Origin of the sequence: Micromonospora sp. NPDC050795 (assembly GCF_044456785.1) — a bacterium.
In the GTDB taxonomy this organism is placed as follows: Bacteria; Actinomycetota; Actinomycetes; order Mycobacteriales; family Micromonosporaceae; genus Micromonospora.
Genome location: NZ_JBITGE010000041.1, coordinates 1 through 52,579 on the forward strand (window position 1 = coordinate 1; position 52,579 = coordinate 52,579).

General features: G+C 70.4%; 44 protein-coding genes and 2 pseudogenes. 27 read left to right on the forward strand and 19 right to left on the reverse strand.

Annotated features, from left to right (window positions below):
- Window positions 1-213 precede the first annotated feature (213 nt).
- Entirely contained in the window at window positions 214-897 is a 684-nt protein-coding gene (locus ACIBEF_RS27825; RefSeq protein WP_396796162.1) for a hypothetical protein, read from the forward strand.
- 13 nt (window positions 898-910) lie between these two features.
- Here the strand turns inward: ACIBEF_RS27825 and ACIBEF_RS27830 are convergent, their stop codons facing one another.
- Window positions 911-1,267, reverse strand: a complete 357-nt coding sequence (locus ACIBEF_RS27830; RefSeq protein ID WP_396796163.1) for a hypothetical protein — start codon at window positions 1,265-1,267, stop codon at window positions 911-913.
- A 55-nt stretch (window positions 1,268-1,322) separates the two neighbouring features.
- Here ACIBEF_RS27830 and ACIBEF_RS27835 point away from each other — a divergent pair, with 55 nt between their 5' ends.
- Entirely contained in the window at window positions 1,323-1,775 is a 453-nt protein-coding gene (locus tag ACIBEF_RS27835) for a MarR family winged helix-turn-helix transcriptional regulator (RefSeq protein ID WP_396796165.1), read from the forward strand.
- Window positions 1,776-1,810: 35 nt separating this feature from the next.
- Here ACIBEF_RS27835 and ACIBEF_RS27840 read toward each other — a convergent pair whose 3' ends face one another.
- Window positions 1,811-2,314 carry a septum formation initiator gene (locus tag ACIBEF_RS27840; RefSeq protein ID WP_396796167.1) on the reverse strand — a complete coding sequence of 168 codons (504 nt, stop codon included), beginning with the start codon at window positions 2,312-2,314 and terminating at the stop codon, window positions 1,811-1,813.
- A 102-nt stretch (window positions 2,315-2,416) separates the two neighbouring features.
- On the opposite strand from ACIBEF_RS27840, the gene ACIBEF_RS27845 reads away from it, so the two are divergent.
- From ACIBEF_RS27845 to ACIBEF_RS27860, 4 genes are all read left to right on the forward strand, one after another.
- Complete coding sequence (locus tag ACIBEF_RS27845) at window positions 2,417-3,112, forward strand: response regulator transcription factor (protein WP_396796168.1); 696 nt, start codon at window positions 2,417-2,419, stop codon at window positions 3,110-3,112.
- The gene (locus ACIBEF_RS27850; protein WP_396796170.1) at window positions 3,109-4,395 is read left to right on the forward strand and encodes an ATP-binding protein; all 1,287 of its coding nucleotides are present in this window, start codon (window positions 3,109-3,111) and stop codon (window positions 4,393-4,395) included. Before ACIBEF_RS27845 ends, ACIBEF_RS27850 begins: the two co-directional genes overlap by 4 nt.
- A 28-nt stretch (window positions 4,396-4,423) precedes the next feature.
- Window positions 4,424-4,978: a DUF5872 domain-containing protein gene (locus ACIBEF_RS27855; RefSeq protein ID WP_396796172.1), complete on the forward strand. Its 555-nt coding sequence runs from the start codon at window positions 4,424-4,426 to the stop codon at window positions 4,976-4,978.
- Window positions 4,979-5,084: 106 nt separating this feature from the next.
- Window positions 5,085-5,624, forward strand: a complete 540-nt coding sequence (locus ACIBEF_RS27860) for a PepSY domain-containing protein (RefSeq protein ID WP_396796173.1) — start codon at window positions 5,085-5,087, stop codon at window positions 5,622-5,624.
- Between the two features lie 97 nt (window positions 5,625-5,721).
- On the opposite strand, the pseudogene ACIBEF_RS27865 reads toward ACIBEF_RS27860, so the two are convergent.
- From ACIBEF_RS27865 to ACIBEF_RS27880, 4 genes and pseudogenes are all read right to left on the reverse strand, one after another.
- Window positions 5,722-7,668, reverse strand: a pseudogene (locus ACIBEF_RS27865) (ABC transporter ATP-binding protein).
- A 431-nt stretch (window positions 7,669-8,099) separates the two neighbouring features.
- A complete protein-coding gene (locus ACIBEF_RS27870; protein WP_396796175.1) occupies window positions 8,100-9,362 on the reverse strand; it encodes a DUF222 domain-containing protein in 1,263 nt (420 codons plus the stop codon).
- A 253-nt stretch (window positions 9,363-9,615) separates the two neighbouring features.
- Entirely contained in the window at window positions 9,616-10,110 is a 495-nt protein-coding gene (locus ACIBEF_RS27875; protein WP_396796177.1) for an HAD domain-containing protein, read from the reverse strand.
- A gap of 78 nt (window positions 10,111-10,188) precedes the next feature.
- Window positions 10,189-11,400 (reverse strand): chitosanase, encoded by a 1,212-nt coding sequence (locus ACIBEF_RS27880; protein ID WP_396796178.1) that lies wholly within the window; start codon window positions 11,398-11,400, stop codon window positions 10,189-10,191.
- Between the two features lie 270 nt (window positions 11,401-11,670).
- Between ACIBEF_RS27880 and ACIBEF_RS27885 the strand changes: the two genes are divergently transcribed.
- From ACIBEF_RS27885 to ACIBEF_RS27895, 3 genes are all read left to right on the forward strand, one after another.
- A complete protein-coding gene (locus ACIBEF_RS27885) occupies window positions 11,671-12,270 on the forward strand; it encodes an RNA polymerase sigma factor (protein WP_396796180.1) in 600 nt (199 codons plus the stop codon).
- Complete coding sequence (locus tag ACIBEF_RS27890) at window positions 12,267-12,980, forward strand: hypothetical protein (RefSeq protein WP_396796182.1); 714 nt, start codon at window positions 12,267-12,269, stop codon at window positions 12,978-12,980. Before ACIBEF_RS27885 ends, ACIBEF_RS27890 begins: the two co-directional genes overlap by 4 nt.
- A gap of 126 nt (window positions 12,981-13,106) precedes the next feature.
- Window positions 13,107-13,730, forward strand: a complete 624-nt coding sequence (locus ACIBEF_RS27895) for a hypothetical protein (RefSeq protein ID WP_396796183.1) — start codon at window positions 13,107-13,109, stop codon at window positions 13,728-13,730.
- Window positions 13,731-13,776: 46 nt separating this feature from the next.
- On the opposite strand, the gene ACIBEF_RS27900 is transcribed toward ACIBEF_RS27895, so the two are convergent.
- Window positions 13,777-15,402, reverse strand: a complete 1,626-nt coding sequence (locus ACIBEF_RS27900) for a glycoside hydrolase family 43 protein (RefSeq protein WP_396796184.1) — start codon at window positions 15,400-15,402, stop codon at window positions 13,777-13,779.
- A gap of 242 nt (window positions 15,403-15,644) precedes the next feature.
- Here ACIBEF_RS27900 and ACIBEF_RS27905 point away from each other — a divergent pair.
- Window positions 15,645-16,616 (forward strand): annotated as a pseudogene (locus ACIBEF_RS27905) (LacI family DNA-binding transcriptional regulator); the annotation flags it as partial.
- 8 nt (window positions 16,617-16,624) lie between these two features.
- Complete coding sequence (locus tag ACIBEF_RS27910) at window positions 16,625-17,266, forward strand: cellulose binding domain-containing protein (RefSeq protein ID WP_396796185.1); 642 nt, start codon at window positions 16,625-16,627, stop codon at window positions 17,264-17,266.
- 142 nt (window positions 17,267-17,408) lie between these two features.
- Here the strand turns inward: ACIBEF_RS27910 and ACIBEF_RS27915 are convergent, their stop codons facing one another.
- Together ACIBEF_RS27915 and ACIBEF_RS27920 are read right to left on the reverse strand one after the other, a co-directional pair.
- Window positions 17,409-19,760 (reverse strand): VWD domain-containing protein, encoded by a 2,352-nt coding sequence (locus ACIBEF_RS27915; RefSeq protein WP_396796187.1) that lies wholly within the window; start codon window positions 19,758-19,760, stop codon window positions 17,409-17,411.
- A complete protein-coding gene (locus ACIBEF_RS27920) occupies window positions 19,757-20,359 on the reverse strand; it encodes a hypothetical protein (RefSeq protein WP_396796189.1) in 603 nt (200 codons plus the stop codon). Before ACIBEF_RS27920 ends, ACIBEF_RS27915 begins: the two co-directional genes overlap by 4 nt.
- Before the next feature lie 185 nt (window positions 20,360-20,544).
- On the opposite strand from ACIBEF_RS27920, the gene ACIBEF_RS27925 reads away from it, so the two are divergent.
- The 3 genes from ACIBEF_RS27925 (at window position 20,545) to ACIBEF_RS27935 (ending at window position 22,194) form a co-directional block, all read left to right on the forward strand.
- Window positions 20,545-21,351, forward strand: coding sequence for an SAM-dependent methyltransferase (locus ACIBEF_RS27925; protein ID WP_396796190.1), 807 nt, complete (start codon window positions 20,545-20,547; stop codon window positions 21,349-21,351).
- A gap of 315 nt (window positions 21,352-21,666) precedes the next feature.
- A complete protein-coding gene (locus ACIBEF_RS27930) occupies window positions 21,667-21,933 on the forward strand; it encodes a Scr1 family TA system antitoxin-like transcriptional regulator (protein ID WP_396796229.1) in 267 nt (88 codons plus the stop codon).
- A gap of 69 nt (window positions 21,934-22,002) precedes the next feature.
- Window positions 22,003-22,194: a DUF397 domain-containing protein gene (locus ACIBEF_RS27935; protein ID WP_396796191.1), complete on the forward strand. Its 192-nt coding sequence runs from the start codon at window positions 22,003-22,005 to the stop codon at window positions 22,192-22,194.
- A 70-nt stretch (window positions 22,195-22,264) separates the two neighbouring features.
- Here ACIBEF_RS27935 and ACIBEF_RS27940 read toward each other — a convergent pair whose 3' ends face one another.
- On the reverse strand, window positions 22,265-25,069 hold the full coding sequence (locus ACIBEF_RS27940; protein WP_396796193.1) for a M14 family zinc carboxypeptidase: 2,805 nt from the start codon (window positions 25,067-25,069) through the stop codon (window positions 22,265-22,267).
- A gap of 168 nt (window positions 25,070-25,237) precedes the next feature.
- Here ACIBEF_RS27940 and ACIBEF_RS27945 point away from each other — a divergent pair, with 168 nt between their 5' ends.
- From ACIBEF_RS27945 to ACIBEF_RS27955, 3 genes are all read left to right on the forward strand, one after another.
- Window positions 25,238-25,621 (forward strand): hypothetical protein, encoded by a 384-nt coding sequence (locus tag ACIBEF_RS27945; protein ID WP_396796195.1) that lies wholly within the window; start codon window positions 25,238-25,240, stop codon window positions 25,619-25,621.
- A gap of 195 nt (window positions 25,622-25,816) precedes the next feature.
- A complete protein-coding gene (locus tag ACIBEF_RS27950; protein ID WP_396796196.1) occupies window positions 25,817-27,910 on the forward strand; it encodes a hypothetical protein in 2,094 nt (697 codons plus the stop codon).
- Window positions 27,911-27,920: 10 nt separating this feature from the next.
- Window positions 27,921-30,182: a hypothetical protein gene (locus tag ACIBEF_RS27955; RefSeq protein WP_396796197.1), complete on the forward strand. Its 2,262-nt coding sequence runs from the start codon at window positions 27,921-27,923 to the stop codon at window positions 30,180-30,182.
- 75 nt (window positions 30,183-30,257) lie between these two features.
- Here ACIBEF_RS27955 and ACIBEF_RS27960 read toward each other — a convergent pair whose 3' ends face one another.
- A complete protein-coding gene (locus ACIBEF_RS27960) occupies window positions 30,258-31,583 on the reverse strand; it encodes a glycoside hydrolase family 18 protein (RefSeq protein ID WP_396796199.1) in 1,326 nt (441 codons plus the stop codon).
- Between the two features lie 146 nt (window positions 31,584-31,729).
- Here ACIBEF_RS27960 and ACIBEF_RS27965 point away from each other — a divergent pair, with 146 nt between their 5' ends.
- A complete protein-coding gene (locus ACIBEF_RS27965; protein WP_396796201.1) occupies window positions 31,730-32,614 on the forward strand; it encodes a bile acid:sodium symporter family protein in 885 nt (294 codons plus the stop codon).
- 67 nt (window positions 32,615-32,681) lie between these two features.
- Here the strand turns inward: ACIBEF_RS27965 and ACIBEF_RS27970 are convergent, their stop codons facing one another.
- The gene (locus ACIBEF_RS27970) at window positions 32,682-33,101 is read right to left on the reverse strand and encodes a PPOX class F420-dependent oxidoreductase (RefSeq protein ID WP_196926210.1); all 420 of its coding nucleotides are present in this window, start codon (window positions 33,099-33,101) and stop codon (window positions 32,682-32,684) included.
- Between the two features lie 141 nt (window positions 33,102-33,242).
- Here ACIBEF_RS27970 and ACIBEF_RS27975 point away from each other — a divergent pair, with 141 nt between their 5' ends.
- Window positions 33,243-34,136 carry an NAD-dependent epimerase/dehydratase family protein gene (locus ACIBEF_RS27975; protein WP_396796203.1) on the forward strand — a complete coding sequence of 298 codons (894 nt, stop codon included), beginning with the start codon at window positions 33,243-33,245 and terminating at the stop codon, window positions 34,134-34,136.
- Between the two features lie 165 nt (window positions 34,137-34,301).
- Entirely contained in the window at window positions 34,302-36,248 is a 1,947-nt protein-coding gene (locus ACIBEF_RS27980) for a S8 family serine peptidase (RefSeq protein WP_396796205.1), read from the forward strand.
- Window positions 36,249-36,287: 39 nt separating this feature from the next.
- Here the strand turns inward: ACIBEF_RS27980 and ACIBEF_RS27985 are convergent, their stop codons facing one another.
- Window positions 36,288-37,223, reverse strand: a complete 936-nt coding sequence (locus ACIBEF_RS27985) for a hypothetical protein (RefSeq protein ID WP_396796207.1) — start codon at window positions 37,221-37,223, stop codon at window positions 36,288-36,290.
- Window positions 37,224-37,273: 50 nt separating this feature from the next.
- Window positions 37,274-38,377, reverse strand: coding sequence for a glycoside hydrolase family protein (locus ACIBEF_RS27990; protein WP_396796208.1), 1,104 nt, complete (start codon window positions 38,375-38,377; stop codon window positions 37,274-37,276).
- Between the two features lie 215 nt (window positions 38,378-38,592).
- Here ACIBEF_RS27990 and ACIBEF_RS27995 point away from each other — a divergent pair, with 215 nt between their 5' ends.
- A complete protein-coding gene (locus ACIBEF_RS27995; RefSeq protein ID WP_396796210.1) occupies window positions 38,593-39,108 on the forward strand; it encodes a hypothetical protein in 516 nt (171 codons plus the stop codon).
- Window positions 39,092-41,482, forward strand: a complete 2,391-nt coding sequence (locus tag ACIBEF_RS28000) for a M48 family metalloprotease (RefSeq protein WP_396796212.1) — start codon at window positions 39,092-39,094, stop codon at window positions 41,480-41,482. Before ACIBEF_RS27995 ends, ACIBEF_RS28000 begins: the two co-directional genes overlap by 17 nt.
- A 41-nt stretch (window positions 41,483-41,523) precedes the next feature.
- On the opposite strand, the gene ACIBEF_RS28005 is transcribed toward ACIBEF_RS28000, so the two are convergent.
- Genes ACIBEF_RS28005 through ACIBEF_RS28025 form a run of 5 tightly spaced genes read right to left on the reverse strand, consistent with a single transcriptional unit; the run spans window position 41,524 to window position 47,305 of the window.
- Window positions 41,524-42,366 carry a carbohydrate ABC transporter permease gene (locus ACIBEF_RS28005; RefSeq protein WP_396796213.1) on the reverse strand — a complete coding sequence of 281 codons (843 nt, stop codon included), beginning with the start codon at window positions 42,364-42,366 and terminating at the stop codon, window positions 41,524-41,526.
- Window positions 42,356-43,321: a carbohydrate ABC transporter permease gene (locus ACIBEF_RS28010; protein WP_396796215.1), complete on the reverse strand. Its 966-nt coding sequence runs from the start codon at window positions 43,319-43,321 to the stop codon at window positions 42,356-42,358. Before ACIBEF_RS28010 ends, ACIBEF_RS28005 begins: the two co-directional genes overlap by 11 nt.
- 10 nt (window positions 43,322-43,331) lie before the next feature.
- On the reverse strand, window positions 43,332-44,606 hold the full coding sequence (locus ACIBEF_RS28015) for an ABC transporter substrate-binding protein (RefSeq protein WP_396796217.1): 1,275 nt from the start codon (window positions 44,604-44,606) through the stop codon (window positions 43,332-43,334).
- Window positions 44,607-44,618: 12 nt separating this feature from the next.
- On the reverse strand, window positions 44,619-46,244 hold the full coding sequence (locus ACIBEF_RS28020; RefSeq protein ID WP_396796218.1) for an FAD-dependent oxidoreductase: 1,626 nt from the start codon (window positions 46,242-46,244) through the stop codon (window positions 44,619-44,621).
- 20 nt (window positions 46,245-46,264) lie between these two features.
- On the reverse strand, window positions 46,265-47,305 hold the full coding sequence (locus ACIBEF_RS28025) for a LacI family DNA-binding transcriptional regulator (protein ID WP_396796219.1): 1,041 nt from the start codon (window positions 47,303-47,305) through the stop codon (window positions 46,265-46,267).
- Window positions 47,306-47,625: 320 nt separating this feature from the next.
- Here ACIBEF_RS28025 and ACIBEF_RS28030 point away from each other — a divergent pair, with 320 nt between their 5' ends.
- The 5 genes from ACIBEF_RS28030 (at window position 47,626) to ACIBEF_RS28050 (ending at window position 52,418) form a co-directional block, all read left to right on the forward strand.
- Window positions 47,626-48,654 carry a hypothetical protein gene (locus ACIBEF_RS28030; RefSeq protein WP_396796221.1) on the forward strand — a complete coding sequence of 343 codons (1,029 nt, stop codon included), beginning with the start codon at window positions 47,626-47,628 and terminating at the stop codon, window positions 48,652-48,654.
- 65 nt (window positions 48,655-48,719) lie between these two features.
- The gene (locus ACIBEF_RS28035; protein WP_396796223.1) at window positions 48,720-48,995 is read left to right on the forward strand and encodes a hypothetical protein; all 276 of its coding nucleotides are present in this window, start codon (window positions 48,720-48,722) and stop codon (window positions 48,993-48,995) included.
- A 115-nt stretch (window positions 48,996-49,110) separates the two neighbouring features.
- Window positions 49,111-50,310 carry a low temperature requirement protein A gene (locus ACIBEF_RS28040; protein ID WP_396796224.1) on the forward strand — a complete coding sequence of 400 codons (1,200 nt, stop codon included), beginning with the start codon at window positions 49,111-49,113 and terminating at the stop codon, window positions 50,308-50,310.
- A gap of 158 nt (window positions 50,311-50,468) precedes the next feature.
- Entirely contained in the window at window positions 50,469-51,365 is an 897-nt protein-coding gene (locus ACIBEF_RS28045; RefSeq protein WP_396796226.1) for an acetyltransferase, read from the forward strand.
- Between the two features lie 75 nt (window positions 51,366-51,440).
- A complete protein-coding gene (locus tag ACIBEF_RS28050; RefSeq protein WP_396796228.1) occupies window positions 51,441-52,418 on the forward strand; it encodes an alpha/beta hydrolase in 978 nt (325 codons plus the stop codon).
- The last annotated feature ends 161 nt before the right edge of the window (window positions 52,419-52,579 follow it).

The following is a 52,579-nucleotide window of genomic DNA, read 5'->3' on the forward strand; positions in this document are numbered from 1 at the left end:
GCGCCAGCACAGCCCACTCATGGTTCGTCAGATCGCCTCGTGCCACACAGGCCTAACGAGCGAGATTCATGATCCGCGAGACAGAACCTAGCCGCGAAGGGACTGCTCAACCAACTCGTCCGCGCGCCGGGCCTGCCGTCCGGGTTCGCGCCGAGCGGTCCGGATCTCGTCGACTGGCTGCGCGTCGCAGGCTGGGCGGGCGTCTGCGCCGCGGTGCTGGTCGGGTGGCGTTGGCTCGCCGCCGGTCTGGCCTGGGCCGCCGTGCTCGGCTGGGGTGCGCTCGTCGCCCCGCAGACCAGTGGCAACCCGACGTACGTGGTGGACATGCTGCCGCAGCTCGCCCTCGCCGTGGTGGGTGCCGCTGCGCTCACCGTGCCGGCGCCGCATCGCCGGGCGATCGCGCTGCTGGGCGTACGCCGACTGCTGGCCCTGGTGCTCGCGCCAACCGCGATGGTCGCGCTGTTGGTGGCGAACCGGGTGGGCAGTCCCACTTTCGACTTGTCTGCCGATGGGGCGTCCTACCAGGTCTTGTACAGCCTCGAGGCGAGCAGTGAGCTGGTCATCTGGCTCTACGTCGCGGGCCTGGCGGCCGCCGCGTCGGCCATGGTGATCGCGGTGGTCACGCTCCCTGCGGAGGTACGCCGACGGATCGTCGTCATGCTCCTGCCCGTGGCGGCCCTCGCCCTGGTGATCGACAGTGCCCTGGCCGGGTGGGTCACCTCGACGATGAACATGGGGCACGCCATCCCCCTGGTGCCGGCGCAGTGGGCGATGCTGGTGCTGGTCGCGCCGGTGACCTTCCTGGCCGGGGCGTTGCTCGTGCGACGTCGGGAGGAGACCCTGCGCATGGTCGCCCTCGGCCGCAACGCGGACCGTGAGCAGCCGATGGGTGAGTGAGGCGGAGGGCTGCTCATCCGACTGTGGGTCTCCGGTCACCATCGCGGAACACCGCTCGGCTCAGATAGTGGCGGGACTGCCGATCGAAGCTCTCGAGCAGATCACGGGCAGCGGGCGGGACAACGGAGGTGGACGGCTCGCCGCCGGTGAAGGCCTTCACCGCAGCGAAGTCGGTGAAAGTCATCGCGGTGAGGAATTCGCTGCCCTTGGCGGGATCCAGCTCCTGCGGGGAACGACGCAGAACCCGAAGCTCCTGTAGCCCAGCCACGCCCCGGGCGAGGATCGCGGGCGCGATGTCCTGCGTCAACAACCGCTCGTAAGCGTCAGCGAGAGCGGGCTGCGTCCATCCGCTCCACAGTCGAAGAATCATGACAGGATGCTGTCATTGCAGTAGTGGGGTGTCAATCTTCGGTAAGGTCCAGCCGGTGGAAGAACGCAAGCAGGACCGGGTCGACGCCTACCGTCTGCTGATGGCCGACGTGTACGAACTGGCAGGCGAGTCCCGGCGCTCAAGCGAGGATCTCGCCCGGGAAGAGGGACAGACTGCCGCCCGATGGCACGTGGTGAGCGTGCTCTCCGACGGCTCCCGCACCGTCGCGAGTGCGGCACGCAGGCTCGGCCTCGCTCGGCAGAGCGTGCAGCGGGTGGTTGACGACCTGGCCGACGCCGGGATGGTGGAGTTGCACGACAACCCTGATCACCGCCGCGCGCCCCTCGTGACACTCACGGAAGCGGGGCGCGTCACGCTCACCAAACTCGTGAAGCGCTCGGACGCTGACCGCCGCGATGCCGTGGACCGAGCCGGCGTCAGCCTTAACGATCTTGATAATGCTCGCGCGACACTGCGGAGGTTGGTGGACGCCCTGCGGAGCCGGTGAACCGTCCGACATTGACCTCGGTCGCCCGCGGGTCGTCAGTCGTCGGCGACGGCCACCGGCTCCGAGCCGATGCAGCGCACCTTCAACTCGTACTCCCGGGTCGCCCCCTGGAACGTGACCTCGACGTCGTCGTCCGGGCCCCGGTCCACGTCGCGGACCCGGTAGCCCTGCGCGGGCGCCCAGGAGACGAGGCGTACGCCGCCGACGTCGCACTCGGCGACGGCAGTGCCGCCGTCGGTGGCGAACCCCCGGCGGGCCCCGGAGCTGGCGCTCGGCGCGGCGCTCGTCGTGCCCGGCGGGGCCGAGGCGGTGCCTGTCGTGCCCGGCGGGGCCGAGGCGGTGCCCGTCGTGCCCGGTCCGGCCGTGGGCACCGGCTCTGGTGAGGCGAGCGCCCGCTCGATATCGGCCTCGCTGCGCACCCCGCCCGGGGTGCCGGTGAGACTCTCGCCCACCAACCGGATCGCGCCCAGGCCGATCAGGGTGGCGATGGCGGCGGTCGCCACCCACCCGGTGGCGATGAGGATCGAACGACGGCCCATCCCCTGACTATCCCCGATCCGTCCTTGTCGTTCGCACATCCGAACGCTAAGGCATGGTTAACGTACGCGGCGTCGACGGTTGCAGCGGTTAGCCTGCCAGCTGTGGCCCGCCTGTTGCTCATCGAGGACGACCTGACGATCCGTACCCCACTGATCCGGGCCCTGCGCGAACGCGGCCACGCGGTCGCGGCGGCCTCGACCGCGATGGCCGGGCTCCGCGACGCGCTGGAGGACCGACCCGACCTCGTCGTGCTCGACCTGGGTCTGCCCGACCTGGACGGCCGCGAGCTGCTGCGGATGTTGCGCGCGGTCAGCGCGGTGCCGGTCATCGTGGCCACCGCGCGCGACGACGAGACCGAGATCGTCCGGGTGCTCGACTCGGGCGCCGACGACTACGTGGTCAAACCGTTCACCGCGGCGCAGCTCGACGCCCGCGTCCGGGCGGTGCTGCGGCGGGGCCCCTCCGGCGCCGACGGGCAGGTGCCGGCGCTCGTCGTCGGCGGGCTCCGCGTCGACCCCCGGGCGCGGCAGGTGACCCTGGACGGGGTCGCGGTCGAGCTGACGCCCCGTGAGTTCGATCTGCTGCACCACCTCGCCGGACGGCCGGGCCAGGTGGTCACCAAACGTGAGCTGCTCACCGAGGTGTGGCAGATCCCGTACGGCGGCGCCGACAAGACCGTCGACGTGCACCTGTCCTGGTTGCGTCGCAAGTTGGGGGAGAACGCCCAACAGCCTCGCTACCTGCACACGGTGCGTGGTGTCGGGGTGCGTCTGGAAGCCCCGGCGGCGCAGCCGTGAGGGCGCGTCTCGCGCTGCTGGTCGCCGCGGTCAGCGTCCTCACCCTCATCGCGTTCCTGGTGCCGTTGGCGTTGCTGGTGCGCACCGTCGCCGAGGACCGGGCGACCGTGCGGGCCACCGCCGACGCGCAGAGCCTGGTGCCGGTGGTCGGCACCGCCGACGCGGCGACCATCCGGCTCACCGTCGAGCAACTCGCCGCAGAGTCAGGCCGACCGGTGAGCGTTTTCCTGCCCGACGGCACGGTGCTCGGCGCCCAGACACCGCGTACGCCCGCGGTGGCCCTCGCCGCGCGCGGACAGAGCCTCACCGGTGAGTCGGCGGCCGGCCGGGAGGTGGTCATCGCCGTGCAGGGCCGGGCGGACGGCACCGGCGTGATCCGGATCGCGGTGCCGCAGCACGAGCTGACCGCCGGGGTCACCCGGGCCTGGCTGGTGCTGGCGCTGCTCGGCGTGATCCTCGTGCTGATCGGGCTGCTGGTCGCCGATCGGCTGGCGCGCACCCTGGTCCGGCCGATCAGCGACCTCTCGGCCGTCTCACACCGGCTGGCCAACGCCGAACTGGACGCCCGCGTCACGCCGGCCGGCCCGCCCGAACTACGCGAGGTGGCCGGCGCGCTCAACCACCTCGCCACCCGGATCCAGGTGCTCCTGGTGCAGGAGCGCGAACAGGTCGCCGACCTGTCCCACCAGCTGCGTACGCCGCTGACGGCGTTGCGGCTGGAGGCGGAGTCGTTGCGTGACCCGGACGACGCCGCCCGGATAACCGCCGCCGCCGACGGGCTCGAACGCGCGGTCACCGGGCTGATCCGGCAGGCCCGGTGGCGGCACGCACCGGCGCAACCGGCCTCCTCGGACGCGGCGGCGATCGTCGCCGACCGGGTCGCGTTCTGGTCGGTGCTGGCCGAGGACACCGGCCGGGCCGTCACCCTCGACCTGACGCCCGGCCCTCTCCCCGTCGGTGTGGCCGCCGACAACCTGACGGCGGCCGTGGACGCCCTGCTCGGCAACGTCTTCGCGCACACGCCCGACGAGACGCCGTTCGCCGTCCGGCTCGCCCGCGAGGCGGGCGAGGTGGTCCTCACCGTCGCCGACGAGGGGCCGGGCATGCCCGCCGGGGCGATCCGGCGGGGCGCCAGCGCGGCCGGTTCCACCGGCCTCGGCCTGGACATCGCCCGGCGTGCCGCGCAGGCTGCCGGCGGTCGACTGGAGGTGCGGTCCGGCCCGCACGGCGGCGCGCAGGTGCTGCTCCGGCTCGGACCGTCGACGTCGCCAGGGGACGCATAGGCCCGGCGGTGCCGGGTAGCTGCCAGTCATGGCGCGGTATACGAAACCCGAGCTCAGAGAGCAGATCAAGGAAGAGATCCAGGCCTCCGACAAGGGCGGCAAGCCGGGGCAGTGGTCGGCGCGCAAGTCGCAGCTGGTCACTCAGGAGTACAAGCGGCGCGGTGGCGGATTCCTGGATCAAAAGGACGAACGGCAGAAGGCGCTCCAGCGCTGGGGCAACGAGAAGTGGCAGACGAAAGAGGGCGACGCCCGGGCGCGCAAGGACGGCACGACAAGTCGCTACCTGCCCAAGAAGGCATGGGACGAGATGTCGGAGAGCCAGAAGCGGGCGACCGACACGAAGAAGCGGGAAGCCTCTCGAACGGGCAAGCAGTACGTCGCCAACACCGGACCGGCCAAACGGGCGCGTCGGGACGCCACAACGGCCGGCCGGATGACGGAGATGTCGGTCGCGGAGGCGGCCAAGCTGGTCCGTGGCCTCGACACCCGACAGCTCAAGACCGCGCTGCGTAACGAGCGCGCCAGCAAGGACCGCAAGACGCTCGTCCAGCGGCTGGAAGCCGAACTCAACCGGCGCGGCTGACCCGGCCCTCGACCGCCTTAACCCGGCCTTAGCATCCGGACAGCGCGGTGCTATCCCGATCTGGCCGATCCTCGGAGTCGACAACCGAGGAAAGGTGGACACCACGATGAAGCGCACCAATCTGCTTCTGGCGTCGGTCGGCGGGTCGGCGGTGCTGGCGGTGGCCGGGGTCGCGCTCGGCGTCAACGCCGCGAACGACTCGCGGACCGGCGGCACGGCACTCGCCGCGGCAACCGTCGCGCCGACCGCCACCGACGCGCCGGCAATCACCGGTACGCCGTCAGTCGGCACCCCATCGGGTACGCGGTCGAGCGCAACGCCGTCCGGTACGCCGTCGACCGGCAGCGCGCCCGCGGGTAGCGCGGTCGACGAGAAGCGCGCCGGTGAGATCGCGCTCGCCAAGGCCGGTGGCGGTCAGATCGTCGAGGTCGAAGCCGAGACGGAGAACGGCCGACCGGTGTGGAGCGTCGAGATCGTCGCTGGCGACACCGAGCACGAGGTGGACGTCGACCGGGACAACGGCTCGGTAGTCAAGGCCGAGCAGGAGCCGGTCGACAACGACGACGACAACGACGCTGATGACGCTGACGACGACAACGACGACGACGACAACGACGACAACGACGACAACGACGACAACGACTGAGCGCGGTCGCCGCTCACCCCGGGTGCTGCGGTGAGCGGCGGCGCGCTGTGACGCGGTGGTCGGACTGCCCCTCCCGGGCGGATCGACCACCGCGTCGTCATGTGGCGACGCGCTGCTCCTGGACCGTCGGTCGCTCCTGTGCTGTCGGTTGCTCCTTTGCTGTCAGTTGCTCCTGTGCTGCCGGTTGCTCCTGGGCGAACTGGGTGCGGTACAACTCGTGGTAGCGGCCACCCGCCGCGAGCAGGTCACTGTGTCAGCCGCGTTCGACGATGCGTCCCGCTTCCACGACGAGAATCTGGTCGGCCGCCCGGATGGTGGAGAGCCGGTGCGCGATGACCACGCTCGTCCGGCCGGTCAGCGCCTCGGCGAGGGCGTCCTGAACCGCCGCCTCCGAGGTGGAGTCGAGATGCGCTGTGGCTTCGTCGAGGATGACCACGCGCGGGCGAGCCAGCAGCAGGCGCGCGATGGTGAGCCGTTGCCGTTCCCCGCCGGACAGGCGGTATCCGCGCTCGCCCACGACGGTGTCCAGTCCATCGGGTAGCGAGCGGATCAGGTCGTCGAGGCGGGCCCGCCGGAGCACCTCCCACATCTCGTCCTCGGTAGCGTCCGGCTGGGCGAACGCCAGGTTGGCGCGGATGCTCTCGTGGAAGAGGTGCCCGTCCTGGGTCACCACGCCCAACGCCGTCCGGATCGACTCGGCCGACAGCTCACGGACGTCGACGTCGGCCAGCTTCACCGCGCCGTCCTCGACGTCGTACAGGCGAGGCACGAGCTGCGCGATCGTCGACTTGCCCGCCCCGGAGGAGCCGACGAGCGCCACCATCTGCCCCGCTTCGGCGCGGAACGACACCCCGTGCAGCACTTCCTCACCGCCGCGCGTATCGAGCTTCGCCACGTCCTCCAGGGACGCGAGCGACACCTTGTCCGCTGACGGGTAACCGAACCGGACCCCGTCGAACTCGACCGCGACCGGCCCCTCCGGAAGGGGTCGGGCGTCGGATTTGTCGAGGATCAGCGGCTTGAGGTCGAGGACCTCGAACACCCGCTCGAAGCTCACCAGTGCGCTCATCACCTCGACCCGGGCACTGGCCAGCGACGTCAGCGGTGCGTAGAGCCGCGACAGGAGCAGCGCGAGAGCGACCACCGTCCCCGCGTCGAGGCTGCCCCGTAGGGCGTAGAGACCACCCAGCCCGTAGACCAGGGCCAGTGCCAGCGAGCCGACGACGGTGAGCGCGGTGATGAAGACCCACTGGAGCATCGCGGCGCGGATGCCGATGTCCCGGACCCGGCGTGCCCGAGCCGCGAACTCGGCGGACTCCTCCGCCGGCCGCCCGTAAAGCTTGACCAGCGTGGCGCCGGGCGCGGAGAAACGTTCCGTCATCCGGGTGCTCATGGCCGCGTTGTGCTCGGCCGCCTCACGCTGCAACTGGGCGAGCCTCGAACCCATCCGGCGGGCCGGAAGAACGAAAATGGGCAGCAGGACGAGCGCCAGCAGCGTGATCTGCCACGAGAAGGTGAGCATCACGGCCAACGTCAGCATCAGCGTGACGGCGTTGCCGACCACACTCGACAGGGTGTCGCTGAAAGCCCGCTGCGCGCCGATGACGTCGTTGTTCAGGCGGCTGACCAGTGCGCCCGTGCGGGTCCGCGTGAAGAAGGCCACCGGCATGCGCTGAACGTGGTCGAACACAGCCGTACGCAGTTGAACGATCAGCCCCTCACCAATGCTGGCGGAGAGAAATCGCGTCACCAGCCCCAGCCCGGCCTCGGCGAGGGCGATCACGGCAATCAGTACGGCCAACCGGATCACCACGCCGCTGTCGGCGCCGTCGACGATCGCGTCGACCACCCGACCGGCGAGAACGGGCGCCGCCACAGTGAGGACCGCCGTCACCACACTCAGCAGTAGGAACCTGACGATCAAGGCGCGGTGTGGCCGTGCGAACTGCGCGATCCGCTTCAAGGTGGCGCGGGACAACGGCCGCTCGTCCTGCGCGTTCATCGCGTGGTGCAGAGACGTCCACGCGGCAAATTCCATGCTCATGCATTACCTCCGATATTGGAGGCTAGGACCTCACCCGAGCTTGAGGTCAAGTCACCACGCGATTCGGTGGCTACGGGTTGTTCACGTTAGCCGTAGCCAGGGACCGCGTCGGCGTCGTCCATGACATTCGGTACCGCGCTCAACGACGACGACCCCGCGCCCGTGAAGCACTGGCGCGTAGAGGTTGGCCCACGAGCCTTCGCGGCTCGCTGCGGCCCGGTGCAGGCCGTCGTGAGTTGCTGTAGGTCAGTGTGGGCCGTTGAGAGCTCTCTTCTCGACCCATCCGGCCCGCTTACGGGCACGTACCGCTCGACGCTTCGGCTTCCGCAGCGGAGGCCAGGCCAACCAGTCTCCTAGGATGCCTTAGGCGGTGCGGGGTGGGCGACGGTGTCGACCCGACACCTGGGCGATCGTTCTCGGCTGCCCGTCTCCTATGTTCGTGGGTGGTAGTGGTTGCGGCGGGGAAGCTGTTTGGGGTCGAGCCAGGCGGGTGGAATGAACTCCGGATGGCCGTCGTGGCCGAGCTGGATGGTCCAGTCGCTGTGGTGCAGGTGTCGGTGGTGGTGGCCGCAGAGCAGGACGGCGTTTGTCAGGTTGGTGGGGCCGCCACCGGCCCAGTGGTGGATGTGGTGGGCGTGGCACCAGCGCGGTGGTCGGTCGCAGCCGGGGAAGGCGCAGCCGCGGTCGCCGAGTACGAGGGCGCGGCGTAGCGGCCCGGTGATGAGTCGGCGTTGTCGCCCGACGTCGAGGACCTGGCCGGTGCCGCCGACGACGGCGGGCAGGATGGTGGCGTCGCAGGCCAGCCGACGCACAGTTTCAGGTGTGAGGCTGAGGCCGGTGTTGAGGGTGCCACTGCGCAGCTGTCGGGTTAATCCGTCGTAGCTGGTGGTGATGACGATCTGGGCAGGGCCGCCACCGTTGTCGGGTAGCTCGCCGGTCCGGAGGGCGAGGCGGCACACGTCGGCGAGGGCGTCGTGGCGGCGTTGTCCGGGGGAGCGGGTGTCGTCGGGGCCGGTTGGTGCGGTCAGTGGGTCGATGGCGGCGCGCAGCAGGCCGGCGGCTTCGATGTCGAGGGTGCCGGTGAGCCGGAGTCGGCCGTCGGTTTGTTCGGACAGGGTGAGGTGGCGGTCGCTGGTGGCGCGGCGTGCTTCGGCGTCGAGGGCGGCTTGGGTGGCGGCATCGGCGATGTCGGGGGCGACGTGGTCGAGGGTGCGGGTGCGGGTGCGGGTGCCGAGTTTGCGTAGGTGGGTGGGGTCGAACTGCGCGGCCCAGCCGACGAGCGCACCGACGGCTTTGTCGGCGGTTGCGGCGTCGGCCGACGTGTTCACGGTGTCGGCGGTGTCGGCGATGACCCGGGCCTGGTCGGGGGTGATGTGTCCGTCGGCTAGGGCTTGTCGAATGCCGGGGTTGCCGGTGTCCAGGGCGGCGGCGAGGTCGATCAGGCGTCGGGCGGCGGGAATGGTCAGCCGCAGGTGTTCGCGCAGCCACACCGCGGTGTTGGAGGCGCCCTGGGTGCGGGCGGTGCCCCGGCCGTCGATCTCGCGGATGAGGGTGAGGGTGACGGCGGCGAGGCGTTGCTGGAGGCGGTGCGCGGCGTCGAGCGCGGCGATCAGGTCATGTTCCGGGAGGGCCCAGGCGGGGGCGTCGACGCAGGCGGCGACCGCCTCGTCTGCCTGCGCCAACTCCCTGAGCATGACCCGACACTAGGACAGGTGTACGATAATTTCAGTCACCATGATCGATATGAACGGCTAATCACCGAAGGGCTCGTCGGTGCCGGGAGCTGGAGTCGACGCTGCTTGGGTGCCTGGCCCAGCGAGGGCTGCGTGTGGACAGCGCTGCCGGTGCGTGGCATGAGCGAGGGCCAGGTATGGCGGCGCTGCCGGCGCCCGCTATGAGTGAGAGCTGGGTGCGTCGCTGGGGGATTGGCGACGGCCGGACGCGCCGCTAGGTATTAGCCGGTCGGGCGTCGCAGAGAGCCCTGGCCCACGTCATGACGTCGTCGATGGAGTTGCGGGTGAGGCCAATCGTCGGGTCGGCGGTGATCAAGAGTGTGGGACTGCTGCGTGCTGCGGCCCAGCTGTGGGCTTGCGGCGTGTGGAGGTCGTCGATCCAGGCAGCGGGCCGTCGTTGGGCGTAGGCGGCGATGACCGGAATCTTGTCGCTGGGGTGGAACGGCGCGGGTGGCATGGTGATCACGGGCAGGTGAGCGATGCCCAGGAGCGGAGCGAGGAGTCGGTTGGCGTCGTCGTTCCAGCTCGTGGCCCAGGCGATGTCCAGGACGGCGCTCGCCTCGGTGATCCAGCCGCCGTGGGTGGGGTTGACGCGGACGGGTTCTTCGCCGGGGAACAGGCGGTGCTCGCTGTAACCGGCGGGTGGTTGAGGAGTCCCGTACGGGCTGAGGACACCGTCGACGTCGAGCAGGAGCAGTGGCCGGTTCACCCGGACGATCCTGCCCTAAGCGCCGGGGTGGCGGGGCCGTCGGCGAAACGAACGACGACCCCGCCACCACTCAGCGAGCTAGCCGATGCGGAACTGTTCGCCGTAGACGGCGAACGTCAGGGGCGTGTTGAGGTTGAAGTTGCCGTTGTTGAGGAACACCCGCTGGGCGGTGTCGACGCGGGAGGTGTCCGAGTGGGCCGCTTCCTTCCTCATTTCGAGGACCCGCTCGTCGAGGAAGGCGTTCAGCCAGGTCCGCTCGTCGCCGCCCTGGGCTGGCGGCTTGGCCCGGTTCAGGGCGCGGCTGCGGATCTGGCGCATGCCCTCGTACCCGTGCATGACCGCCGCGTCGTAATAGGCGAACTGGCCGAGCGCCCGGACCTGGTCGTTCTTGCCGTCGCGTACCGACGGGTTGAAGTAGACCCGGTCGCGTTCGGCCTCCTGGGCGGCCTGGAACACCGAGTCGTTGGCGGCGGTCCGCCAGTCGCGGGGGAAGTTCGGGTCGAGGCCCGAGTGCGACGGGGTGCCGTTGACGTTGCGCAGCGCCGGCAGGTAGCCGGCCAGGACGTTGTTGGGCTTGGTGTTCGTGTACGCCTGGACCAGTTCGAGCATGTCGCCGGTGCCGGAGCAGAAGCCGATGATGCCGGCGGTGTAGCCCCGCCCGTCGCCGATGTCCTCGATGTAGGAGAACTGCGCGCGCCAGTCGAGCGAGGAGTTCTCGGCGGCCGAGACGAGCTGCATGGCGACGTCCTTCTTCGCCGGGTCGTCGAGGTTCGTGCCGGTCGGGGTGGTGGGCGGGGGAGTGGTGGGAGTGCCGCCGCCCGGCAGGGTCCACCGCTGGTTCGTGGTGCCGCCGCACGTCCAGATCTGCAACCGGGCGCCGTTGGCGGTGCTCCGGTCGGTGACGTCGAGGCACTTGCCGGAGGCGGTGTTGACGAGCGCGCCGTTGCTGGCGGTCCACTTCTGCGCGCCGGTGTTGTTGCAGTCGTACAGCTGCACCTTGGCGCCGTTGGCGGTCGACGCGGCGGTGACGTCGAGGCACTTGCCGAGCGCTCGGATCGAGTTGTCGCTGTTCCCGACGGTCCACGTCTGGGCCGCGCTGCCGTTGCAGTCGTAGAGCTGGACGGCCGTGCCGTTGGCCGAGCTGGCGCCCGCGACGTCGACGCACTTGCCGCCGAGGCCGGTGATCGGGCCGGCGGTCGCGGCGCTCGCCGACGGCAGGCCGTAGCCGACGGCGGCGACGCCGATCAGCAGGGTGCCCACGACGTAGGCGGCTGTTCTCTTGTGAACCATGGGTGTTCCTCGGGGAAGGGGCGGCGTGCCGCCAGCCGGTCGGTGGCCCCGGCGCGACGGTTCGGCCCCGGCGGGCACCGCGAGCATCAGGAAAGTGTATTAACAGATACCAGTACGTCGATTCGCCGTCAATCGACGACCGCGAGGCGTGACGGCGTCTGTTCATCCCGTCGTTGGCGCAACGTACCTGCCGGTGGCTATCGTCGGGCCGTAACTGATCAACGGGCCGGTCCGTCGGAACCAGCACCGTCCGACGGACAGAAGATGGTCATGGAGTCGAGTTTGCGCGCTCGGGTGCGAGCCGGTGACCCCGGCGCGTTCGCCGAGCTGTTCGACACGTACGCGCGCTCGGTGTACAACCACGCGTTCCGGCTGACCGCCGACTGGGCCACGGCGGAGGACGTCATGGCCGCGACGTACCTGCAGGCCTGGCGCTCCCGGGAGCGGGTCACCGAGGAGGGTGGGTCGCTGCGTCCCTGGTTGCTCGGCGTCGCCACCAACGAGGCCCGTAACCACGCCCGCAGCAACCGTCGCTACCGCAGGGTGGCCGCCGCGCTGCTCGCCTCCGACTTCACACTGCCCGACCACGCCGACGAGGTCGCCGGCCGACTCGACGACAGCCGCCGCATCGCCGCCGCCATCGACGCGCTCGCCCGGCTGCGTCGATCCGAGCGTGAGGTGCTGACCCTGTGCCTGTGGGAGGGCCTCGACTACGAGTCCGCGGCGGAGGCGCTGGGTGTTCCGGTCGGTACGGTGCGCTCCCGGCTGTCGCGGGCCCGCGCCCGGCTCCGTACCCTCGTCGACGCGCCCCCGCGCGCCGCGCGACCGCCGGTCGTGGACACCTCGCTCGTACGGGAGGGCAGCCAGTGAGCGCGCCGGACCCGGCAGAGTGGGCGAAGATCGCCCCCCACCCCGGCGACCAGGACCTGCCGGAGGGCCGGCACGAGGTGCACCGCCGTCGCCTGCTCGCGGCGATCACGCAGGAGCCGCGTACCCGAAGAAGGGCCTTGGTGTCGTCGCGGCCCGCGCTCGCGGCGGCCGCGTTGGTCCTGGTCGTGGCGGGGATCGGCGGAGGGCTCGCGAGCCGGTCCGGCGACGCGCCCCCGGCCGCGCTCCGGTCACCCGAGGCGACCCGTCCGGCCGCTCGGCCGGCGCCGCCGGGCACGGCCGCCAAGAATCGTGGGTACGGCACCGTGCGCCAACTCACCGACACGGCCGACCTGGTGGTCCGCGGCGAGGTGGCGTCGGTGACGGACGGGCGGGCGGCCTACCGCGTGGCGGAGGTGCTCTACCACGCCCCGGGCGCCCCGGTGCCCACCGAGATCATTGTGGCCGCGGAACTGGCCGGGACGGCCGGCCGGCCGAGCGTCCTCTACCTGGGCCTCATCGACCCGGCTGCGCGCGTCTACCACCCGCTCGGCGGGGAGCTCGGGATCTTCGACCTCGCCGGGGAAACGGCCACGAGCCGGTCACCGGCGATGTCGGTGACCGGCCTGCGTAGCGAGGACGCCACCGCTGCGGGTCGCGCGTTCGTCACCACGCTTGCCGAGCTTCGTCAGCTCGCGCGCGAGCGGCGCTGACCCCCGAGAACCGAGCCCGAAAAAAGAATGGAACTCGGTGCCCGGGACGCACAGATAGAAGGCGTAAGCAGTGCCGCGTTCCGAGCGAGACGGCCCGGGACGGCACCGAGACGCGAGGAGCGTTCCATGGCAGTCGACCTTCGCCGTACCCGGCCGCTGTGGGCCACGGCCGCCGCCGTGCTGTCCGTCGCGGCCCTGGCCGCCTGCGGCAGCGGCGGTGACGCCGACCGGGCCGCCGGGCCCGCCCCGAGCAGCGCCGCCCCGAGCAGCGCCGCCACGCCGACGGACGTCGCGCCCCCGCCGATCAAGGGCAAGCTGCGCGGGTACGCCACCGTGCGGGAGCTGAGCGGCACCGCGGACCTGGTGGTACGCGGTGAGGTCGAGGAGACCGGATTCCGGGTCGACGAGGTGCTGAGGGCGACGACCGGATCGACAGTGCGGGCCGGGGCGCGGATCACGCTCGCCCAGCTGCCCGCCGGTGTGCCGGACATGGCGCACCTGTCGAAGCTCGAGGCCGGCCAGGTCGTGGTGCTCTACCTCGCCCAGGACCCGGCGGCCTCGACGTTCCGGACACTCAGCGGCGACTTCGGCGTGTTCGACCTGAACGGGTCCGGCGCGGAGGCCGTCGCCACGACCCGCTCGCAGACCATGGCCGTCAGCGGCCTGAACGCCGAGGACCCGGCCGCCTCCGGTCGCGGTTTCCGCACCACTCTCGCCCAGCTGCGGGCCGTCGCCGCTCAGGCCAGGTAGGAGGAGTGGGCACGCGGACGGCACCCGCCGAGTGCCGTCCGCGTGGTCACTGTTCCCGGTAGGTGGCCAGGTCGAAGTCCGCGTGCACGCCGTCGCCACCCAGGTCCTGCACCCACAGGCCCAGGAACGCCCCCGTGAAGCCCCACGCCGCCGGCTCGCCGTCGATGATCAGCGCGGCGTGCTCGTCGGACAGGATGGTCGCGTCCAGCTCGACAGGTAGCCGCTGCCAACCGGCGCCGAGGTCGTAGTCGAAGCGCACCGCCGGCCCGTCGAAGACCGCCCGCAGGCCGACCCGGGTGACGCCGTCGACATCGACGGTCAGCTCGGGGTACGCGGTGCGCCGCCCGTTGTCGGAGCTGAGCAGCTCCAGCACCGTCCGGCCGTCGTCGGCCCGGGTCAGGTAGAGGTGGTGCCAGTTGAGCGTGTTGTAGTAGGCGGTGATCCCGGCGAGCTGACGGTGGTCGGCCGGTGCGAACTCCACAACGGTCTCCAGCGAGCACTCCCTCGCGCCGACGCGCCGCCCGACCAGGCTGGGTGCCTGTCGACCGACCGGCGACTGCCCGCCGTGGACCCGCAGGTACGACGGGCGGGTGCGCAGGTCTACCCAGTCCGGGGTGGCCGGCCGACGCAGCGTGGACCAGCACCGGCCCAGCTCGGGGGCGTCGAAGTGGTCCGTCTCGGGCTCCGCCGGCCAGGGGTGCGCGGGCAGGTCGGGTGCGACGACGTCATCCGCCGGCACCCCTCCGGCGATGCGCGGCCAACCGCCCGACGACCACTCGACCCGCTGGATCGCTGTCTCCCGACCCAGCACGCAGTTGCCCAGCGGGGAGCACGGGCGACCAACCAGGTGGGCCAGGTACCACTCACCGTTCTGCGTGCGGACCAGACTGCCGTGCCCCGCCTTCTGCAACCGCAGGTCGGGCCGCCCGAAGGAGGTGAGCAGTGGCCCGTCCGGGTCCACCTCGTACGGTCCGAACAGGTCCCGGGACCGCGCCACGGTGACCTGGTGCTCCCAACTGGTGCCGCCCTCGGCGGTGATCAGCCAGTACCAGCCGTCGTGGCGGTACAGGTGTGGACCCTCGGTGACCCCGGCCGGGGAGCCGGTGAACAGGATGCGGGGGCTGCCGACCAGACGGCGTGCGGCCCGGTCGTACTGCTGGATCTCGATGCCACCGAAGCGGTCGCGGCCGGGCCGCCAGTCCGCGCTCATGCCCAGCAGCCAGGTGGTGCCGTCGTCGTCGTGGAGCAGGGCCGCGTCGAACCCGCGCCCGTGCAGTTTCACCGGATCGGACCAGGGGCCGGTGATGTCCTCTGCGGTGACCAGGAAGTTCTGCGGATCCCAGTAGCCGCTGGCGAAGCTGGCCACGTCGCTGTAGACGAGGTGGAACTGACCGTCGTGGTACGTCAGGTCGGGCGCCCACACTCCGTTGGAGTCGCCGCACCCGCGCAGATCGAGCAGGCGCCGGTCGGTGATGATCCCACCCAGGCTGCGCCAGTTCACCAGATCACGCGAGTGGTGCACGAGCACACCCGGATACCACTCGAAGGTCGAGGTGGCCAGGTAGTAGTCGTCCCCGACGCGCAGGATCGACGGGTCCGGGTGGAAGCCGGCGAGGATGGGATTGCGGATCGACCGAATAGCGGTCGCCACGTTAGCGATGTCGGTCGACACGAACACTCCTCTGGACGGGCTGTCTGGAACTTCCGGAAAATCGCGGTCCTGGATCACTGGAGGCCCTACTTACGCTAGCCGCTCTTTTCGCAATAGGACAGAGGTCTTGACCGCTGGGACAACAGCTCGTAGCGTGCCGGCCATCGATCGGCATTACCGGCGAAGCATTGAAAGTTTCGGAGATCCATAGCTCCGCAGGGGGGACCGTGGGCACGGAGAACGGCCGAAACGTCACCATCGCCATGATCGCGCGGTTGGCCGGAGTCTCCGTGCCCACCGTCTCCCGGGTCATCAACGGCCGCTCCGACGTCGCCCCCGACACCCGGGAACGCGTCGAGGAGCTCCTGAACCGGCACGGCTACCGCCGCCGCTCACCGTCACGGCGTACCGACGCCGCCCTCATCGACCTGGTCTTCAACGACCTGGACAGCCCGTGGGCCGTGGAGATCATCCGTGGGGTGGAGGACGTCGGCCAGACCAGTGGCGTCGGCACCGTCGTGTCGGCCATCCACTGGCGCATCTCCTCGGCCAAGCAGTGGCTCGACAACATGCGTACGCGGTCCACCGAGGGAATCATCTTCGTGACCTCGATGGTGAACCCTCCGTTGCAGGCCGAGCTGCGCCGGCTCCACCTGCCGGTCGTCATCATCGACCCGGCCGGGGTCGACCCGCAGGAGTCACCCACCATCGGCGCCACCAACTGGGCGGGCAGCCTCAGCGCCAACCAGTACCTGATCAGCCTCGGCCACCGCCGCATCGGCTTCATCGCCGGCCCGCCGCACCTGATGTGCAGCCGGGCCCGGATGGACGGCTACCGGGCCGCCCTCGGCGCCGCCGGGATCCCCATCGACGACGCCCTGATCCGCCCCGGCAACTTCTACCACGAGGCCGGCTTCACCGCGGGTACGCAACTGCTGGCCCTGCCCGACCCGCCCACCGCCATCTGCGCCTCCAGCGATCAGATGGCCCTCGGCGTCTACGAGGCGGTCCGTAAACGGGGTCTGCGGGTGCCCGACGACGTCAGCGTGGTCGGCTTCGACGATCTGCCGGAGGTGCGCTGGTGCTCGCCACCACTGACCACCGTCCAGCAACCCCTCGCCGAGATGGGCATGCTGGCCGCGCGGACCGTGCTGCGCCTCGCCGGCGGCGAGAGGACCGAGAGCCCCCGGGTCGAACTCGCCACCGAACTCATCGTCCGCGACAGCGCCGCACCAAGACGCTCGTGCTGCGTGCGGCCGGCACCACCGCTGGACGGCCGACGGCACCGGGCCAGCCGACCGCGAGCGGCGTCACCGACCGCGCCGCGACGATCACCTGGCCGGCGTCCGCCCCGGGCGCCAGCCCGATCGCGAAGTACGAGGTGCACCGGCAGTACGGCGCGGTCAGCGAGCAGGTCGGCGAGACGACGAGCACCTCGTTCACTGTCGACAACCTCGTGCCGGGCAGCAGGTACACCGTCAACGTGCTGGCCCGCGACACCGCCGGGCGGGTCTCCTGGGCCTCACCGCCGCTCACCTTCGCCACCGGCAGCCCTGCCGCCAGTACGTGCACCGTCCGCTTCAGCGCCAACAACGACTGGGGCAACGGTTACATCGGTGGCGTCGAGATCATCAACAACGGGTCCAGTCCGATCAACGGCTGGACGCTCACCTGGACCTGGCCCACCGGTTGGCAACAGGTGAGCAGCGGTTGGAGCGCCACCTGGGAACAGGTCGGCACCGCGGTGCGGGTCACGCCCACCACCGACAACCGGCAGATCGCCGCCGGCGGCACGGTGAGCGCCGGCTTCGTCGGCGCGTACGGCGGGCCGAACGTGCTGCCCACGGCGTTCACCCTCAACGGCACCATCTGTAGCACGAGCTGACACCACGGTGGTGGTCCGCCCAGCGTCGGGTGACCTGGCCGCCGACCACGGCGACAGGTCACTGCCCCGCGCGAAGGACCCTCAACGGCCCGCCCCCGACCGATGCCCGGTCGGGGGCGGGCTGGCGGGGTGGCCGGCAGGCTCAACCGATCTGACGGACCGTGACCGTCGCCGAGCCGGTCTCGTCGGCCCACGGGTCCAGCACGAGCGTGTACGTGCCGCGCTTCGGCAGCGGACCCGCCTCGAACCGGCCGGTCCCGCCGACGATGCAGCCGCTGCCCGTCGGGTCGCCGTCCGGGCCGGTCAGGAGCAGGATGCCGCACCGGTCAGGCAGGCTCCCGGCAGTCACCTCGACGGTGACGCGACGACCGGCGTCGGCGGTGAACCTCAGCCGGCTCACCGCACCCGGTCTGCTGACCGTGAGGGTGGCGGCTCGGCCGTCCGCGACGCTGTCGGCCGCCTCGTCGTGAGCGTCGCGTAGCCGTACGTCCGCCGAGCCGGTGTCGGTGGCGGTCCCGTCGACCTCCAGCACGTACCGGCCGGTGGCCGGCAGGACGAACCCGTCGACATGTCCCTGGCCGCCGATCACGCAGCCGCTGGTCACCTGTTCACCGGCCGGGTCGCGCAGGCGCAGCAGGTTGCACCGGTCCGGCACTGTGGCGTCGGTGACCTGGAGGAAGATCTTCTGACCGGCGCGGCCGTCGAAGGACAGACGGCTGACCGCGCCGGGTTGGGCGAGCGTCGCACGGACCGGGGGGCCGTCCAGCGTGAGCGTCTTCTCCTCGTCGGTCACCGTAACGACCCGTACGGATGCCCGACCGAGGTCGGCATCCCACGGATCGAGCACCACCTGATGGTCGCCGGTGGCCGTCAACGTGGTCGTGTCGATGAAGCCGGCGCCGGAGATGACACAGCCGGTCGCCAGTTGGCGGCCCTGCGGGTCGAGCAGCAGCAACACGCCGCAGCGATCCGGCACGGTGGCGGCGGGCACCTCCACGAAGATCTTCTGACCCGCACGGCCCGGCACCTTCGTCGAGGCCGTGGCGCCGGCCCGGGTCACCTCCAGCTCGACATCACCGGCAGCGGGCACATCGCGCTGCGCGCGGGCGGCGTCCTCGGCGAACGCCACCTGCCCGGTGAGGCCGACGTCGAGCACACAGTCGGCGAAGATCTGCGGGTCGGTGACACCGGCCCGCCGGCAGAGCAGTTCGGCGGTGGCTCGGTTGGGCAGGTCCCCGACGGTGAGCAGCCGGTCCGGGAACCGCCGGTCGGTGAACGTGCCGGTGTTCTGCCCCGGCTCGTAATCGAACAGCGACCGTTGCGCCTCGACGCGCCAACTGTCGGCGAAGCCCGGGTACAGCGCCTCAAAGGTGGGCGGCTGCGCCACCCGCTTGCCGTTGCGGACCGTCAGGTCGTCACCGGGGTCACCGTCATGGTCGCCGAGCAGACCCTGCAGCGTCCCGGCCCAGGCGGTGGGCGCGCTGACGCTCACGCTCAGCCCCCACACCCCGATCGGCTGCGCGGTCAGTCGCGCGCCGCCCGGCCACTGCACTGTCACAGTGCCGTCTCCCCAGGTGGTGACGGTGCCACCGCGCGGCAACTTCACCCCGTCCGGAGCGGACACCGGCGCGGCGCCGTTCACCCGGACCGCAGGACCGTCAGGTGTGACGTACACGCCGACCCGGTCACCGGCCACCCGAGCGGCGACTGCCGAGTTGACGGCCACCACCGAGCTGGCCGGGAACATCGTCTGTCGTACCTGGACCTCGAAACCGTCGGTCGTCGAGCGGGTCAGGACGAACTCACCGGCGGCCTGGAAGTCGTAGCGCAGACCGTCGTAGGTGAGCAGGTGCGGGTCGCCGTTGCTGTTCGCGCACCGGTAACCCTTGCCGATCACCGAGATCGAACAACCACCACCACCGGGCGGTCGGGGCCTGGGCTGGTCGCAGTCCTTGCCGTTCGACGGCAGCTTCATTCCGCCGTACGACGGGCGCAGCGGCACCCCCACGGCCTTGCGGTACGCGTTCTCCGCCAACACCGCGTGCACCTCGGCGGGGTCCACTGTGCTCGCCTGCTGACCGCCCTGCGTGCAGAACTGGCCCCGGTCGGTGTCGTTCACCTCATCGAGGGCGTGGTTCATCTCGTGGATGAGGGTGGCGCACTGGTCCTCAGTGAAGCCGGCGCCCTCGTCGTTCAGCTTCCGCCCGTCGTTCTCCGGCACCCAGTTGATCTGCACGTCGCTACCCGGGACGTACGTGGTGGTGCTGCTCTCCGAGCCGAAGATGGGTCTGCGCACCTTGATCGTCTTTCCGGAGCGTTCCAGCTCGTCGAGCACGGCACCGTTGCCGGAACCGCGGATCTGGCCGACGCAACCCGCGTACTCCGCTTGCAGGTCGCTGTTGACGCTGACCACGGCGGACGCCGCCTGAGGGGCGACGAGCACCAGCACTGCGGCAAGAACCACGCCCGTCCGGACCGCGCGCATCCCGGTCATCCGCCCCTCACCTCGAACGCGATAGTGCCCTGCTCGGCCGTCGCGGCGCAGGCGTCCGCCGGCACACCGCGCAGCGGCGCTCGCAGGTAGCCCAGGACCAGCCGGTACGCCCCCGGTTGGTCGACCGGCCACCACGTGACGGTGGCCCCGCCCCGCCCGTCCGGCGCGGAGGTGGTCAGCGCCGCGCCGACCGGGCTCTGCGGGTCGCTGCCCAGCGTCAGCTCCACCGACCCACGCGGGGGCACCCGTACCAGGTTCTCGATCAGGTACGCGGTGAAGTCCCGGTAGTAGGCCGCGCCGCCGGTCGCGGGAGCCACCGCCGTTCCGTCGCGGGTGAACGACATGACCGTCACCGCCCCGTCCGGCACCCGACTGAGCTGGCACTCGGCGTCGCGGTTGTTGACCAGCCTCAGCCGCAGGCTGATCTGCTCACCCGCCCGGTACGACGGCTGCGAGGCGCTGACCGTCAGGCCGACGGTCGCCGTGCCGCTGGTCGGTGTCGGTGACGGACGCGACCGTCTGCACCCGGCCGTGGTGACCAGCAGCAGTAGGGCGAGACCGCCGGCGAGCACCACCGTCCCTGCGCGGGGTACGCCCATGGGCCGCGAGCCTCCTCCGGGTGCCGACGGTCGGCACAGATCCCGGCCAGCCTGCGCCCAGGGTGCCGCGAGCGCTGTCGTGATCCGGCCCGGTGGATGTCCGCTAGCCGACCCGGAGGGCCGAAAATCGATCATCGCGGGCGTTATGCTGCGGGACCGGACAGCCGGGGGAGAGGTGGTCGATCATGACGCAGTCGCAGTCGCAGTCGGAGGCAGCCCTGCAACCGGACAGGCCGAACGCGGCGCGGATGTTCGACTACTACCTCGGCGGGAAGGACAACTTCGCCGCCGACCGGGCCGCCGCCGAGATGGTGTTGCAGGTGGCGCCGTGGATGCCCGAGGCTGCCCGGCAGGGCCGTGACCTGATCGCCCGGACGGTCCGGCACCTCGTGCAGGAGAGGGGCATCCGACCGATCATCGACCTCGGGTCCGGGCTGCCGACCCGGGACAACGTCCACGAGATCGCGCACCGCATCGACCCGGACGTGCGGGTCGTCTACGTCGACAACGATCCGGTGGTCTGCGCGCACGGCCGCGCGTTGCTCGCCGGCTCGCCGTCGGTGTCGGTGGTCCAGGCCGACCTGCGCGACCCCGAGCAGGTGCTCGACCACCCCGAGATCAGCGCCGCGATCGACCTCGAACGCCCGGTCGCGGTGCTGATGATGTTCGTGCTGCACCTGGTGCCCGACGAGCAGGACCCGCAGCGGATCGTGGCTACCTACCGCGACGCGCTCGCCCCCGGCAGCTACCTGGCGCTGTCGCACGCCAGCACCGACACGCACCCCGACCTGATGGCCCGGATCTCCGCGATCTACGCGCGAGCGAACAGCCCCTTCGTGCCGCGGAGCCACGCGGACATCTCCCGGTTCTTCGGCGACTTCGTCCTGGAGTCGCCCGGGCTGGTCAACATGTGGCCGTACGCCGAACCGCCGGCCACCGAGGACCCACAGGTCGCCCGCACCGGCTACAGCGGCGTCGCCCGCAAACCCTAGGCCGGCCTGGTTCGCTCGGGCTGATCTACCGTTGCGGTCTGTTCCACACGACGCCGATGTCCGCCCTGGCAACCGGCGTGTGCGGTGTTGTCCCGAATGGACAGGCCGGCTCGCCCGCCACCGCCTGCGCCGCCGCCCCACCACCAGATCTTGGACAGTTTCCGTTACGTCGTAACGGAAACTGTCCAAGATCTGCCCAGGCCACCGGCGCGAATGCCGCCGCCGCGTTTCGGGTCCTCTCACCTGCCGCGCCGATGGTTACACTTCGCTGGGTAGGTAACTACGCTCAGGCAGTGCTCGCCGGTTCGGGGCGAGCTGACGAAGCGTTCCGAGCGCACGGCGACGCAGCTGAGGTGCTTCCAGCCGAGCCTCGTTCCGGGCCTGCTCCAGACGGAGAGCTACGGCCGCGCCGTCATCCGGTGCAACGACACGCTGAGCGACGAGGTCGAGAAGCGGCTCGCGCACCGGATGGACCGGCAGGAGACCCTCACGAAGGCGAACGCCCCGCACTTCGTAGCCGTCATCGCCGAGGCGGTGCTCCGCCGCGCCCGCGCGGACTTCCGCGACATCATGGCAGGGTAGATCAAGCAGTTGACCACCCTCGCGGAGCGACCGGCAGTCGCTGGATCTGATGAAGGAAGTGGTGACGTCATGGACCTGATCGACGCTACGTGGCGCAAGTCCACCCGCAGCGGCTCCGGCGGCGGTAACTGCGTCGAGGTCGCCGACAACCTGCCGGGCATCGTGGGCGTGCGGGACTCGAAGGACCCCGAAGGTCCGGCGCTGGTCTTCGAGCCGTTGGCCTGGCGGGCGTTCGTCACCGAGGTCGTCCGGCGGTCGTGACCGAACCCCGAACGCGCCGAAGCGCCCGCCCCCAACGCGAGGGACGGGCGCTTCGCTGTGTACGGGTTGGTCAGCTGACCACCGACCGCAACGGCACCTTGGCGGCATTCAGCGCCCGTACCAGATCCCTGGCGAACGGGTGTTCGTCCACCTGGAGCCCCTGCGGGTTCGGGATCACGACGTACGCCGAACCGTTCTTCTCGGACGCCTGCGCGTCGGTGGTGAAGCGTTCGACGATCACCTGGGTGCGGGGCAGGTCGCCGGCCGCCACCTGGATGGTGATCGGCCGCCAGCCGCCGCCCAGATCCGGCGTCACCGGCGCGGCGGCGGCGCTGGCGCGCGCCGCGTCGACACCGGCCGGGCGTCGGGCGTCCGACGCGGCGGTCGCCGGGTAGAGCAGCGCGTTGGCGACCAGGTGCAGGCCACTTTCGTTGTACGCGCGGAAGAGCGGATTGAACGCGAACAGCACCGCCCGACCGGCACCGTTCGGTTCGTCGACGACGGCCGCCGTGCCCTTCAACGTCTCCGCGCCGACGGTGAAACCGTTGGCCCAGAAGGTGTCACCCGTTGGGTAGGTGAGCACGTTCGTCCCGGTGGTGCTCGGGGTGAGAATCGGGTCGCTGTTGTTGAACTCGAAGTCCTCCGCCGGGCGACCCAGCGCCACCGGGCTGTCCCGGTCGACGTCGACGCGCAGGTGCGAGCCGATCACCAGGTAGTCAGCGGGCTTCGTCTTCTCGGTGGTCGAGGTGAGCCCGGCGGCGCGGGCGACGCGCGTGCCCTCGTTGCGCAGCCCGAGGTAGGTGTGGCCCCGGCCGATCCAGTCGCGCAGGTTGGCCTGACCGGTGGCGGTCAGACCGCCGGTGGCGCTGCTGCCGTCCGGCACCAGCAGCACGGTACGCCCGGTGAACGCCTCGGTGTTGTCGTTGATGTCGGCCGTGGTGACCGGTGTAAGGTCGAGCCCCCACCGCTTGCCGAGCACGTAACGGGCCTCGCCGTGCGAACCGGAGGTGGTGGAGATGCCGGTGCCCTGGAACAACCCCACGTCGGGCAGGTCGAGGCGGGTGCCGGAGGGCCGGCCGCCCGGGGTGAGGGTGACACCGAGCCCCTTGGCCAGCTCGTCCACGGTTCGGCTCACCGCGGCGGCCGGGATGGCGACCCTGCTGGTCGTGAGGTCCCGGACCAGGGGTACGCCACGGCCGAGCAGGGTGAAGGTGAACTCCGCGGCGGCGGCCGAGTCCAGCGGGTACGTGTACGAGCCCCAGGGCCACGCCGCACCGGTGCGACCGCCGGAGACCCTGCGCACCAGTTCGGCCCTCGGCCGGACGGTGTCTGCGGTGTAGATGGTGTTGATGCCCATCAGCAGCGGGTTGCTCCAGGACGACACGTCGTAGAAGTACGGGAACGGGACGTACGGGTCCTCGCCCATGACGGCCTGGATCCAGTGCTTCTGCGGCTGGTCCATCGGAATCCAGTACGCGCCCTTGGGCACTGTCACGTTCGTGGCGCTGCGCCCGCCGAAGACCCGCGCGGTGGGCACCCGGGTCGCCTTCTGCACCTCGTACACCTCGACGTCCATCCGGCGTAGCCGCTCGACGAGTTGGCGGACGTCGGCGAGCTGCCGGTCGGGCAGCAGGAAGTACGAGCGGATGGTGAGGTCCGGCACCGGGAACTGCACCTCGTTGGTGGGCTGCACCACCTCGTTCGGCTCCAGGGTGCCCGCCCTGCCCTGGGCGAGCGCGTCGGTCCAGATGTCGAAGTAGCCGTCCAGCACCTCGCGCTTGTTCGCGGCGGCCCAGCCGAGCGTCGACCACTGGGTGTGGAACTGCTGCTGGACCCGGTCGGCCACCGCCGACGCGCTGCCCTTCTCGTACGTCATGCCGGCCGCGCCGAAGCCGGTGGTCGGCACGGTGTCGCCGTAGCCCATGAAGAACATGTCGTACGTGTCGTAGTTGAAGTAGCACTCGGTGGTGACGGTTTCGTCGCAGGCCCCGTTGAAGCCGAAGCCGGCCTTGTTGGCCTCGCCGATGCGGTTGATCCAGTCCACCGCCTCCCCGGCGATCTCGTGGTGGATCGGATCGGCGTTGGGCGGGAAGAAGTACTGCCGGCCGCCCATCTCGTGTGCGTCGATGAACACCTGCGGCGGGTAGCGGCGCAGCAGTTCGAGCTTGCCGTCGGTCTCCTGTTGGGTGCGGGCGAACCAGTCCCGGTTCAGGTCGAAGCCGAACTCGTTCTGCCGGCGGGTCGCGTCACGGCCGTCCGGGTTCTGGGTGGGGACGATGATGGTGACCAGGTTGTCGTTGCGCTGGGCGACAGCGCAGGACAGACCCGCGGCCAACTCGTACAGCGTCTTGAGCGCCGCGTCGGCGCCGCTCTTCTCTCCGCCGTGCACGTTCGCGGTGACCCAGACGATGGCCGGGCTGTCCTTCGCCGTCCGGGCGGCCGTTCGCGCGCTGGTCCGGCGCGGGTCGCGCAGGTCCCGGATGTCGTCGGCGATCTCGCGGAGCGCGGCGGGTCGGACGTGACGTTCGTTGGACACCACCGCGTACGGCAGCGGTTGGCCGAGCACACTGGTGGTCATCACGCCGGTCACGACCCGGTTCGAGGCGCGATCGACCGCCCCGAGGTAGGTCCGGACCTCGTCGTTGGTGACGACCCGCTCCTGTCCCGCGCCGAGCGGGAAGCCGAGCACGGCGTCCGGGGTGGGCACTGTGCTCAGCCGGGCGGTCGGGTCGCTGCTGCAGGGGGTGGGCCGGGCGGCGCTCGCGGCTGCCGGGCCGCTGAGCAGGGGAGTCATACCGAGCAGGAGCGCGATCGTGGCGGCGTTGGCCAGCCGCTTCGCAGGGAGGGTCCAGAACGGACGCGACGATGGGGCCATGTCTCGGGTTCCCGTCTTGGGGGAAAGCCTCGCAGTGGCCGGAGCCTATGGACGGGCGGACGCGACGGTCAAGCTCTGATCGACTTCGGTGACTGCGAGGGCTGCCGAGGGCCACGCCGGCTGGCAGGATGACGGAGTGGGGTTGGCCTTCGCCGGAAGGAGAAGACGTTGCCCGCGTCTCAGGAGACGATCACGCTGTCGGTCTGTCCGGATCTTCCCTCTGCCGATGCTCGACGTTCTCTGGGGTCCTGGCTTCGCGCCGAGGACCGGCTCCGTGACGGTGTGACCACCGCCGCCGCCGCGGGTGCCACCGACGTGCTGGTGGTCGCCGTCGACGGTGGCGGCGCCGTCATGGTGCTGGTGCAGGCGATCGCCGGCTGGCTGACCCACCGCCGCGACGACGTGACGGTGCGGCTCACCCGTGCGGACGGCTGGTCGGCCGAGTTGGACGTCCGCGGTGCTCGTGACATGGATCAGGTGACAGCGCTCATCGAGGCTGCGGTGCGTGCTCTGGCCGATCGCCGACCGACGGTCGAGACGAACGAGCGCTGAGCCGCTCCGACCCGAGCAGGTCGACCGGCTGCCCGCCCCCGACAGTCGTCGATGTACCACCCGCCCCGACGGTGACCGATATCGATCGCCGCCCGGTCGCCCGGCCGCGAGCTCCGAAGTGGATCGATGTCGGGTTCTCGACCCAGCGCTACCGCCCGAATCCCCTTGCCCGGACAGTGCACTGCGCCGGAGGAGGTGGGGAAGTTGGGGCAACCGACGGGCGAGACCGTCATGATCCGGGACTGGTTCAGTGTGCCGCGGGTGTCCGCCGGGAACCGGGCGGCGGTCTACGGCGCACGGACCCAGGATCCGCGGGTGGAGTTCGTCGCGCTGACCGTACGGTACTGGGTGGACGCGCACGCGACCCGCTCGATGACCCGCGACCGGGTGTTGCAGGCGATGACCGGCCGGATCTCCGCCGACAACGTCTGGGACCTGGTCGCGATGCTGGCGAGGCTCGGGCTGGCCGAGGAGTTCTTCGACCTGGCGGCCTCCGACGTCGACGCGGACGGCGCGTTCCGACGGTTCCTGCTCGGCCTCGACCCCGCGCTGCTCGACGCGATGCGCCACTACGCGGCCTGGAACGGCATCAATCCGAAGCTGTTCATCGACGGCTTCCTGGTGGGCGTCGGGGAGTCGTTGGCGACTGTGGTGGTCGACCTCGGCAAACTGGTGCAACTGGTCGGTCGGCTCCAGCAGGAGCAGTTCACCACCCTGATCGTGCTCACCGTGGACCCCCGGGCCGGCCTACGACGTCTTGCCGAGCAGGCCACCGTCGTCCGCGAGGCGCTGGCCGGCGTCGTGGCCGCGCTGGACCCGAGCACCGTGCCCGAGCGGCTGCTGACGCTCTGGCGCGGCTGGGCGACGGAATTCGGGCGGCACCTGGAGGATCTCGATCCGTTCGCCGCCGGCCGGCTGCTCGGCCGGATCGCCGGTGACCTGTTCCAGGTGCTGACCGGCCTGGTCCACCTGGTCCGGCTACTCGGTGGCGTGGCGGTGCGGGCCGCGATCCGGTACGTGCCGCTGCTGATCGTGGGCGCCCGGGAGGCCGCCGCCGAGGTCCGTCTCCTGACCACCCAGATCGCCGCGCTGCTCGTCGCGATCGGCCGGGCGGCACTGCTCGCCACGCCGCAGGTAGGCCTGGCGGTGCTGCGTACCCTGTTCCCCCCGAAGGTGCTCGACGCGTTGTTCCGGCAGGGCCGGGCGCTGCTCGTCGACGCCGAGCTGACCCTGACGGTGTTCAACCAGGCCGCGCACGCCGAGGCGTTCGCCGGGGCGGGTGCGGGCGCCCGGCTCAGCGCGCTGATCAGCGCCGACGGCAAGCCGGTCCTGATGGCGTGCATGTCGGAGACCGTGTCGTCGGCGGGTCGTGCGGCCAGCCGGGCGGAGCTGAACCAGGCGCTCGACGAGATCATCAAGCGGGTCGAGGACCTACGCGAGCTCAGACCGCCCAAGACCCCCCGCGACATCCGGGCCGCCGCGGTGCGGGCCGCCATCGCCCGTCAGCTCGAGCAGCGCCTGACCACCGTGTTCAACCGGGCGTTGCAGACCGCCGCGTACGAGGAGTTCCGCGCGCTGCGCAAGGCCGGGCAGGCACAACCGTGGCGGCTCGGCCAACAGGTTCACCGGCGGATGGCGGCCGAGACCGCCCAGTTGGTCGCTCGCTCACCGGGGTTGCAGCCGTTCGCGGAGAAGTCGCTCGCCACTGTCGTCGAAGCGGTCCGCGCGGCCAACCCGGAGCTGGCTGCGGCCCTGCGCGGCTCCGACGCGGTGTTACGGCAGACGGTCGCCCAGCTCCTGCTCAGCCACCCGGACCGGGACCTTCTGCTGCGTCTCGTCGGGTTCACCAGGAGCCCGGCCGCGGCCGGCGCGGAAAAGGCGTTGGCCACCCATCTCGCCGAGCGGTTCGGCTGGAAGGCGTCCACCACAGTCGGTGAGCTTCGCAGCGACCTACTGTTGGTCGATTCGGAGGCGGCCCGGGTCACCAACGTGGACTGGACCGCGTCGACGAAGCTGGAGCGTTTCGAGAAGACGTGGGGCACGGTCGCCGACGACCTCGGCGAGGCGTTCGACGGTCGCTGGGAGGCGATCGCGGACGCCTACCAGCGGGCCAGCAAGGGCGGGGTGCCGGCTGAGGTCGTCGCCGGCCTGGAGGAGCTGACGGCGCACGCGGTGCGGGAGACCGTCGTCCGGCAGGCCGCCCTCAGCCAGTTGTTTCCCGGGTTCTTCGTCACCTCGCACGAGATGACCTACCAGGGTCTGCACGCCCTTTACAAACTGCCACTTTAGAGGAGCACCGATGGGTGAAGTCGTCGTCGCCGAGGCGGACCTGGCGACGCTGGGGTTCAGTAACGCGCACTCCGACCGCTACGTCTACTCCAACTACTTCGTGCCGGTCCAGCTCACCTTCGACGACGGGCAGACGCCGCTGTTGCCCTTCTACGTCAAGCAGGCGTTGATCGAGGCGATGCGGTACGGCGGGCTCTCCCAGGACCGGCTGCCGCACCTGCTCAAGGAACTCGGTCTGTCGGAGCTGTGGAAGGCCAACGACATGGACGCCGCCGAGGCGGCGCTGCCGGGGCAGGACTCCGGCATGATCCACCGGGAGCCGCCGGCTCGGCGCCAGAGCATCCTCGGCGACCAGGAGGCGGAGTTCGTCGCCGGCCTGCTCCAGTCCGATGTGGGCATCGCGTTCCTCGACCGGACCCGGATCCGGCCGGTGGGCTTCGCGCTCGGCGAGCACGTCTACGCGTTGGCGCTCGCGCCCGGCGAGGAGGCGGTGCTGGAGCAGCGCACCTACACCAAGCGTGAGCTGACCCTGGAGGAGCAGGACGAGACCGAGAGGCAGACGGACGTCGAGCTGACCAGCGCGCTCACCACGGAACTGCAGGAGGGCTTCGAGCGGCAGAAGTCGCTCACCGACACGTGGGGGCTCAACGCCAGCCACACCGGCCAGTACACCAGCCCGACCGGCGTCTGGGGCACCTTCAACGCCAGCCACACGATCGGCTACACGCGCAGCGTGACGGCGGCCAGTCAGGAGACCAGCCGCCGTGCGGTGAAGGACAGTCAGACCGCCACCTCCAAGGTCGCCGCCCGCTACCGCACGCAGCACAAGACCGACTTCAAGTTGGTGAGCGAGACCGGCATGGAGTCGACCTCGAAGCGGACCGTCCGCAATCCCAACCGGGTAACGCCGATCACGCTGCACTACTTCAAGGTGCTGCAACGCCTGGAGCTGGCCCACGAACGGTACGGCGCCCGGGTGTGCTGGGCGCCGACGGTGAAGGACCCGGCGCTGGCGTTCGCCAAGAAGATCACCGACGGGCGCCAGCGGATCAGGGACAACGCTCTCGCCGCGCTGCCCACCATGCCGGTCAAGCCGGTGCGCCCCGCACCCGGCGTGCCGGCCGCCGTGGAGACCCGCACCATCCACTCCCCGGTGGTCACGCTCGACAAGTGGGGCTTCACCGGCGACATGAGCGCCGACTACGACATCGACGTCACCTTCGACAGCGGGTGGGAGTGGGACGGCGACATCGAGAGCATTCGGCAGAGCCTCAACCTGATCACCCGCCGGCCGCCGACGGGCATCGCGGCTCGGGTGGTCGGCGTTCCGGTGGTCACCGACGTCAACGGTCAGCCGGCACTGCGGGTACGCATCCACGTCGGCGCGGCCAGCTGGCTCGCCGGTCCCGGCGCCGACGTGCAGCTCGCCGCCACGTTCCGGCGTACCCCGACGCAGGTCGACCAGAATGCCGACGACGCCGCCTACAACGCGCTGGTGGCTGGCTATCTCACGGATCTGCAAGCCTGGCAGGACGCGCGCGACGCGGCGCTGGCGGCGGCCGAGGAGGCCGGGGACGAGTTCGAGGCGCGGCTGCGCGGCGGCTACTCACCGGTCAACGAGATGGTCTCGCAGATCGTCGAGGCGCACTTCCCGGCCAGTGTGCGGGACGAGGCGTGGGAGATCGACTTCTGGCACCGCGTCTTCGACTGGGAGCGCGCCTCGTTCGTGTCGTACCCCGGCTGGTGGTCAGCCGGTGACGCCCGTGCCCCCGAGCGCGACCCGAGTGACTTCCTCAACGCCAGCTGGGCCAAGCTCTACCTCCCGGTGCGGGCCGGTATGGAGCTTGCCGCGCTGCGGTGGATCTTCGGCAAGGCTGTGGCGACCCGGCTCGCGCCGGCGGTGGAGGAGCAACTGGCCGCGTTCGTCGACGAACTGGCCGCGTTCCGCACCAGTCACCTCGGCACCGGCGACGAGATGCCCGACCTGACCAGCGAGTGCCAGGAGGTGCCGGAGCGGGTCTACTGCCTTGCCAAGTGGGCCGAGCTGATGCCCACCGACGGCACTCACCTGGAGGTCGTGCAGGGTGCGACGACCGCGGCGGACGCGATCACCAGCAAGGAGATCACGGACGCGGAGGCTCTGCGGGCGGCACTGCTCGACGGCGAACTGCAGACCAACCGGCTCAAGACCAGGGCGTACGACCAGATGACCGGGGCCGCTGACGTCGACATCCACCTCGGCACGTCGGGTAACAGCAGCCCGACGGCGTGACGCAGTGACGGTTCGCCGCCGGCCCGCCGCCAGCCGAGGAGTCGGCCGGCGGCGGGCCGGGCGGATCGGGTAGGGCTACCAGGTCGTCAGACCGAGGCCGATCGTCTTGGTCAGCGTGGCGTTGTCGTCGTCGCCGTCGAGCGACCAGATCATCGCGCCGGCCAGGCCGGCCCGTCGGATGTAGAGCGTCTTCTGCAACACGACCGCCGGATCGTCGTACGTCCACAACGTCGTGCCGTCGAACAACCAGGCGTGTCCGGCGCGCAGGTCGCGGTGCACGGTGTAGCCGTTGCCGGCCAGGTTCTTGAGGTTCTTGTAGTCCTCGTACCCGGCCTCGAAGGTGGCCGGCGCGGGCCCGGTGGCCGGCTGGAACAGACCGTTGCCGCCGCCGGTGATGCCGGTCCAGCCGCGGCCGTAGTACGGGATGCCGAGCACGAGCTTGTCGCGCGGCGCTCCACGGGCGATCCACCCGTCGATGGCGACCTCGACGGAGAAGTCCGGGTTGTCCGGGGCGCCCGCCGGGACGCGTAGCGCCGACTGCTGGTTGGCCCGCGCGTCCCAGCCGCCGTGGAAGTCGTACCCCTGCACGGTGGCGAAGTCCAGGTACTTGAAGATCTTGCGGCCCTCGTAGCCGGCATCCATGGTGGCCGGGCTGGCCGGCAGGAACGCGGTCAGCGGGTGGTGCGCGCGGGTCGTGCGCCCGTACCCGTCGAGCTGCCGGCGGAACTCGGCGAGCAGCTTGGTGAAGTTCTCCCGGTCCTCCGGGCGGATGACGTTGCCGGGCTCACCGTCCGAGCCGGGCCACTCCCAGTCGAGGTCGATGCCGTCGAAGACGCCGGCCCCGGCGCCGGCGGTGGTGCCCGGCAGGTTGCCCTTGAGGTAGAGGTCGATGCAGGACGTGACGAACGCCTTGCGGGACGCGTCGGTGCGGGCCGCGTTCGAGAAGTACGTCGACCAGCTCCAGCCGCCCAGCGAGATCAGCACCTGCAGCTTGGGGTGCTTGGCCTTCAGCTTGGCGAGCTGGCCGAAGTTGCCGTTGAGCGCCTGGCCCGGGGCGTCCGCGACACCGTCGACGCTCTCCTCGGCCTGGACGGGGCGCTGGTAGTCGGCCCAGGCGTCGCCCTCACCCGGCCCGCCGTCGACGTAGCAGCGGCCGTCCTCGCTGACGTTGCCGAAGGCGTAGTTGAGGTGGGTGAGGCGGCTCGCCGCCCCGGAGGTTTCGAGCTTCTTGACCGGGAAGGCCCGGCCGTAGATGCCCCACTGGGTGAAGTAGCCGACCCGGTGGTAGCCGGAGCGTTCAGGTTTGGCGCCCGCGTTCGCGGCGGTCGGTGGGGCGGCGGTGACCAGCAGGGTCGTCAGAGCGACGACGGCGGTGAGACGGCGGTGACGGAATGGTCGCATCGGCACACTCCCACGAGACATCAAGCAGAATTAGTTAAGACACTTATCTGATTGATGAAGTTAAGCCGGTCACCGTCTGCGGTCAAGAGGCGTCCGCCCGCACGGGGGATTGTGAACGCGTTACCGGGTGGTAACGATGTTGTGCCATGGACTCCGCCTTGACTCTGATCGGACTACCCATCGCCCTCGGCATCATCATGCTCGGTCTGGGTCTCGGACTGACCATGGCGGACTTCCGCCGGGTGGCCCAGCACCCACGAGCCGCCGTCATCGCCCTGGTCTGCCAGGTGCTCGTGCTGCCGGCGCTCTGCTTCTGCCTCGTCCTCGCGTTCGACCTGGCACCCGAACTGGCCGTCGGCATGATGCTGCTCGCCGCGTCGCCGGGCGGCACCACCGCCAACCTCTACAGCCACCTGTTCGGCGGGCACGTGGCCCTGAACATCACCCTGACCGCCATCAACTCGGTGCTCGCCGTGTTCACCCTGCCGATCCTGGTCAACCTGTCGGCGGCGTACTTCCTGCCCGACGGCAGGAGCATCGGCCTGCAGATCGACAAGGTGCTCCAGGTCTTCGCCATCGTGCTCGTCCCGGTCGCGATCGGCATGCTCATCCGGGCGCGGATGCCCCAGGTGGCCGAGCGGCTGAACCGCCCGGTCCGGATCCTCTCCGTCGTCGTACTCGTCGCGGTGATCGCCGGCGCGGTGCTCGGCGACCGGGAGAACATCGCCGACTACTTCGTCTCGGTCGGCCTGGCCGTGCTCGCCTTCAACCTGCTCAGCCTCGCCATCGGGTACGGGGTACCGCGCCTCGCCGGCGTCGACCGGAGCGCCGCGACGGCGGCCGGCTTCGAGATCGGCATCCACAACAGCACCCTGGCCATCACGATCGCGCTCAGCCCGGCGCTGCTCAACAGCACCCAGATGGCGATCCCGGGAGCCGTCTACGGCATCGTCATGTTCTTCACCGCGGCGGCCTTCGGCTACCTGGTGACCCGCGTCGGCGCCCGGTCCGCCCCCGCCCTGACACCCTGACGGCCTGACGGCCGGCGCCCTGTCGCCCCGACGGCAGCCGTCGAGGCGACAGGGCGGACGGCACCGGTCAGCCGACCTGGTTGTTGTCCTTCTGCGCTCCCCAACCGTGCCAGCGGTCGATCTCGATCAGGGCGCTCACCCGGGCACGTTCCCGCCGTGGGTACGCGTTGCCCGTGTAGTGCTTCGACAACCGGTCGATGTCGGCCAGGCCCTCGTCAGGGCGCAGTTCGGCGACGTGCCCGATGATGCTGACGTGGGTGTACCAACCGGCCTCGTCCAGCACGGTGAGGGACACCCGGGGGTCGTTGCGGACGTGCTCCAACCGGCGGCGGCTCTCGTCCATGTTCACCAGGATCCGGCCGTCCTCCCACAGGTACCAGGTGGCGGCGGACACCGGCTGACCACCGTTGCGAAGCGTGGTCATGACGGCCGGGTTCGGCTTCTGCAGCATGGCGACCGCGGCCTCGGGAAGCGGTGGCTTGGACATGAAGTCTCCTCTTCGCGACAACGTTTACCCCTGCACGTTACGCACCTACCCACCCGATCGCGCTCGGATCGCGATCGCGGCGCGGCGGGGCCGATCCCACCCCGCTGCCCGGCTGCCGCCGACGGCGGCAAAGATGGGGCCATGAGCATCTCCGCACTGCCCAGGCGTGTCGTCGTCACCGGCGCCACCGGCAAGCTCGGCCGCGCCGTCGTCGCCCACCTACGGGCCGCGGGTGTCGACGTGCTGGCGGTGGACCGCGCCGGTGGCCGCGACCCCCGCGACGTGGACGGCGAGTTCCTCCTGGTCGACCTGACCGACTACGGGCAGGTGGTGGAGGCGTTCACCGGGGGCGCCGACGAGCACGCGGGCGGCGTCGACGCGGTCGTGCACCTGGCGGCGGTCCCGGCCCCCGGGCTGATGTCGAACGCGACCACGTTCGCGAACAACTCCGCCGCCACGTACAACGTGTTCGCCGCCGCGCGGGCGGCCGGGATCAAGCGGATCGTCTGGGCGTCCAGCGAGACGGTGCTCGGGCTGCCGTTCGACACGCCGCCGCCGTACGCGCCGGTCGACGAGGAGTACGCGCCCCGCCCCGAGTCGACGTACTCGTTGAACAAGGCTCTTGAGGAGGAGATGGCCCGGCACTTCTGCCGGTGGGACCCGGAGCTGGTCATGGTGGGTCTGCGCTTCTCCAACGTGATGGACGTCGAGGACTACGCGCCGTTCCCCTCGTTCGACGCCGACCCGCAGCTGCGCCGGTGGAACCTGTGGGGCTACATCGACGCGCGCGACGGGGCCCAGGCGGTCGAGCGCGCGCTCGCGCACGACCAGCCCGGTGCCGACGTCTTCGTCATCGCCAACGCCGACACCGTCATGACCCGGTCCAGCGCCAGCCTGATGGCCGAGGTCTACCCAGGCGTCGAGATCCGCAAGGAGCTGGGTGAGCACGAGACCCTGCTCAGCATCGACAAGGCCCGCCGGGTGCTGGGTTACGAGCCGCGGCACTCATGGCGAGACCACGCCGACGTGCTGTAGGTGTCGGGTGGAGGCTCATAAACAGTTTTGACGTTACGAAACATCGATCATTGTTAACCGGGCTGTTCGCGCTACCGCGTCTCCTCTTACCTTTCGGCGCAGCCCTCCGAATTCGGCGTCACCCGGACGCGAATCGCGGAGTCGGCACCTTGGAGGAGATCACCCGTGTTGCAACGACTCCCAGCCGCTGGCTTCGCGCTCGTTCTGGCGCTAACCGGGGCCATCGGCGTCGGTGGCCCGGCCCAGGCCGAGCCGACCGGCACCATCAGGTACGCGGACGGCCCGAACGCGGTGGCCGACCGCTACATCGTCACGCTGAAGTCCACGGCGTTGGCGGCCTCTGCCGTCGACACCAAAGCCCGTGAGCTGACCGCCCGCTTCGGTGGCCAGACCCGACACGTCTATGGGTCGGCCCTGCCCGGCTTCTCGGTGACCATGGCCGCGAAGCAGGCGCAACAACTGGCCGCCGACCCGTCCGTCGCGTCCGTCGAGCAGGTCCAGCGCATCGGCGTACTCGACACCCAGACGAACCCGCCGAACTGGGGAGACGACCGGATCGACCAGCGCAACCTGCCGCTGAACCAGACTTTCACCTACCCGGCCAACCCGGGCCAGGGGGTCACCGTCTACGTCCTCGACACCGGCATCAACGCCAACCACACCGAGTTCACCGGCCGGGTGCGGCAGGGCACCGACATGGTGGACAACGACAGCACCCCACAGGACTGCCACGGACACGGCACGCACGTCGCCGGCACCGCCGTGGGCACCACATACGGAATCGCCAAGAAAGCCGGCGTGGTCGCCGTGCGGGTGTTGAACTGCCAGGGCAGCGGCACGAACGACGACCTGATCGCGGGAATCAACTGGGTACGCGCCAACGCGCAGAAGCCGGCCGTGGTCAACTACAGCATCGGCTGCGGCAGCCGGTGCACCAGCCAGGCGATGGACAGTGCCGTCACCAGCCTGATCGGCTCCGGTGTGCAGTTCGTGCAGGCAGCCGGCAACTCCTCGGACGATGCCTGCTACTACAGCCCGCAGGCGGTCACCGCGGCCATCACGGTCGGTAACAGCACCAGCTCCGACGCACGCAACAGCAGCAGCAACTACGGCTCCTGCCTGGACATCTTCGCTCCTGGCACCAGCATCGTCTCGGCGTCCTACTCCAGCAACAACGGCAGCGCCACGATGACGGGCACCTCGATGGCGTCACCGCACACGGCCGGTGCGGCGGCGTTGTATCTCGGAGCGAACCCCACGGCGACTCCCGCCCAGGTTCGGGCGGCGCTTGTGGACAACGGCACCACCAGCAAGATCACCAGCCCGGGCAGCGGCTCGCCGAACGTCCTGCTCTACACCGGGTTCATCGGTGGCACCGATCCCGGTCCGGGCAGCCCGTCGGTGACCAACCCGGGTAACCGCACCTCGGCTGTCGGCCAAGCGGTCGACGTGCAGGTGCAGGGCAGTGGCGGCACCACCCCGTACACCTGGAGCGCCTCGGGGTTGCCGGCCGGCCTCACCATCAGCACGTCCACCGGGCGGATCACCGGCAGCGCCACCACGGCGGGCACCTCGAACGTGACGGTGACCCTCACCGACGCGGCGGACCGGACCGCGCAGGCCACCTTCACCTGGACGGTGACCAGTGGTGGCGGAGGCTGCACGCCGGCGCAGCTCGTCGGTAACCCGGGCTTCGAGAGCGGCACCTCGCCGTGGACCGCGACGGCGAACGTGATCGGCACCTGGTCGCAGTACCCGGCGCGCTCCGGCACCCGTAACGCCTGGCTGAACGGCGGCGGCCGGGTGCAGACCGACACCGTGTCGCAGTCGCTGACGATCCCGGCCGGATGTGCCACCGCAACGCTGCGGTTCTGGATCCGGATCACCACCGCCGAGTACGAGAACCTGGCCTACGACCGGTTGACGGTCACCCTCGGTGGCACCACGGTGGCCAGCTACTCGAACCTGGACAGGACCACTGGCTACGTCGAGAAGGCGATCAACGTCAGCCAGTTCGGCGGGCAGACCGCCACGCTGACGTTCAACGGGGTGGAGGACTGGTCGTACCAGACCAGCTTCGTGATCGACGACGTGACGGTCAGCGTGAGCTGACCGACGGCGCCGGAATGGGAGTGAGTGGCCGAAGGTCGCTCACTCCCATTCCCAGCGCATGCCCACGATCCCCGGCGGGACGTCGGAAGCGATCAGGTGGGCCCCGTGGGTGGACCCGATCCACGCCTCCCAGACACCCTGGTCGGGCGCGTGCAGGCCCCGTCGTTCGAAGCGGTGACAGCGGGCCGGTACGGCGTCGTGGTCGAACTGCACCTGCAGGACGTACTCACTGACCGGGGTGGAGAATCCCCGGTAGTAGTTGTCCGTCGGCTCCTGCGAGGTGCTGAGAAAGTCGTATTCGATGACCACGGTGTCGCCCTGGGCCAGCATCCGGTCGAAGATGATCTCCGCGACGAGCAGGCCCGAGCTGTGGTCCCCACGGACCCGGCCGACCCGGCAGTTGCGGACCGCGTTGATCCGGGTCGAGGCCGTCAGGTCGTCGGAGCGGAAGATGCCCACCGTCCGCGAGACCCGGTCGGTGTTGGCCCGCAGCACCTGCCGGCAGGTCAAGCGGATCTCCTGGCGTCGGTCGCCGACCACGTAGAGGTCGTGCAGGCTGAGCCGGGTCAGCTCGTGGTAAAGCCACCGGTCGACCTCGGCGACCATCTTGGCGACGCTGGTGCCGTCGCTGAAGAGGCGGTCGATCTCAATCGTTCCCGGTGGTTGGCTCAGCCAGCGGCCCCGAGGCCGGCGCGGGCCGAGTTGCACGATCAGCGACTCGGCCGGCAGCGACAGGATCGCCTCAAGGAGCCGGACCGCCTTGATCGACTCCGGGCGCTCCGGCCGGCTGCGACCGCGTCGCCAGTAGCTCAACGTGGTGAGACTGACGCTGACCCCGGCCGTCGACAGCTTCTCCTGGATCTCCTCCAGCCGCATGCCGCGGTCCTCGATGGCGAGGTGGAGGGCCGCCGAGAACGGACCGGTACGCAGCGCGTGCGCCAGGTCCCGGCCCAGCTCGCTACGGGCCTTCTCCATGTCGGCTGAGTATGGTCACGTCGCAGCCCTCGCGCCAGCGGTGCGACGTCTCAGCGTGCCGCCTGGTAGGCACGACCGACGGCGGTGGCGGTGCTGCCGGTACGGAACAGGCCGGTCTGGTCCTTGTCGGTGGCGGGCAGGCCGAACCACGCGTACCGCTGAAGCCAGGACAGCCCACCCAGCATCTTCGTCGCCGCGGTGAGGAACGCGGCCTGCTGCGCCTGGGTGGGGAAACGGACGCCGTTGGAGAAGTCGATCAGGGCGAACTCGGTGAGCCAGACCGGCAGGTTGTACCTGTCGTGCACGGCCTGGAGGTACGACTTGAGCTGGTTGACCGCGTTGGCCGTGGTGAAGTCGCCGCCGTACCAGTGCAGGGCGATGAAATCGACCCGGTAGCCGCGCTGCTTGGCCCCGGCCATGAACCGGTCGAGCCACTCGCCCTGCCGGTCGCCACCCCACGCCACCGCCGGGCTGCCCAGCGGCAGGCCGGTGGCCTGCAACTGCGGCCACAGCTCAAGCGCCTGCTCGACGGTCATCTCGGCCTGGCCCTTCAGGTCCGGCTCGTTGAAGCCGAGCAGGTAACGGCCGTTCTGCTTGGCCTGTTGCAGATTGCTCGCGGTGACGCTCTTCGCCCCCCAGATCATCGGGACGAACTCGGTGCCCTGCGGGCTGGTGACGCCCTGGTGCTTCACGTCCCAGGTGTAGTACCAACTCGCCCCGGAGTTGGCCAACGCCTGGCTGACGCCGTCGAAGGTCCACACGCCGACGCCCTTGCGCTTCGAGGTCACCGCGGTGGCGGCCGGGGCGACCGGACGCCCGGATGTCGGCTTCGCCGCCGGCGTCGACGTGGGAGCCGTCCCCGTCGGGCTCGCCGTGGCGGCGGGCGTGGTCGCGGCGGGTGTGCCCGGCAGCGGGCTCGTGGACGGTGACGCGTCGAGCGCCTGCGTCGCCGCCGGGGCGGGCGTCGGCCCGGTCGGCTGCACCACGACGATCACACCCGTCACGAGTACGGCGACCGCGGCGGCCACGAGGAGCGGCCACAGCAGCCGCCTCGCGCCGTTCGGGAGGCGGCCGAGCATCCCGCGTCGGGGTTCCGCGTGGACGCCCCGGTTTCCCCTCGCGGCGTCCGCCTCACCCTGGCCGGTTGAGCGCATCGATTCCACTCCTTCACGTGGTCGCACTGCTGACGAGCGAGGAGAGTGGTGGTTGATCGCACCAACTCCTCCCCCTCAGGAGACTTGCCGACCGTACGGGGATAACGGTTTCGCCGGCGCGAGCACCGAGCGCAGGGTCCGCTCGGTGCTTCGATCGTCTTCCGGTCACCGTCAGTGATAGACCGCGTCCACTATGCTCGACGCTGCCCGGATCGATGATCGCCGGGGTCAGGAAGGATCTCATGAACGCTGACCCGGATGAGGCCCTGCTACGTGATCTCGTGTGGCCGGTGGTACGGGACTTCTCACCAGCCGAGCGAGACGAACTCTTCCCGCTGCTGAGCGCGGCCTACTTCGCCGACCCGAAAGCCTTCGCCCGTAACGGAGCGGTCGGCGGGCCGCTCGCGTTCGGGCTGCCCGAACTCGCGGTGATCGTCACGCCAGCTCTCCTGGCCGCGATGAGCGAGGTCGTCCGGTACGTGGTCACCGAGGCGGCGTTGAAAGGCGTGAAGGTGACGGCCGACGTAATCCGACGCCTGTTCGGAATCCGTCGTCGTCCAGATCCCGCCCTCGACGAGAGGGCGCCGCTGACGCTGACCGCCGAGCAGTGGATGGAGGTCCGTCGGATCGTTGAGCGCGTGGCCCGTCAGGGTGGCGTCCCCGCAGACCAGGCGAAGCTCATCGCCGACGCGGTGGTAGGTCAAGGTCAGGTCGATGGTGGCCCGGCGTGACCGGAGCTTGGTGCCGGCGGCGTCCACCCTACGGTTCGCGCTTCTGGCTGCGGTGGTCCTTGCCACCAGCGGGTTCGTCTTCCTGAGCGTCTACACGTTTCTCCCGGACCGACTGCACCGTCTGACGGCGGTCATCGAGGTGTGTGAGGCCGAGCGATCGGCAGCACCCGGTTGGTTCGACACGCCGATAGTCACCGAGGAGGATGCTCAGCGGTCGGACGCCGCCCACCGCCGGATGAGCGAGTGCCTCGCCCCCGCGCTCGTCGACCAGGTGGCCTTCGTCGCCGCCGGTGTCGCCCTGCTGATGGGTGTGGCGCTGGCGTCGTACCTGTCGCACCCCTGGTGGATCGTACGTCGACGTAGGTTGAGACGCTTGTCGGAGAGCACAGCGCCACAGCTGTTCGGTCACCTGGAACAGCTCAGCCGCGAGATGGGCCTCGACCCATCACCGGACTGGCGCTTCGCGCCCTCCGCCCGCACAACCGGTGGCCAGGCATTCGGGCTGCCCTGGCACCGATACGTGCAACTCGACGCCGGGCTGCTGCTGCTCCACACCACCGACCGGCCCGCCTTCCGGGCGGTGGTGCTGCACGAGTTGGCGCACCTTCGTCATGAGGACGTGGACCGGACCTACCTGACCATTGGCATCTGGCGATCCTTCGTCGCCGTCGCGCTCCTGCCCTACCTTGTCCTGGCCGTGCACCCCGAGTTGTTCCGCACGCCGTTCGACTGGCAGTGGCGCGACGTCCAACTCGTGGATGATCCGGGCCCGACGGCGTACCGCCTCGGCTCGCTGCTGGTGCTGACCGCTGTGGTGTACCTGACCCGCAACGCGATCCTGCGCGTCCGGGAGACCCACGCCGACGTCGCCGCCGCGACACACGGCAGCGGGGACGCGCTGCGGGCCGTCCTCGAGCGGCTGCCGACGCACCGGTACCTGTGGAGCAGGTGGGGAACCCACCCGGATCCGCGTCGGCGGCTCGCCACCGTGGCGGACCACCGGTTGCTGTCCACCGTCGGTCTGTGGGATCTGGCCGGCGTCGGTATCGCGACCGGTCTGGTCTGCGCCAACGCCGGCTTCCTGGTGGGCCTCAACGTGTTGAGCGATCCTCGGCTGGCGCTCGCGGCGGTCGGTTTCCTCGTCGGCACGGTCGCCGTCGCGTTGCTCGCGGTGGCGATCTGGCGGACCGTCGCGATCGACCCCGTCCGGTCGCCGTCGGCGCTGACCTGGCTGGTCGGCCCCGTCGTGCTCGCCGCCGGCTGTGCGGGCGGTTCGTTGCTGTCCCTTCAGGTGGCCCAGACCGTGCAGGTGCCGGGCGGCGTGGTCGGCCCGTCGGCCCGGGTCGTCTCGACACTGCTGTTGATGACGGCCGGCGTGCTGATCGCCGGCTGGATCACGTCGACGACCCGGGGCGTGCTCAGCGCGCCGGGAACTACGTCGTGGGCCATGCCAGCCGTGGTGGTGATTGCGGCCCTCCTCGGCGGCCTCCTCTTCGCCGTCTGGCTGCCCGCCAGCGCGGTCCCGAGCGGCTTCGCGATCCGCTGGGGTGGGACTCCGGCGATCGGCGCGGACATTGGCTGGTACCGGGGCATCGCGAGATGGGCGGACCTGCGCTTCGACCCCGCGTACCGGTTGGTGTTCAACCCGCTCACGCTGCCCTTGCTGACGTTGCTCTGGCTCGCCCCGGCGCTCATCCGCAGGGGCCGGACCGGGGGGACACCGGATCAGCAGCCGCTGAGACTGGGGCTCGCGCTCACCGTCGGCGCCATCGGCGCGGCCTGCGTGCTGGTGATCGGAGCCGCGATGCCCTTCGTGGCCAGGGCCGCACTACCGGCCTGGGCTCGCCAGCAGGAGGTGGTGGACGGCGTTGCGTTCTTCGCGATCTACGATGCCGCGGGCGTCACCATCGCGGCCGTCGTCGTGGCGGTCGTGTTGGGGGTGATCGTGGCGCTGCCCGGCCCACACCGGCCGGCCCTGGCGGTCCTGGCCGGCTCGACGACGGCGGTGCTGTCCGCTCTGGTGCTCTTCTTCGTGACGGACCCGATCGCCTGCCGCGTCAACGTCTGGGACTTCTCGCCGGCACCGACCCGATGCTTCGGCGTGGTGTACGCCCAGTCGTTCTCCCGGGTCACCCACGAGATCATCGTGCACGGCATCATCCTCGCGATACCCGTCATGGTCCTGGCCGCGGCACTCGGCGCCGCCTACCGGCGTCGAGTGCCGCGGATCGTCCCCGCCACCCGGCCGACCGGGCCACTCGGCAGAGCCGCCACCGGGGCGCTGCTGATCCTGTTGGTGGCGTTCATCGTCTATCTGAGCCTGCTCATCCTGCCGCTGGCCCATGACGACTGGCTCCGGCGCACCGTCGGCTAGCGTCACGACCTTCGACTGCCGAGTGAGCAGGCGGCAGATGATCAGCCTTTCAGGCCGGTGTGGGCCAGTCCCTCGATGAACTGCCGCTGCGCGATGACGAAGACGACCAGGACGGGCATCGCCGTCATCGAGGCCGCCGAGAGTTGTACGTCCCACATCGGGCCGCCGTACGCGTCGACGAACTGGGTCAGCGCCTGCGGCAGGGTGAACTTCTCCGGAGTGGACAGGAAGACGATCGGCTCCAGGTACAGGTTCCAGCTGTGCAGGAAGGTGAAGATCGCCACCGCGCCGAGGGCCGGGCGGGCCAGCGGCAGCGCGATCCGCCAGAAGGTCGCCAGCCGGCCCAGCCCGTCCACCCGGGCGGCTTCCTCCAACTCGCCGGGCAGGGTGATGAAGAACTGCCGCATGATGAAGGTGGCCAGCACACTGGGCGCGCCGAGCGTCGGCACCAGGATCAGCGGCCAGTGGGTGTCGATCAGCCCGACCAAGTTGAACATCTGGAACAGCGGCACGATGGTCACCTCGCTCGGGATCAGCAGGCCCACCAGCACCACCAGGAAGAGCGCGTGCTGACCGCGGAACCGGATTCGGGCGAACGCGTAGCCGGCCAGCGACGAGACGGCGAGGGTGCCGACGGTAACCACCGCGGCGATGTACGCGCTGTTGAGGTACTGCTGGGCGAACGGTTGCAGCTCGAACACCCGCCGGTAGGCCGAGAAGCTCAGCTCGGTGGGGATCAGCGGCGGAGGGAACGCGAAGATGTCGGCGACCGGCTTGAACGACGAGGTGACCATCCACCAGGTCGGGAAGACGAACGGGATGGCCAGCAGGCAGATCAGCCCGTAGATCGCCACCCGGGCCCGCAAGGGCAGCCTATTGTTCATGGAAGACCCACTTCCTGCGCATCCGCCACTGCACGACGGTCAGCGTCAGCACGATCAGAAACAGCAGCACCGACAGCGTCGAGCCGTACCCAAACTGGTGGAACTGGAAGGCCTGCTGGTAGAGGTAGTAGACGAGCACTGTGGTCGACGTGCCCGGGCCGCCCTGGGTGAGCACGGCGATCTGGGCGAAGACCTGTAGTGCGCCGACCACGGTGATGATCGAGGTCAGCAGGATGGTCGGGCTGATCAGCGGCACTGTGATCCGACGGAACTGGGTCCACCGGCTCGCCCCCTCGACCCGGGCCGCCTCGTAGAGTTCGGCGGGGACGCCCTGCAACGCGGCGAGGAACAGCACCATGTTGAGGCCGACGTTCTTGACCACCTGGACGACGATCACCGACAGCAGGGCGGTCCATTCGCCGCGCAGCCAGTTGGGACCGTCCAGGCCGACCGCGCCGGCCACCCCGTTGACACCGCCGTTGTCCTGGAGCAGGAAACCCCAGACGATCGTCCAGGCGACGAGCGAGACCACCACCGGTGAGAAGAACAGCGTCCGGAACACCACGGTGCCGCGTAGCCGCTGGTTGAGCAGTACGGCGAGCAGCAGGGCCAGGGCGAGGTTGAACACGACCAGGCCGACGGAGAAGAACAGCGTGCTCCGGAGTACGCCCGGCAGCTTCGGGTCGTCGACCAACTCGCGGTAGTTGTCGGTGCCCACGAAGTCGAAGGTGTCCGCGAGCACGTTCCACTCGTGCAGGCTGTACCAGACCACCAGGCCGAGCGGCAGCAGCACGAAGAGGGCCGTACCCACCAGTTGTGGGGTCACGAAGAGCAGGCCGGCCAGCTGGTCACGTCGACGACTGGTCCACCACCCGCGTCGCGGCGACGCTGCCGTGCCGCCCGGGGCGGGCCGGGGCTCAGCCCGACCCGCCACGTTGTCCGTCAGGACCGGCATCGCTGATCCCCTACTTCGCCAACAGCGGGTTGATCGCCGAGCAGACCCCGTCGAGCACGGTCCGCACGTCGGCGTCGGCCTTCCACATCGGGTCCAGCGCCGAGCGCACGGCCTGGCTCAGCTCGGCCTGCCCGGTGTGGTTGGGCTTCACCACCCCGTTGGCGATCCCGTCGATCACGACGCTCTGCAACTGCTCCGGCTTGAGCAGGGGATTGGTCTTGGCCAGCGTCGCCGCGGTGAGCAGCGGGGTACGCGGCGGCGGGAAGAACTGCGCCAGCTTGGCGGAGTTGGCGGGACTGGTGAGGAAGGCCAGGAAGTCCGCGGCGACGGCGGCGTGCTTGCCCTTCTTCAACACACCCATGCCACCCTGACCGATCACCGAGTAGTTGCCCTTCGGGCCGGCCGGCAGCGGCACCAGGTCCCAGCCGAACTTCTGCTTCTCGAGCAGCGAGGCCCGGGAGATCTGGGTGATCGTCATGCCGGCCTCGCCGGCGAAGAAGTCGGCGGCGGTACCCGGGCCGGGCAGTGCCTTCGCAGTGAAGATCGCCTGGTGCAGGAAGGTCATCGCGTCGACCATCTCGCCGGCGTTGAAGCCGCAGGTCTTCCCGTCCGCGCTCCACGCCTGGGCGCCCCAGCCGGTCCAGATGGTGGAGAGGTTGTCCCAGCCCTTGTAGTCGAAGTCCCGCACCACCAGGCCGGCCTTGCCGGTGCGGGCTGCCACCGCCGAGGCGGTGGTCACCGCGTTCTCCCAGGTCCACGCCTTGGCGGCGATCAGCTCGGCCGGGCTCTTCGCGCCGGCGGCCTTGACCAGGTCGGTGTTGACGAAAATGCCGAACGGTGAGGTGGAGAACGGATAGCCGTAGAGCTTGCCGTCGGCCTGCCACAGCTTGGTCGCGGCCGGCGCCAGCTCGTCGAAGGCGTACCCGTCGGTCTTGCGCAGGGTCTCGTCCAGCGGCAGCAGCGCGCCCGAGGAGACGAAGTCGGGAGCCGCGTTCTCCAGCACCCAGGCCAGGTCGGGCGGGTTTCCGCCGGCGATCTGGGTGGTCAACGTGGTGGTGTAGCTCTCGAACGGGATCGGGTCGAAGGTGATCTTTGCGACGTTGGGGTGGCTGCTCTGGTACTCCGCCGCGATCTCGTTGAACAGCTTCAGGTGTGCCTCGTTCGCCGACCAGGTGGTCATCCGCAGCGAGACCGGGCCGTCGGAGCCGGCGCTGTCGCCGCCGCCGCACGCGCTCAGGCCGAGCATCGCGGCGAGCGCGACGACAGCCGTCAACCGTTTCCTCATCAGGGTTCTCCCTCAGTAGCCGGCGATGTCGGGCCAGCGCAGCTCGACGCCCTCGTCGGCGAGGCGGTTCTGGAATTCGGCCAGCAGGCCGGGGGTGTAGCGCACCGCGCGGGGAGTGACCCGGCGGGCCAGGCAGAAGTCCGCGAGCAGACCGGCGACCTCGCCGATGTTCCACTCCACGGGGTGCAGGCGGTACGAACCGTTGGTGATGTGGGTGGTGCCGATGTTCTTCCCGGCGGGCAGCAGGTTCTCCACCCGCCGAGGGATCAGGGCGCCGAGTGGGATCTCGAAGGGACACGAGGCCACGTCGACGTAGTTGTCCCCGCCGGTGGACGGGTGCAGGTCGATGCGGTACATGCCGACGCCGACCGCATCCGGGTAGCTGGCCGCGCCCTTGTCGCCGCGTACCGCCAGGGAGAGGTCCTGCTCGACGACCGTGTACTCGGCGCGGATGCGCCGCGCCTCACGGATGTACGGGGCCTGGGCCAGACCGCTGTGCGCGACGTCGCCGCCGGTGCTGATGCCACCGGTGCCGGTGACGTCACCCCGCAGCCGCAGCCCGGGGAAGCCGGACCCGCCGTCGGCGCGGGGCGCTTCGGTCTGCAGCCAGTAGAGCACCGACAGGGAGAGCTCCCGCGCCGCCTCGATCTGGTGGGCGGGGTCGGGCACGTCGATCAGCGGCTGCTCGAAGTAGTCGATCATCGGCCAGTTGACCAGGCAGATGTCGCTGTCGTAGCTGCCCGGGACGAAGCTGCGCCGAGCGGCGATCCGGCGGAACGTCCACAGGTTGCCGTCGCCCGGACTCAGCCGCTGGTCGGCCATGACCAGCCACGGGTCGTCGTCCGGGTTCGGGGTGAAGCTGCGCTCGGAGATCTCCAACGTGCGCGGGTTGGGGGAGCGGAAGGAGAGCATCCGGTCGCCCCAGAACGGCGGCTGGTACGCCCGCCAGAAGTCGTAGCGGGCCGGCCGGTCGATGGTGTGGTCACCGTCGACGTGGTCGACAGCGAAGCAGACCGAGAACGCCTGCATGTTCTCCGGCTGCGCCTCGTCCGGCGCGCTCGGCTCCCCGGTCTCGCCCCGCGACTCGAAGCCGGTGACGTACTCGGTGCCGGTCAACGGCAACAGTTCGCCGGTCTCGGTGGCGTCCAGCACGTACGGCGCGACCACGTGTACCCGTTCGCCGCTGTTCCGGTGCGCCAGGGTCACCCCGGTCACCCGGTCGCCGTCGGTGTCGGCCCCCACCGGCAGGTACGGCTGGAGCAGTCGCAGCCGGCCGGCCCCCCGGTACGGCGCGAGCATCGCCTCCAGCACCGCGACCGCGACCCGTGGCTCGTGGCATAGCCGGCTCACGTGCCCGGCCCCCGGATTGAGGGCTGTGGCCTGACGGGCCCGATCGGTGAGCGGGTAGTAGGCGCGGTAGTAGTCCCGGATGCCGTCGCGCAGCTTGCGGTAGCTGGCGGTGACGCCGAACTGCTCGACCCAGGAGTGCTCGTCGGGCGGTACGGCCTGGCTGGTGAGCTGACCGCCGAGCCAGTCGTACTCCTCGCTCAGCACGACCGAACGGCCGGCGCGCAGCGCGGCGAGGGCCGCGGCGACGCCACCGAGTCCACCGCCGACGATCAAGACTTCGGCCTGCATCTCTGGCAAGAGCTGTCCTTTCACGGGTTCACCTTCGGCGGCGCGAGGGTGGCGCCGTCGACGGGCTGGCAGGGCACCAGCCGCTGCGGCACGGTTTCCGGGTCCGCCTCCAGCAGCCCGGTCAACACCTCGACCGACTGCCACCCCATCTCGCGGCGGGGGATGCGGAAGCCTGTGAAGTCGATGTCGGTGCTGGCCGGTCGGGTCGGGTCGCCGAGCGCCAGGATGGACAGGTCGCCCGGGATGTCCAGGCCCCGTTCGCGGGCGACTTGGGCGATGGCCACACCGTCGGCGTACTCCTCGACCACCGCCGCCGTGACGCCCGCCGCGAGCAGCGCGTCGAGCAGTTCGGCGGGGGAGTGGTCGGTGGTCGGCAGGTGCCGTGGCGTGCGTCCGGCCTCGTCGAGCGCGGCCCGGAAGCCGCGCATCCGGTCGGCGTGCGACTCGGGGCCCGCGCCCTGGCCCAGGTAGGCCAGTGCGGTGTGCCCCGCGGCCAACGCGCGGCGCACCACGGCGGCGGTGGCGGTCGGGTAGTCGGCGCCGACGTACGGCACGGGCCCGCCCGCGTCGTCGCGGCGGCCGACCGAGACGAACGGTTGACCCTCGGTGACCAGCCGGGTCAGCTCGTCGCGGTCCAGCGATCGACCGAGCAGGACGCAGCCATCGGCCAGGCGGAGGCGGTTGTCGTCGTGGAATATCCGCCGCCGGCCGCCCGCCACCGGCGCGCTGGTGAGCAGCAGCAGGTCACAGCCGAGCCGTTCGGCGCACTCCTCGATGCCGACCAGGAACGGGTGGTAGAAGTCGCCGGTGCCGGTCGGGAAGACCGGCTCGTAGGTGAAGACGCCGAGGATGCGGTTGTGCCGCGCGGCGAGCCGGCGGGCGACCGGGTCGGCGACGTATCCGGTGGTGCGGATGGCGTGCAGGACCCGTTCCCGGGTTTCCGGCGCGATCCTGACGTTGCCGTCGTCGCGGCCGTTGAGCACCAGAGAGACGGTCGCCTGGCTGACGCCGGTCATCCGGGCGATGTCGTGCTGGGTGACTCGCCTGCGCGAACCAGTCACGTTCCGTGTCCAATCGTTACCGAGGTAATACGCATTAGCGTCGGTGAGGTGAAATGGTGCGGCGCACCCGGCGTCGCCGTCAAGACCCTCGGGCGGAGAAGTTCTGCCGACGAAAGCCGCTCGATAATTCGTATTAGCACCTTGACGGTCGACTGAGGACCCGACCAGACTCGTGGATGACGACCCCGGGCCACCGCCAGGCAGCCACCTCACCGACAGTGACGCCGGCTGCGCTCTCGCCCGTGCCTCCCGGGTCGCCGCCGCGCCACCACCCACGCTCCGCGATCGACGAGCGTCCCCTCACGATCGGAGACACCAAGATGGCACACGCGTACCCGAATCCGCCCTCCGGCCGACCCACCGAGCTGAGCCGGCGTGGGCTGTTGCGTGGCGCGGCGCTGCTCGGCGCCGCCTCCGCGGCCGGCGGGGTCGGCCCCCTGCTCCAGGGCACACCGGCGTTGGCCGGGCCGGCCGGTTTCCCCAGCTACCGCTACGTCCGCGACGCGTTCGACAGCCCACTGGCCTACAACCCCACCGGAGAAACGATCTTTCCCTGCGTACGCGGGGTCTACGACAAGATCACCGGTGCCAAGGGGCGCTACTACCTCTACTACGCCCCGCACGACTCGCCCGGCGGGATCTGCCTCGCCTACGCCGACAGGCTGGAGGGCCCCTACACCGAGCACCCCGGCAACCCCATCGTCGACCGGGCGCTACCGACCACGACGGTCAGCCACGTCTCATCACCGCACGTCGTCTGGAACGCCTCCAGCAGGGAGTTCTTCCTCTACTTCCACGGGGAGAACACCACCACCCGGGTGGCCCGGTCCCGAGACGGCATCACCTTCAGCGACGAGACGCCGATCCTGAGCACCAGGCTCGTACCGAACACCACCGAGACGTCGTACGCCCGGGTCTTCGAGCACCGGGTGACCGGGCTCGCCAACAAGTACGTGATGCTCTACATGGGAGCGCACACCGTTCGGCCCGGCACCCGGAAGATCTTCTGGGGTTGGTCGCCGAACGGCTGGGACCAGTGGCAGTTCGCGCCGGAGCCGCTGATCTCGCCGGCCGGCGACGGCCTGAGCGACATCTCCGCACCACATCTGCTCACCCGCAACGGCACCGCGTACGTCGTCTACCACGGCGGTGACGGTCGAATGCACCTCACCGAGGTCGGCAACGCCTTCGACCGGGAGGTGCATCTCGGGGTGTTCCACAGCCCGATCGCCTCCGACAACGGTCGGGTCGCGTCACCGAGCTTCGGCACCGACGGCGGCGTGGGCTACATGATCTACGAGGCGGGTCCACGCCTGGGCGCCCGGATCTGCGTGGCCCGGGCGGTCTGACCCTCGCCACCGAGGGCTTTTTCGAGCGGGTCACCGACGGCCGCATCGCCGTACACCGGGAACAGGTGATCACCGAGTTGCTGGTCGAGGGTGGCCGGCCCGCCGCGCGCCTGGCCGACGGCACGGTGCTCCCCGCCGACCTGGTGATCTGCGGTACGGGCTTCCGCCAGCACGTGCCGTTCTTCGACGAGGCGTTGCACGCCCGGCTCCAGGACGACGCCGGCAATTTCATGCTCTACCGGCAGATCCTGCCGATCGGCGTGCCGCGGCTGACGTTCGCCGGCTACAACTCGTCGTTCTTCAGCCCGCTCAGCGCGGAGATGGATAAAATACGCAGATAGGGATCAGGTGGGGCCGGTTGGCGAGGGAGGCTGGGGGACGATGGCAGCGGAACGGGGTCACCGCACTGGTGCGCCCGTGCCGACGACCCTGGCCGGCTGAGCCGTCCCGCCGTCCGTGCTGACGCGCACCGAGTTCTTCCGTGGGCTCGGGGACAGCAAGAGCCCCCGCTCGGCGACCGTCCTGGAACTGCTCTTCGACATCGTCTACGTCTTCGCGCTGGCCCGCCTCGCCGGGCGGGTCGCCGACGACCTCACCATCGTCCGGCACACACTGCTGTCCGAGGCCGGCCAGACCGTCCTGTTCTTCACGGCGATGTGGATGATCTGGTCGCTCAACGCCCTCCTGGCGAGCACCTACGACCCTCGGCGCCCCGATCTGCAGGCCGTCCTGTTGGCGACGATGTTCGGCACGCTGGTGCTGGCTGTCACGTTGCCACAGGCATTCGGCCAACGGGGCGTGATATTCGCCTGCACCTACGTGATCATCCAGGTCGGCCGACCGCTCTTCCTGGTGTTCGCTCTGCGGGGTCACGCGGGTCAGGCGTTCTCGCTGCGGGTGCTGACCTGGCACCTGGCGTCCAGTGTGCTCTGGATCAGTGGCGGCATCAGCGGTGGTCTCGGCCGGGGCATCTTCTGGACCCTCGCTCTCGCCATCGAGTTGGTCGGTGCCGCCACCACCTACCCCCTGCCCCGCATGGGCAAGCGGCAGCTCACCAGCCTGGGGGTCACCGTCTCGCAGGAGCATCTCGCCGAGCGGTACAACCAGTTCTTCATGATCGCTCTCGCCGAGGTGGTGCTCGAAGCTGGCGCAGCGGTCAGCTTCCCGGGCTTCACCACCGAGGGAACGATCGCCCTCATCGCCGCGTTCGTGGCGGTCGTCTCGTTTTGGCGGATCTACTTCTACCACGTCAGATCCGGTTCCGCCTCGACGCCGAGCGGGGAGGGGATCCAACTGTCGCGGTGGGCGAGCTACAGCCTGCTGTTGATCGTCGGTGGCATCATCTGCACCGCCGTCGGCTTCGGACAGGTCATCGAGGATCCGCACCCGCCGATCGACTGGGCTCTGGTGGCCATCATCTTCGGCGGCCCGGTGCTGTTCCTGATCGGTCGGAGCGTCCTGGAAAAGGAGAACCGATCCGCGCCACGGTGTCGGGCGCTGTACTTCGGCGCGGCGGCGCTGATCCTGGCGGCCCCGCCGATGGTGCTGCTCCCGCCGATCGCCGTGGCGGCCGTCGCGGCCGTGATCCTGGCCGGCATCACCGTGTACGACCAGCGTGCCCACAAGCGTGGGTCGGAGACCAACCCGACGCTGTGACGATCTGTTGCGGGCCGGCGACCGGTCCGCGTATGGTCGTCGGGCACGCCGTCGAGCTGGAAGGAGGTCAGAACAATGTCCGATGTTCTGCGCCCCCTCCGCGCTCCGGCGTCCGCGCGGATCTGATCCGGGGCGCGCGCTTCCCGGAGGACCAACCCATGACTGATCTGGTCATCCGTCCGCTCGTCGCGGGCGAGGAAAACCTGTTCGACTCCATGCCTGATCCGCTGCCCCAACTGCGCCAGGTCGCGTACGCCGACGGGATCGCCGGTGGCGGCTACCGTCCCGAGAACACGTGGGTCGCGCTGCGCGCCGGGCGGTTGGTCGGCCGTGCCGCCTGGCTCCTCCCCCCGGGTGCGGTCGGTGCCCCGTGGTTGGAACGGTTCGACCTGGATGCCGAGCCGGAGGTGGGCGCCGAGCTGCTGCGCGCCGCCCACGAGGCGCTGGGCGGTCCCGGTCTGTACTACGCCGCACTGCCGGCGCACTGGCGGCGTCGGCCCGAGGTGCTGGCCGTGGTGCGGGCACCCATGGCGGCCGCTCGCCTCGCCGGGCTGGTCGAGCGGGGGGAGCGACTCCGCTGCTCCTGGACTGGCACACCCCTGCCGGCATCCTCCGGTCGGTACGACTTCCGTGCGCCGGTCGACGTGGCGGAGGTCAACGCCCTGGTCGCCAGAATCGCCGAGCCGGACGTGCTGACTGGCGTCGAGATCGCGCGAGCGGTCGGCGGCGTCGACCTCGCCACCGACCCGCTGGCCTGGTTGGGCGACGACACCGGGCAATGGCGCGTTGCGGTGGACGCCGGTGAGCCGGTGGGCCTGGCCGGTACGGCCGGAGACGCCTGCTACCCCCTGTTCGCCTATCTCGGCCTGCTCGACGAGGCCGTCCGGCCCGAGCTGCTGGCCGAGGCGGTCCGGGTGCTGGCCGTCGGCGGTGCCCGCGAGGTCATCGCCGACGTCGATTCCCACCGGGTGGCGGTGCTGGCGGAGCTGGAGCGGACCGGCTTCCGGCAGTTGCGCTCCCGGGTCGTCTTCGCGCCGCCGAACAGCCAGGAATAGCTGACCGGGTGCGCCCGGTCACCCGGGCGCACCCCCTCAGCCAGCGTCGAGCGCGGCCCCTGTCAGCATCTGGCCATGCCGGAGATCATCGCGCTACTCGTCGGCGGATTGGGGCTCGTCGTGGCGGCGGTCGCCGGGCTCTACCTCTGGCCGGTAGGCCGCCGTGGGCTACGGGTCGCGCCGGCCCGACCGCTCGACTTCGACACGGCCACCCGTGCCGTCGCGGCCATCATCGCCGCCGAGACGGCCGACCCGGAGGTGCGACCGGAGTCGCGCAGCCGCCTGCTGAGCCACGGTTCCCGTACCGACCGGGCCGTGCTGCTCTTGCACGGCTACACCCTCGCGCCCGAGCAGTACGAACGGCTGGCCCAGGAGTTCTTCGACAGTGGGTACAACGTCTGGGTTCCCCGGGCGCCCCGGCACGGGACCGTCGACCGGCGGGCCCACCACCGGGTCGAGGCCGGTGAGCTGACGACGTACGCCGCGCAGGGGTGGGCCGTCGCGGCGGCCCTGGGAGACGAGGTCGGCGTCGTCGGCATCTCCGGCGGCGCCGTGCTGGCCGCCTGGCTGGCCCAGGTGCCGGGAAACGTCGTACGGCATCTGCTGTTGCTGTCGCCGTTCTTTGCTCCGAATCCGCGACAGGCGCCGGCCTACGCGGTGAAGCCGCTCATCACGCTGTACGGGCGTCGCCTTCTGCGGGATCGCGTCACGTCGCGGGGATACTCCCTCGCCGCCGTCACCCAGTACCTGACGATCGCGCGTACCCTGCCGAATCCGCCGCGGCGGACCGGTCTGCGGAGCGCGGCGGTCGCGATCAGCCCGCTCGACGGCGTGGTGGACCTCAGGGCGGCGGTCGACGTGCCGCGCCGGATCGCCGACGCGAACGCGATACCGCTGCGGGTGTGCACCCTGCCGGAGTCGTTGGGCGTCGAACACAACACCCTCAACCTCGCCGCCCTCGGCGCCGAGGGCGACGAGCTGCGCCGGCTGTACGTGGCGCTCTACGAGGGTGCACCAGCACCAGAACCAAACCCCACACCAACCCACCGCTAGCCCCCGCCCCGCCCCCGCCCCGCCCCCGCCCCCCCGCCCCGCCGCCGCCGCCCTGCCGCCCGGTAACCCGTTACCTTTTTGATCGTCCCCAGCCGGGGACCCTCGGTCGCCCGGCCCGGTATGACTTCCTTCCCCTGTTGTTCGGATGATCCGGGGGGTGT

Bases quoted from the DNA above. Each gene is read 5' to 3' on its own strand.
- ACIBEF_RS27915 (WP_396796187.1), bottom strand. From the start codon at position 19,760: ATGACCGGGATGCGCGCGGTCCGGACGGGCGTGGTTCTTGCCGCAGTG.
- ACIBEF_RS27990 (WP_396796208.1), bottom strand. From the start codon at position 38,377: ATGCGCTCAACCGGCCAGGGTGAGGCGGACGCCGCGAGGGGAAACCGG.
- ACIBEF_RS27880 (WP_396796178.1), bottom strand. From the start codon at position 11,400: ATGGTTCACAAGAGAACAGCCGCCTACGTCGTGGGCACCCTGCTGATC.
- ACIBEF_RS27970 (WP_196926210.1), bottom strand. From the start codon at position 33,101: ATGTCCAAGCCACCGCTTCCCGAGGCCGCGGTCGCCATGCTGCAGAAG.
- ACIBEF_RS28010 (WP_396796215.1), bottom strand. From the start codon at position 43,321: ATGCCGGTCCTGACGGACAACGTGGCGGGTCGGGCTGAGCCCCGGCCC.
- ACIBEF_RS28005 (WP_396796213.1), bottom strand. From the start codon at position 42,366: ATGAACAATAGGCTGCCCTTGCGGGCCCGGGTGGCGATCTACGGGCTG.
- ACIBEF_RS27840 (WP_396796167.1), bottom strand. From the start codon at position 2,314: ATGGGCCGTCGTTCGATCCTCATCGCCACCGGGTGGGTGGCGACCGCC.
- ACIBEF_RS27895 (WP_396796183.1), top strand. From the start codon at position 13,107: ATGGCAGTCGACCTTCGCCGTACCCGGCCGCTGTGGGCCACGGCCGCC.
- ACIBEF_RS28045 (WP_396796226.1), top strand. From the start codon at position 50,469: ATGACTGATCTGGTCATCCGTCCGCTCGTCGCGGGCGAGGAAAACCTG.
- ACIBEF_RS27975 (WP_396796203.1), top strand. From the start codon at position 33,243: ATGAGCATCTCCGCACTGCCCAGGCGTGTCGTCGTCACCGGCGCCACC.
- ACIBEF_RS27965 (WP_396796201.1), top strand. From the start codon at position 31,730: ATGGACTCCGCCTTGACTCTGATCGGACTACCCATCGCCCTCGGCATC.
- ACIBEF_RS28015 (WP_396796217.1), bottom strand. From the start codon at position 44,606: ATGAGGAAACGGTTGACGGCTGTCGTCGCGCTCGCCGCGATGCTCGGC.
- ACIBEF_RS28020 (WP_396796218.1), bottom strand. From the start codon at position 46,244: ATGCAGGCCGAAGTCTTGATCGTCGGCGGTGGACTCGGTGGCGTCGCC.
- ACIBEF_RS27995 (WP_396796210.1), top strand. From the start codon at position 38,593: ATGATCGCCGGGGTCAGGAAGGATCTCATGAACGCTGACCCGGATGAG.
- ACIBEF_RS27920 (WP_396796189.1), bottom strand. From the start codon at position 20,359: ATGGGCGTACCCCGCGCAGGGACGGTGGTGCTCGCCGGCGGTCTCGCC.
- ACIBEF_RS27860 (WP_396796173.1), top strand. From the start codon at position 5,085: ATGAAGCGCACCAATCTGCTTCTGGCGTCGGTCGGCGGGTCGGCGGTG.
- ACIBEF_RS27855 (WP_396796172.1), top strand. From the start codon at position 4,424: ATGGCGCGGTATACGAAACCCGAGCTCAGAGAGCAGATCAAGGAAGAG.
- ACIBEF_RS27830 (WP_396796163.1), bottom strand. From the start codon at position 1,267: ATGATTCTTCGACTGTGGAGCGGATGGACGCAGCCCGCTCTCGCTGAC.
- ACIBEF_RS27925 (WP_396796190.1), top strand. From the start codon at position 20,545: ATGACGCAGTCGCAGTCGCAGTCGGAGGCAGCCCTGCAACCGGACAGG.
- ACIBEF_RS27985 (WP_396796207.1), bottom strand. From the start codon at position 37,223: ATGGAGAAGGCCCGTAGCGAGCTGGGCCGGGACCTGGCGCACGCGCTG.
- ACIBEF_RS27935 (WP_396796191.1), top strand. From the start codon at position 22,003: ATGGACCTGATCGACGCTACGTGGCGCAAGTCCACCCGCAGCGGCTCC.
- ACIBEF_RS28030 (WP_396796221.1), top strand. From the start codon at position 47,626: ATGGCACACGCGTACCCGAATCCGCCCTCCGGCCGACCCACCGAGCTG.
- ACIBEF_RS27955 (WP_396796197.1), top strand. From the start codon at position 27,921: ATGGGTGAAGTCGTCGTCGCCGAGGCGGACCTGGCGACGCTGGGGTTC.
- ACIBEF_RS27960 (WP_396796199.1), bottom strand. From the start codon at position 31,583: ATGCGACCATTCCGTCACCGCCGTCTCACCGCCGTCGTCGCTCTGACG.
- ACIBEF_RS27940 (WP_396796193.1), bottom strand. From the start codon at position 25,069: ATGGCCCCATCGTCGCGTCCGTTCTGGACCCTCCCTGCGAAGCGGCTG.
- ACIBEF_RS28000 (WP_396796212.1), top strand. From the start codon at position 39,092: ATGGTGGCCCGGCGTGACCGGAGCTTGGTGCCGGCGGCGTCCACCCTA.
- ACIBEF_RS27885 (WP_396796180.1), top strand. From the start codon at position 11,671: ATGGAGTCGAGTTTGCGCGCTCGGGTGCGAGCCGGTGACCCCGGCGCG.
- ACIBEF_RS28050 (WP_396796228.1), top strand. From the start codon at position 51,441: ATGCCGGAGATCATCGCGCTACTCGTCGGCGGATTGGGGCTCGTCGTG.
- ACIBEF_RS27870 (WP_396796175.1), bottom strand. From the start codon at position 9,362: ATGCTCAGGGAGTTGGCGCAGGCAGACGAGGCGGTCGCCGCCTGCGTC.